34 protein-coding genes and 1 pseudogene are annotated in these 41,733 nt (G+C 65.9%); 12 read left to right on the top strand and 23 right to left on the bottom strand.

Annotated elements, in window-relative coordinates:
• Position 1 precedes the first annotated feature (1 nt).
• The 8 genes and pseudogenes from EPN59_RS13880 to EPN59_RS13915 all read right to left on the bottom strand — a co-directional run.
• Positions 2–445 (bottom strand): annotated as a pseudogene (locus EPN59_RS13880) (DDE-type integrase/transposase/recombinase); the annotation flags it as partial.
• A 59-nt stretch (positions 446–504) separates the two neighbouring features.
• Positions 505–1,308, bottom strand: coding sequence for a 5-deoxy-glucuronate isomerase (gene iolB / locus EPN59_RS13885; protein WP_293046207.1), 804 nt, complete (start codon positions 1,306–1,308; stop codon positions 505–507).
• Positions 1,305–2,219, bottom strand: a complete 915-nt coding sequence (gene iolE, locus EPN59_RS13890; RefSeq protein WP_293033433.1) for a myo-inosose-2 dehydratase — start codon at positions 2,217–2,219, stop codon at positions 1,305–1,307. Before iolE ends, iolB begins: the two co-directional genes overlap by 4 nt.
• 34 nt (positions 2,220–2,253) lie before the next feature.
• Entirely contained in the window at positions 2,254–4,323 is a 2,070-nt protein-coding gene (gene iolD / locus EPN59_RS13895; RefSeq protein WP_293033434.1) for a 3D-(3,5/4)-trihydroxycyclohexane-1,2-dione acylhydrolase (decyclizing), read from the bottom strand.
• On the bottom strand, positions 4,320–6,374 hold the full coding sequence (gene iolC / locus EPN59_RS13900; RefSeq protein ID WP_293046210.1) for a 5-dehydro-2-deoxygluconokinase: 2,055 nt from the start codon (positions 6,372–6,374) through the stop codon (positions 4,320–4,322). The genes iolD and iolC overlap by 4 nt, the downstream gene beginning before the upstream one ends.
• Positions 6,375–6,466: 92 nt before the next feature.
• Complete coding sequence (locus EPN59_RS13905; RefSeq protein ID WP_293033436.1) at positions 6,467–7,300, bottom strand: ATP-binding cassette domain-containing protein; 834 nt, start codon at positions 7,298–7,300, stop codon at positions 6,467–6,469.
• 13 nt (positions 7,301–7,313) lie between these two features.
• The gene (locus EPN59_RS13910; protein ID WP_293033437.1) at positions 7,314–8,492 is read right to left on the bottom strand and encodes an ABC transporter permease; all 1,179 of its coding nucleotides are present in this window, start codon (positions 8,490–8,492) and stop codon (positions 7,314–7,316) included.
• A gap of 85 nt (positions 8,493–8,577) precedes the next feature.
• Positions 8,578–9,639 (bottom strand): sugar ABC transporter substrate-binding protein, encoded by a 1,062-nt coding sequence (locus EPN59_RS13915; RefSeq protein ID WP_293033438.1) that lies wholly within the window; start codon positions 9,637–9,639, stop codon positions 8,578–8,580.
• Between the two features lie 252 nt (positions 9,640–9,891).
• Here EPN59_RS13915 and EPN59_RS13920 point away from each other — a divergent pair, with 252 nt between their 5' ends.
• The 4 genes from EPN59_RS13920 (at position 9,892) to EPN59_RS13935 (ending at position 13,358) form a co-directional block, all read left to right on the top strand.
• Complete coding sequence (locus EPN59_RS13920; protein ID WP_293033439.1) at positions 9,892–10,782, top strand: MurR/RpiR family transcriptional regulator; 891 nt, start codon at positions 9,892–9,894, stop codon at positions 10,780–10,782.
• Positions 10,775–11,788: an inositol 2-dehydrogenase gene (gene iolG / locus EPN59_RS13925; RefSeq protein ID WP_293033440.1), complete on the top strand. Its 1,014-nt coding sequence runs from the start codon at positions 10,775–10,777 to the stop codon at positions 11,786–11,788. The genes EPN59_RS13920 and iolG overlap by 8 nt, the downstream gene beginning before the upstream one ends.
• Before the next feature lie 64 nt (positions 11,789–11,852).
• A complete protein-coding gene (locus tag EPN59_RS13930) occupies positions 11,853–12,968 on the top strand; it encodes a Gfo/Idh/MocA family oxidoreductase (RefSeq protein WP_293033441.1) in 1,116 nt (371 codons plus the stop codon).
• A 162-nt stretch (positions 12,969–13,130) separates the two neighbouring features.
• The gene (locus EPN59_RS13935; RefSeq protein WP_027815106.1) at positions 13,131–13,358 is read left to right on the top strand and encodes a sulfurtransferase TusA family protein; all 228 of its coding nucleotides are present in this window, start codon (positions 13,131–13,133) and stop codon (positions 13,356–13,358) included.
• Between the two features lie 167 nt (positions 13,359–13,525).
• Here the strand turns inward: EPN59_RS13935 and galU are convergent, their stop codons facing one another.
• Together galU and EPN59_RS13945 are read right to left on the bottom strand one after the other, a co-directional pair.
• Complete coding sequence (gene galU / locus EPN59_RS13940; RefSeq protein WP_293033442.1) at positions 13,526–14,407, bottom strand: UTP--glucose-1-phosphate uridylyltransferase GalU; 882 nt, start codon at positions 14,405–14,407, stop codon at positions 13,526–13,528.
• A gap of 108 nt (positions 14,408–14,515) precedes the next feature.
• Entirely contained in the window at positions 14,516–17,383 is a 2,868-nt protein-coding gene (locus tag EPN59_RS13945) for a valine--tRNA ligase (protein WP_293033443.1), read from the bottom strand.
• 253 nt (positions 17,384–17,636) lie between these two features.
• Between EPN59_RS13945 and EPN59_RS13950 the strand changes: the two genes are divergently transcribed.
• Both EPN59_RS13950 and EPN59_RS13955 read left to right on the top strand, forming a co-directional pair.
• Positions 17,637–20,039 carry a UvrD-helicase domain-containing protein gene (locus EPN59_RS13950; RefSeq protein WP_293046213.1) on the top strand — a complete coding sequence of 801 codons (2,403 nt, stop codon included), beginning with the start codon at positions 17,637–17,639 and terminating at the stop codon, positions 20,037–20,039.
• A 45-nt stretch (positions 20,040–20,084) separates the two neighbouring features.
• On the top strand, positions 20,085–20,885 hold the full coding sequence (locus EPN59_RS13955; protein ID WP_293040058.1) for a 5'-methylthioadenosine/adenosylhomocysteine nucleosidase: 801 nt from the start codon (positions 20,085–20,087) through the stop codon (positions 20,883–20,885).
• 64 nt (positions 20,886–20,949) lie between these two features.
• Here the strand turns inward: EPN59_RS13955 and EPN59_RS13960 are convergent, their stop codons facing one another.
• The 5 genes from EPN59_RS13960 to EPN59_RS13980 form a co-directional block, all read right to left on the bottom strand.
• Positions 20,950–22,845 (bottom strand): propionate--CoA ligase, encoded by a 1,896-nt coding sequence (locus tag EPN59_RS13960; protein ID WP_293040056.1) that lies wholly within the window; start codon positions 22,843–22,845, stop codon positions 20,950–20,952.
• A 366-nt stretch (positions 22,846–23,211) separates the two neighbouring features.
• Entirely contained in the window at positions 23,212–24,075 is an 864-nt protein-coding gene (locus EPN59_RS13965) for an HlyD family secretion protein (RefSeq protein WP_293040055.1), read from the bottom strand.
• An 11-nt stretch (positions 24,076–24,086) separates the two neighbouring features.
• Entirely contained in the window at positions 24,087–24,287 is a 201-nt protein-coding gene (locus EPN59_RS13970; protein WP_293040053.1) for a DUF1656 domain-containing protein, read from the bottom strand.
• Positions 24,277–26,475 (bottom strand): FUSC family protein, encoded by a 2,199-nt coding sequence (locus EPN59_RS13975; RefSeq protein WP_293040051.1) that lies wholly within the window; start codon positions 26,473–26,475, stop codon positions 24,277–24,279. Before EPN59_RS13975 ends, EPN59_RS13970 begins: the two co-directional genes overlap by 11 nt.
• Before the next feature lie 10 nt (positions 26,476–26,485).
• Positions 26,486–28,063 (bottom strand): efflux transporter outer membrane subunit, encoded by a 1,578-nt coding sequence (locus tag EPN59_RS13980; protein WP_293040049.1) that lies wholly within the window; start codon positions 28,061–28,063, stop codon positions 26,486–26,488.
• Between the two features lie 156 nt (positions 28,064–28,219).
• On the opposite strand from EPN59_RS13980, the gene EPN59_RS13985 reads away from it, so the two are divergent.
• Both EPN59_RS13985 and EPN59_RS13990 read left to right on the top strand, forming a co-directional pair.
• Complete coding sequence (locus EPN59_RS13985; RefSeq protein WP_293040047.1) at positions 28,220–29,161, top strand: LysR family transcriptional regulator; 942 nt, start codon at positions 28,220–28,222, stop codon at positions 29,159–29,161.
• A 181-nt stretch (positions 29,162–29,342) separates the two neighbouring features.
• Complete coding sequence (locus tag EPN59_RS13990; RefSeq protein WP_293040045.1) at positions 29,343–29,504, top strand: hypothetical protein; 162 nt, start codon at positions 29,343–29,345, stop codon at positions 29,502–29,504.
• A gap of 140 nt (positions 29,505–29,644) precedes the next feature.
• Here the strand turns inward: EPN59_RS13990 and EPN59_RS13995 are convergent, their stop codons facing one another.
• From EPN59_RS13995 to wrbA, 4 genes are all read right to left on the bottom strand, one after another.
• Entirely contained in the window at positions 29,645–30,451 is an 807-nt protein-coding gene (locus EPN59_RS13995) for a metallophosphoesterase (protein ID WP_293040043.1), read from the bottom strand.
• A 24-nt stretch (positions 30,452–30,475) separates the two neighbouring features.
• The gene (locus EPN59_RS14000; protein WP_293040041.1) at positions 30,476–31,912 is read right to left on the bottom strand and encodes an FAD-binding oxidoreductase; all 1,437 of its coding nucleotides are present in this window, start codon (positions 31,910–31,912) and stop codon (positions 30,476–30,478) included.
• A 158-nt stretch (positions 31,913–32,070) separates the two neighbouring features.
• Positions 32,071–32,562 (bottom strand): DUF2069 domain-containing protein, encoded by a 492-nt coding sequence (locus EPN59_RS14005; RefSeq protein ID WP_293040039.1) that lies wholly within the window; start codon positions 32,560–32,562, stop codon positions 32,071–32,073.
• Positions 32,559–33,155: an NAD(P)H:quinone oxidoreductase gene (wrbA, locus tag EPN59_RS14010; RefSeq protein WP_363928564.1), complete on the bottom strand. Its 597-nt coding sequence runs from the start codon at positions 33,153–33,155 to the stop codon at positions 32,559–32,561. The genes EPN59_RS14005 and wrbA overlap by 4 nt, the downstream gene beginning before the upstream one ends.
• 110 nt (positions 33,156–33,265) lie before the next feature.
• Here wrbA and EPN59_RS14015 point away from each other — a divergent pair, with 110 nt between their 5' ends.
• Positions 33,266–34,603 carry a YihY family inner membrane protein gene (locus tag EPN59_RS14015; protein ID WP_293046217.1) on the top strand — a complete coding sequence of 446 codons (1,338 nt, stop codon included), beginning with the start codon at positions 33,266–33,268 and terminating at the stop codon, positions 34,601–34,603.
• A gap of 75 nt (positions 34,604–34,678) precedes the next feature.
• On the opposite strand, the gene EPN59_RS14020 is transcribed toward EPN59_RS14015, so the two are convergent.
• The 3 genes from EPN59_RS14020 to EPN59_RS14030 form a co-directional block, all read right to left on the bottom strand.
• Positions 34,679–34,999, bottom strand: coding sequence for a DUF962 domain-containing protein (locus EPN59_RS14020; RefSeq protein WP_293040907.1), 321 nt, complete (start codon positions 34,997–34,999; stop codon positions 34,679–34,681).
• A 181-nt stretch (positions 35,000–35,180) separates the two neighbouring features.
• On the bottom strand, positions 35,181–35,999 hold the full coding sequence (locus EPN59_RS14025; protein ID WP_293040905.1) for an alpha/beta hydrolase: 819 nt from the start codon (positions 35,997–35,999) through the stop codon (positions 35,181–35,183).
• Positions 35,996–37,348, bottom strand: coding sequence for an O-acetylhomoserine aminocarboxypropyltransferase (locus EPN59_RS14030; protein ID WP_293040903.1), 1,353 nt, complete (start codon positions 37,346–37,348; stop codon positions 35,996–35,998). Before EPN59_RS14030 ends, EPN59_RS14025 begins: the two co-directional genes overlap by 4 nt.
• A gap of 304 nt (positions 37,349–37,652) precedes the next feature.
• On the opposite strand from EPN59_RS14030, the gene EPN59_RS14035 reads away from it, so the two are divergent.
• The 3 genes from EPN59_RS14035 to aroC all read left to right on the top strand — a co-directional run bounded on the left by EPN59_RS14035 (position 37,653) and on the right by aroC (position 41,496).
• Positions 37,653–38,108: a CBS domain-containing protein gene (locus EPN59_RS14035; RefSeq protein WP_293040901.1), complete on the top strand. Its 456-nt coding sequence runs from the start codon at positions 37,653–37,655 to the stop codon at positions 38,106–38,108.
• Between the two features lie 143 nt (positions 38,109–38,251).
• Positions 38,252–40,255 carry an MFS transporter gene (locus EPN59_RS14040; protein WP_293040899.1) on the top strand — a complete coding sequence of 668 codons (2,004 nt, stop codon included), beginning with the start codon at positions 38,252–38,254 and terminating at the stop codon, positions 40,253–40,255.
• Between the two features lie 140 nt (positions 40,256–40,395).
• Positions 40,396–41,496 carry a chorismate synthase gene (aroC, locus tag EPN59_RS14045; protein ID WP_293040897.1) on the top strand — a complete coding sequence of 367 codons (1,101 nt, stop codon included), beginning with the start codon at positions 40,396–40,398 and terminating at the stop codon, positions 41,494–41,496.
• A gap of 117 nt (positions 41,497–41,613) precedes the next feature.
• On the opposite strand, the gene EPN59_RS14050 is transcribed toward aroC, so the two are convergent.
• Positions 41,614–41,733: 4Fe-4S dicluster domain-containing protein (locus EPN59_RS14050; RefSeq protein ID WP_293046220.1), on the bottom strand; the 120-nt coding region annotated here is incomplete at its 5' end.

The following is a 41,733-nucleotide window of genomic DNA, read 5'->3' on the forward strand; positions in this document are numbered from 1 at the left end:
GTCACGTCGCGAGGCTTGCCCGGAGTTTCGCACGATGGCGCGGCAAGGCGAAATGTTGCCGGATCGGGCCGTAGCTTGAGAGGAAGGCCTGTGTGCGGACCGGATTATGAAATCCACCCATGGCACGTTCACGGCGGCGCGTCGGTTGATGACTGTTCTCTGCGCGGTTGTTGACCCGTGCGACGGCTTTCACGAACACGTGCTTCACGCCGGCCAGCTCCGGGATGTCTGCCTGCGCCGCCGGGTAGCTGCGCAACTGGCCCGTGACGATTTTTCGCGGCACAGGCGCCGAACGCAGCACCCGCCTGAAGAAGCGCGTGGCCGCTGTCTTGTCGCGGCACTTTTGCAGCAGGATATCGAGTTCGATGCCGTGCTCGTCAACCGCTCGCCACAGCACATAGGGCTCGCCGCGCAGGGACACGAACATCTCGTCCAGATGCCACGTCGAACCGTTGGGCAACGCTCCCCTTATCCGCTTCAGGAAGCCTTGCCGTTTCAAACCGCTCACCTCGCATCACGCTCGATGATCCACGCGTGCGCGGGATCGTTATGAAAGTGCCATTCACGGCACTTGCCCGCCATGACGTTGAGATAGTACGAGTCGTATCCATAAGGCACCACCACCGGATGATAGCCGCGCGGCACCATCACGATGTCGTGGTCTTCGACGGCCATCGTTTCGTCGAGGTCGCGCGCATCGGTGTAGACGCGCTGGAACGCGAAACCCTGCGGCGGGCTCAGGCGGTGATAGTACGTCTCTTCGAGCGCGCTCTCCTGCGGCAGGCGGTCGGCGTCGTGCTTGTGCGGCGGATAGCTCGACGAATGACCCGACGGCGTGCGTACCTCCACGACGAGCAACGATTCCGCAGGCTCGGTTTGCGGCAGGATATCGCAGATATAGCGCGTATTCAGGCTCTTGCCGCGCGTCGAACGCTTCATCTGCGCGGGCTCGATCAGCCGCACGGGCAGCGTGCCTTTCGCGGGCGCGCTCGCCACGCCCACTTCTGCGCTGCGTGTGGCGCGCACGGTGGTTTTCACGCCCGGCGGCACATAAAGCGCATACGGCGCGGCATCTTCGAACACGCTGTCGCGCGAGCCGAGCCCCGACCAATGCTCGCCGCCCGCTTCGATATCGACCGTGCCCGTGAGCACGACGATGCAGCTCTCGCGTTCCTTCTCGTACACGTACACCACATCGCCCTCGGAAAGCCGGTAAGCGGCGAAGCCGACGTACTGCCAGCCTGCCGTCGAGGGCGTCACGCGCGCGATCGTCTGGCCTTCGCGCGCAGCCTTCACTAGCAAAGTCATGCTGCCTCCTTCGTTGCATCGAACGGCGCATCGGCGAGCGCGCGCAGCGTGCGCCAGCCCTTCTGTGCATATGCATAGGCTGGCGCGATGACGGGGTCCTGTTCGGCCTCGACAACGAGCCAGCCGCGATAGCCGTGGCGCTTGAGGCGTTCGACGATCGCCGCGAAGTTCACCGCGCCGTCGCCGGGCACGGTGAACGCGCCCGCGAGCACCGCGTCGAGAAAGCTCCAGTTGCGGTTGCGCGCGAGCTTCACGACCGCCGGACGCACGTCCTTGCAATGGACGTGGCACACGCGTGCGATGTGTTTGTCGAGTTCGCGCACGGGGTCGCCGCCCGCGAACGTGATGTGACCGCTGTCGAACAGCAGACCCACGACGTCGCTCGTGCGCGCCATGAGCTTGTCGATGTCGGCGGGCGTTTCGACGTAGGCGCCCATGTGATGGTGATAGGCGAGGCGCACGCCGCGCGAGCGCGTGTGGCGCGCGAACGCTTCGACGCGGGCGGCGTAGTCGTCCCACTGCGCGTCGGTGAAAAAGCGCGGACGCTGATAGAGCGGACGCGCTGCGCCCTGGATCGAATCGGCGACTTCGCCGTACACCATCACCGTCGCGCCGTTTTGTGCCAGCAGTTCGAGATGCGGACCGACGGCGGCGATTTCCGCTTCGACGCTGCGGCGCGCGAGCCTCCCCGAGTACCAGCCGGATACGAGCGCAAGATCATATTGCGCGAACAACGTTTTGAGCGCCTGCGGCTCGCGCGGAAACTTGTTGCCGAGTTCGAAGCCCTCATAGCCGATCTCGCGCCCTTCGGCGAGCGCCACCGAAAGCGGCGTTTCGCCTCCGAGCGACGGCAGGTCGTCGTTCATCCACGAAAGCGGATTGATGCCGATGCGTACGTCGAATGCGCTCATGTGCGTACCTCCGTGTGCCTGGAGCCGTGGATCGTCATTTCGCTGCGTTGTCGTTGTCCGCGCTGCTGCATGTGCTGCTGCCTGTGCTGCTGCCCGCGCCGTTTTCTGCTCCGCTGTTTGTGTCGCTGGCGGCTCCGGCTGCCTCGTCCGCGCCGCCGCTCTTCTCGCGGCGGCTGCGCGCGGCGAGCCACTCGTCGTACTGCTTGCGTGCTTCGCGGACGTTGGTGCGCGACGACACCTCGGGCACCGCGACTTCCCACCACCAGCCGCCGTCCTCGGTCGTGCGGGTGGGATCGGTGTCGATGCTGATGAGGTAGGTGCGCGACGCGGCGCGCGCGCGCTGCATCGCCGCTTCGAGTTCGGCGACGTTGGCCACGTGTTCGGCCTGCGCGCCGAGCGAGCGCGCGTGCGAGGCGAAGTCGATGCGCGGCGCGCCGAGCGGTCCCTGTGCGCAGTCGTCGAAAAGATTGTTGAACGGTGCGCCGCCGCAGGCCTGCTGCAGGCGGTTGATGCAGCCGTAGCCGCGATTGTCGAGCACGACGATGATGAGTTTCGCGCCGAGCATCACGGAAGTCGCGATCTCGCTGTTCATCATCAGATAGCTGCCGTCGCCGAGCATCACGATGACTTCGCGCTCGGGCCGCGCAAGTTTTGCGCCGAGGCCGCCCGCGATTTCGTAGCCCATGCACGAGTAGCCGTATTCGACGTGATAGGCGCCCGGCTGGCCCGCGCGCCAGAGCTTGTGCAACTCGGCGGGGAGCGTGCCCGCCGCGCAGACGACGACGTCGTCGGTGGGCGAGCGGCTCGACGAGCGTTGCACCGCGCCGATCACATCGGCGTCGTAGGGCAGGCAACTGCGATCCTGCGGGGCATGCGTGAGGTGGTCGACGCTCGCGCGCCACTCGCCTGCGAGTTGCAGCGCGTGCGCGGTCCAGTTGGCCTCGGCGCGCCAGTTCACGAGTTCGTCGGCGAGCGCAATGAGCGCGAGACGCGCGTCCGCCTGCACGGCGAGGCCGTCGTGCTTGATCGCGTCGAAACCGTTGGTGTTGATGCCGATCACGTGCGCGTGCTGGAACAGCGAATTCGAGCCCGTCGTGAAGTCCTGCAACCGCGTGCCGACGGCGAGGATGTAGTCGGCGTCGTGGGCGAGCGCGTTGGCGGCGGGCGAGCCCGTCACGCCGATTGCGCCCACGTTGAGCGGATCGTCCCACGCGAGCGCGCCTTTGCCGGCCTGGGTTTCCGCGACGGGAATGCCGCGCGCGGCAGCGAGCGACTGCAGCGCCTCCGACGCGTGCGAATACAGCACGCCGCCGCCCGCGACGATCAGCGGACGCTTCGCGCGATGCAACTGGGCAAGCGCGGCGTCGATTTCGGCCTGCACGGGCGCGGGTGCATGGAAGCTCACGAGGCGCGGCGTGAAAAAGCTCGCCGGATAGTCCCACGCGGCGGATTGCACGTCCTGCGGCAGCGCGAGCGTGACGGGGCCGCACAGTGCCGCGTCGGTCAGCACGCGCAGCGCGCGCGGCAGCGCCGTAAGCAGTTGCGCGGGATGGACGATGCGGTCGAAGTAGCGCGAGACGGGCTTGAGCGCATCGTTGGCCGAGAGGCCGCCGTCATGTGTGTCTTCGATCTGCTGCAGGACGGGGTCGGGTGCGCGCGAAACGAAAATGTCGCCGGGCAGCAGCAGGATCGGCAGACGGTTCACATGCGCGAGCGCCGCGGCCGTGACGAGGTTGGTCGCGCCGGGCCCGATCGACGTCGTCACCGCCATCATGCGGCGGCGCAATTGCGCCTTTGCGTAGGCAATCGCGGTGTGCGCCATCGCCTGTTCGTTATGCGCGCGCAGCGTGGGCAATTCGTGACGCCACTGATAGAGCGCTTCGCCGAGCCCGGCCACGTTGCCATGGCCGAAGATCGCGAATACGCCGCCAAAGAGCGGCTCGGTGCGGCCGGAGCCGTCTTCGCAGGCGACGCGCTGCGCGGCGAGGTAGCGCACCAGCGCCTGCGCGGCCGTGAGACGTACGGTCTGTCCGGACGCCGCGTGCGCGACGTGTGTCGATGCAGGCTGGCTTTCGTTCACGGCGGAAGCGATGCGCTGGTTCATGCTGCTCTCTCCTCGTGCGTATGCGATTGGTTGCCGCCCACTTGTGGATTTTTAATTGCGTTGTCGGGTACATTCGCGTGCGCATTGCCACGTGAATCGCGCCAGGCCGCGATCAGCGTTTCGAACGTGCGGCGCACGCGCGCGATCAGTTCGTCGTCGCCGATCTCGCCCGCGAGCCACGCGAGGCCCGGCTCGTGGTGGATCGTGCGGCCCACCGTGAAGCCGCGGCAGGTCGCCGATTGCGCGGCGCTGCGCAGGCCCGCGAGCATTTGCTCGACGCTTGCCGACAGCCCGAGCAGCACGACGCCCCGGCAGTACGGGTCGCGTTCGGCGATCAGCGCGTCGATGGCGCGCCATTGCGCGGCGTCCATCGGTTCGAGCTTCCACCACTCGGGATAGATGCCGATGTTGTAGAGGCGCTTGAGCGCGCGCCACACCGTGTCGGGCGCGTTCGGCGCGCCGTCGAGCTTCGGCGGAATCACTTCGAGCAGCAGTTCGTGGCCGCTTGCCTGCACGGCGTCGTAAAGCACGCGCAATTGCGATTCCTGCTCGATGCGCTGTTCGACCGGTTCGTCGGGATGGAACTGCACGAGACACTTCACCGTGTGTTCGACGGGCCAGCTCGCAAGCGTCGTGCCGATCGAGCGGCCATGATCGAACACGAGCGGGACCGATCCCGGCAGTTCGACGGGGCGGCCGATCCACCAGCCGCGCCCGGTGGCGGCGTTCAGCGCATCCTGGCCGTAGCGGTCGTCGATCAGCACGCCGATGCGCCCTTGCAGACCGAGCGCCTGTTCGGTTTGGGCGACCGCCTCGACGAAGAGATTCTTGAGTTGCGTGATGCGCGATTCGTCGGCGCCCGCTTGCTGCGCGAGGTCGAAGAACTGATTGCGATGATCGAAGGCGAAACCGAGCACTTCGTCGCGCGGCGTGCGCGTGGGCGTCACGCGATGCAGGCGCGCGAGCGTTGCGTCGCGGTCCGGGCGGCGCGTGCTCGCGGGGTCGGCTGCGGCTTCGCGAAGGAAGTAGTCGAGTTCGGCGGGCGTCGGCATGGCGGGCGCGCAGCCGTGGCGCGACACCACGAGCGCGCCGCATGCGTTGGCCGTGCGCGCGCAGTCTTTGAGCGGCGCGTCGCGCAGCCATCCCGAGAGGAAGCCTGCGGCGAATGCATCGCCCGCGCCGAGCACGTTGAGCACCTCGACCGCGACGCCGCGTTGCATCGGCAGATCGTCGAGCGACGCGGGCAGCGCGCCTTCGATGATCTGGCAGCCGAGCGGGCCGCGCTTGACGAGCAGCGTGGCACGGGTCGCTTCGCGCACGCGTGCGAGTGCGTCGATGAGCGCTGCCTCGCCGCCCGCGATGCGGAATTCCTCTTCGGTGCCGATCACGAGATCGAAGTGCGGCAGGATGCGTTGCAAATGGGCGGAAACGCCTTCGCTCGCGATGAAGCGCGTCTCGCCGTCGGCCTTGCCGGTGAGGCCCCAGAGCACGGGGCGATAGTCGATGTCGAGCACCGTGCGCACGTTGTTGCGCCGTGCGTAGTCGAGCGCCGTGAGGCTCGTGCGGTTCGTGTGTTCGGAGGAGAAGTGCGTGCCGGTGATGAGCAGCGCCTTCGATGAGGCGATGAAGGCCTCGTCGAAATCCTGCACGTCGACGGCCATGTCGGCGCAGTTCTCGCGGTAGAAAATGAGCGGAAACGTATCGCGGTCCTTCAGGCCGAGCAGCACGAGCGCGGTCAGGCGTTCGCGGTCCACGCGCACATGGCTCGTGTCGCAGCCTTCTTTTGCGAGCGTTTCGACGAGAAAACGGCCCATGTGATCGTCGCCGACGCGCGTGAGCATGGCCGTCCGCAGACCGAGCCGCGCGCAGCCAAACGCGATGTTCGCCGACGATCCGCCCAGATACTTCGCGAACGTCGAGACGTCTTCGAGCCGCGCGCCGACCTGCTGCGCGTAGAGATCGACGCCGAGGCGGCCGAGGCAGACGACGTCGCGGCTTTTGCCGGATGCGAAGCGCGAAGCCGCAGCGGCGGGAGAGTCGGTCGTGGCCATGTGCATTCCTCGTGAGTTCGCTGCCGTTGCGTTGTCGTTGCTGTGCCGTTGCTATGCCGTTGCTATGCCGTTGCGGTTTCGTTGTTTTGCGCTCAGACCGTCGCGCCGTCGAGTTCCGCGATGAGCTTTTGCATCTCCGCGCCTCCGGCCATCATGTCGAGCACTTCGTTCTTGCTGATGGTTTCTTTCGTGAAGGTGCCGAGTGAGCGCCCGCGATTGAGAAGGGTGAACGAATCGCCGATGGGGTAGGCGTGATGGACGTTGTGCGTGATGAAGATCACCGAGATGCCCTTGGCGCGCGCGTTGTGGATCAGCTTGAGCACATTGAAGCTCTGCTTGACGCCGAGTGCGGCGGTCGGTTCGTCGAGAATCAGCACGCGCGCGCCGAAGTGGATCGCGCGCGCAATCGCGAGACACTGGCGCTCGCCGCCCGACATCGTGCCGATGGCCTGATGCGGGTCGCGCACGTTGATGCCCATTTCCGCGAGCCGGTCTTGCGCAATCGTTGCGCTGGCATCGAGATCCATGACGTTCAGAAAGCCGAATAATTTCTTCTGCGGCTCGCGGCCCATGAAGAAATTGCGCGCCACGGACAAGAGCGGCACAAGCGCGAGGTCTTGATACACCGTCGCGATGCCGAGGTCGAGCGCTTCCTTGGGCGAAGCGAAATGCACGGGCTTGCCGTCCACGAAATACTGGCCGGAAGAGGGTGCGTGCACGCCCGCGAGCGTCTTGATGAGCGTGGACTTGCCCGCGCCGTTGTCGCCGAGCAGGCAGTGCACTTCGCCGCGCTTCAGGCGCATCGTGACGCCGTTCAGCGCGATGACCTTGCCGAAATACTTGCTGACGTTTTCGAGCGCGAGGATCGTGTCGGCGCCGTTGCCAGCGCTGTTGCCTGCGCCGTTGCTGGTGATCGTGTCGGACATGGCGGGCTCCCGGTTACGACTGCGCGACGCGGCGGCGCACGTAGTGATTGAACAGCACGGCCATCAGCAGCATCATGCCGAGGAACACGCGGAACCAGTCCGAATCGATGTTCGTGTAGGTGATGCCGATCTGCACGACGCCGAAAATCAGCGCGCCGAACGCAGCGCCGATCACCGAGCCGTAGCCGCCTGTGAGCAGCGTGCCGCCGATCACTGCGGCGATGATCGCCTCGAATTCCTTTTGAATGCCGCGGTCGGCGGCGGCCGAGCCGATGTCGCACACCTGCAGCACGGCGAAGAGGCACGAGCAGAACGCGGTGAGCATGAAGAGCGAGATCTTGACGCGCTTGACGGGCACGCCGACGTTCTTGGCGGCGTTCGCGTCGCCGCCGACGGCGAGAATCCAGTTGCCGTAGCGCGTTCTGGCGAGCACGAACGCGCCGATTGCAGTGAGCGCGAACCACCAGAGCAGCACTTTCGGCACGCCGGGCACGAGCGGCTGGCCGTTGTCGAGCATCTTGCCGATGCCCGCATGCGCGAGGACGACGAAAAGGCCCTTGAACGCGGTGCCGTGAAAAAGGAGGTTGGTGAGCCAGTCGGCTTTCGCGACGTCGCCGACGCCCGAGACGATCGTGCGGTCGGCGAACATGATCGACAGGGCGAGCGTGAGGCCGCGCAGGATGAACAGGAACGCGAGCGTGACGATGAACGACGGCAGCCGCGTGCGCATCACGAGATACCCGTTGAGCGCGCCGAGTGCGACGCAGCCCGCGAACGCGAAGAGAATCGAGAGGGAGATGGGCCAGTGGAAGTACATGGTCGGGATGGCGACCATCATGCCGGCGAAGCCGATCATCGAGCCGATGGAGAGGTCGAACTCGCCTGCGATCATCAGCAGGCAGGCGCCGACGGCGAGGATGCCGAGATAGGCTGCGACCTGCGACCAGTTCATCACGCCGTCGAGATCGAACATGCCGGACCCGCCTGCGCCGATGGCGAAGATGGCGAAGATGAGCACGGTGCCTGAAATCGCGGCGAATTCGGGGCGGCCGAGCAGATGCCCGAACCACGGTTCGCGGCGCATGCGTTCATCGGCTGGGGTGGGTCCTGCCGATGCCTGCGGCGTGGAGCCGGGGTCTTGCGCGCTGCTGTCGTGTGCGTGTGAGGGGAAGTGCTTACCGGCTACGCCCATGATCTTTCCTCTGCTCGGTTGGCCTGAGTAAGCGCTTGCGCAATGACTCAGGCCGGGTACAAAACCGTCGGCCAAACACCGCAAATCAGCGGTACTGCCCCGCGTACTTCACGACCTTGTCGAGGTTCTCCTTCGTGATGAAGCCCGGGCCCGAGCGGATATCGCGCTTGCCATACGACGGCTGCAGGCCATAAGTCTCCAGACGCTGCTTGAACTTCGGATTCGCTTCGAGCAGCTGGCGGATCTTCGCCGGGTCGGTCGTGTGTTCCTTCTTCGCGATGGCGAGCACCGCAACCGGGATATAGCCCTGCAGGTACGGCTGCTGATCGATGGCGAACTGGATCGTGCCCGCGCGGATCGCCTTCGCGATGTCGTCGGAGAAGTCGAACGTCGCGAAATAGATCTTGCCCGCAAGGCCCATCTGCTGGACCGCCTTCAGCGTGGCGGCCGCCGGGACCGGCCCGAGCGTCAGAATCGCGCCGGTGTTCGGATGGTTACGCAGATACGCGCTGACCTTCGACTGGATCTCGGTCGGGTCGGTGCCGGTATCGATGGTGGAACTCTTGTAGTCGACGCCGATGGCGTCCGCGAAGCCGCGGCAGCGTTCGAACGACACGGCGTTCGTCGCGAAGTGATTCACGCAGAGGAATGACTTGATGCCCGCAGCCTTGGCCTTTTCGCCCGCGGCTTGCCCGGCGACGTATTCGGGCTGCCCGACGTGCATGATCGCGCCGAGCTTCGCGCTTTGCTCTTCGGTGCCGGAATTGAGCGTGACGAGCGGAATCTTCTTTTCGGTGACCTTGCCGATCGAACTCTTGAGCACGTCGAAGTCGGCAATCGTCGTGGCCACGCCGTCGTAGTTGCGCGCGGCGGCCTGCTCGATCAGACGCGCCATGTCGGCGATGTCGCCGTTCGGCGGGTTGCGGTAGTCGGTCTCGACGTTGAAGTCCTCGTCGGCCTGCTTGATGGCGTTCTTGATGGTGTTCCACCACGAATCCGAATCCGGCGCGTGGCTGATCAGCACGAAGTGCGCGTCGGCGGCCTGCGCAGATGGCGCGGCCAGCATCGCCAGCGAGCCCAGCCCGGCAGCGAGCGCGAGCGCCGCCGCGAGCCGCCTGAGCCTTGCCTTGCCCTTGCGTTCAGTCATTGTCTCCACCTTTCTCGGTCTGTCGTTTTTAGGGATGAACCGGACGGCTTCGCGAGTCGAAGCCACCCCGCTCATCGAGAAGAGTAGGTCATCGCCGAAGTGGATGCAATGAATATTTCACTGTAAATAAAAATGGAAAATATGTTCCATTCATACGCGGGCCTTCCTATAATCGGCAGCGTCGGCATGCTGCGGATGCCGCGCCCGGTAAGGGTTTTGCGGCGCTGCGGCAACCAGAAAGGAAAACGGATCATGGCGGATGAAACAACCGATGCCGTAGCGGGCGTCGACGAATTGATGCAGCGCATCGCACACGAATACGATGCGCTGCCGCGTCAGTTGAAGAGCGTCGCGAACTACATCGAACAGCACCGCGCGAGCGTGATGATGGACCGCACGAGCGACATCGCCGCGAGCTGCGGCGTGCATCCTTCAGCCGTCGTGCGCTTTGCGCAGCGCCTCGGTTTTTCGGGTTTCTCGGATCTGCAGGCCGTGTTTCGTCAGGCGTATGCGGGCCAGGGCTCGTCGGCGACGAGTTACCAGGCCCGCATTCGTCAGCTGATCGACGCGAAAGCCGGCAAGGCGAGCCCGGATCTCGGCGGCGCGGTGGCGCGCGAATTCATCGGCGCGTGCCGCAGCGGGCTCGACGAACTCGAAGCGGGACTCGACGATGCGCAGTTCGACGCCGCGGTCAAGATGCTCGAACAGGCCGACAACATTTACGTGATCGGCGTGCGGCGCTCGTTTCCGGTGGCGAGCTACATCGTCTACGCGCTGCAGCACACGCGCAAGCGCGTGCATCTCGTCTCGGGGCTCGGCGGCATGTATCACGAGCAGATCCGCAGCGTGAAGAAGGGCGATGTCGTGATGGCGATCAGCTTCGCGCCCTACGGCAAGGAAACGCAATATTGCCTGCGCGTCGCGCAGCAGCACCACGCGAAGACGCTCGTCATTACCGACAGCCAGCTCTCGCCGCTCGCGCGCCACGCGGATGCCTGTCTCTATGTGAAGGAGGGGAGCGCGTTCGCGTTCCGCTCGCTCACCAGCACTTTCTGCCTGTGCCAGGCGCTCTTTATCGCGCTTGCGTACCGGCTCGAACTGAACGTCGAAGAATCGACCGACACAGGAGGCTACGATGACTGAGAACGCAGGCAAGACGCTGGACGTGGCGGTATTCGGCGCGGGACGTATCGGCCGCATTCACGCGGCGAATCTCGCGCGCCAGCAAGGCGTGCGGCTCAAATACGTGATCGACGTGAACCGCGAAGCCGCCGCCGCGCTCGCCGCGCAACACGGCGCGCAGGTGGCCGATATCGACGGTGCGCTCGGCGATGCGTCGATTGGCGCGTCGGTGATCTGCTCCAGCACCGATACGCATTCCGAACTGATTCTCAGATCGGCGGCGGCCGGTAAGCACATCTTCTGCGAAAAGCCCGTCGATCTCACGATCGAGCGTGCGCGTGCGTGCGCCGAGGCCGTGGAGCGCGCGGGCGTGGTCGCCATGATCGGCTTTCAGCGCCGCTACGATCCCACCTTCGCGGCGCTGAAGGCGCGCATCGAAGCGGGCGAGATCGGCACGCCGGAAATGCTCGTGGTCACGAGCCGCGATCCGGGTGCGCCGCCGATCGGCTACATCCGGCACTCGGGCGGCATTTTCAAGGACATGCTGATTCACGACTTCGATATCTTCCGCTGGATTCTCGATGACGAAGCCGACACCGTGCATGCAACCGGCAGTTGCCTGTCCGATCCCGCCATCGCCGAGGCCGGCGACATCGACTCGACGGCGGTGACGATCCGCACGAAGCGCGGGCGGCTTTGCCAGATCAATACGGCGCGCCGCGCGGCTTATGGTTACGACCAGCGCTTCGAAATTCTCGGCAGCGACGGCATGCTCCAGGCGGGCAACGTGAGGCCGACCGAAGTCGTGGCGTGGTCGAAGCAGGCGGTGTCGCAGGACGTGCCGGAGGCGTTTTTCCTCGAACGCTATCGCGCGGCCTACGCGAGCGAGATGGCGCATTTCCACGACGCGGTCATGCATGGCACGCCGGTACGCACGACGGTCGCGGATGGACTCAAGGCGCTCGAACTCGCCGAGGCCGCGGCGCTGTCGTGGCGCGAAGGGCGCGTGGTGAAACTCGGCGGCTGAGCGCGCTTTCGGTGCGCACGCTGGTCAGCCATCTGCTGGTGGACCGTACGGAGGGAGGCGAACGATGCAGGCGACAGAACGGGCCCAGCCGTTGCGCGTGGGCGTGGCAGGACTCGGGCGGCTCGGGCGGCGGCATGCGCTCAATCTTGCGTATCGCGTGCCGGGCGCGACGCTCGCGGCGGCGTGCAGTCCGCTCGATGACGATCTCGCATGGGCGCGCGAGGCGCTGCCCGAGGCGCGCCTTTTTGCCGATTACGCCGCTCATACCGGTTATGCCGAGATGCTTGCGGACGCAACGCTCGATGCCGTGTGGATCGTCACGCCTTCGGCGCTGCATGCACAGCAGATCGTCGATGCGCTGCGCGCGGGCAAACACGTGTTCTGCGAAAAGCCGCTTTCGCTCGACGTCGCCGAGTGCGAGCGCGTCGTGGAGGAAGCACGCCGCCACGACAGCCGGCAGGTGACCATCGGCTTCATGCGCCGCTTCGATCCGAGCTATCGCGACGCGTTCGACAAGGTGCGCTCGGGTGCGATCGGGCGGCCGTTTCTCGTGCGCTCACAAACTTGCGACCTCAACGATCCAGGCGGCTTCTTCGTGCGCTTCGCGCCGCAATCGGGCGGCATCTTTCTCGACTGCTCGGTGCACGACATCGACGTGGCGCGCTGGCTGCTCGGCAAGCCGCGCGCGACGCGCGTCTACGCGAGCGGCACGATTGCGCTGCACGAGGGGCTGCGCGCGGCGGGCGACGTGGACAATGGCGTTGCGATCTGCGAATTCGAAGGCGGCGCGCTGGCGATGTTCTACGCGTCGCGCACGATGGCGCACGGCAACGACACGTCGAGCGAGGTGATCGGCACGGCGGGTGCGCTTGCGATCGGACACATTCCGCGCGCCAGTCGCGTCGAGATTTACGACGCGCTCGGTGTGCGCAGCGAATGCACGCCGACGTTCTTCGACCGCTTCGAGGAGGCGTTTCTGATCGAAGCGCAGGCGTTCGTGGCGGCGGTGCGTGCGCGTGAAGGCGTTGGCGTTGGCGTCGGCGTCGGCGTCGGCGTCGGCGGGCAAAATGATGCGCAACCGGCAGGGCAGGGCGCGACGCTCGAAGATGCGCTGGAGGCGACGCGAATCGGCCTCGCGCTGCGCGAGTCGTTGCACGCCGGGCGAGCCGTTTTGCTGTGAATGCCGGGGTGAACGCTGCGGTGAATGCCGCAGGGCATGCGCGCGCAAGTGCCCCCATCTGCGACGTGGCGGCCCAGGAAACGGCGCACGCGTGCGGTAAAATCGAGACCATCGCCTGCGCCGCCTCCGGCGCGACACTCGAAGGATCCTACCCCGATGCAGATTCAGGTTCACAAGGAAGTGGATGCACGCGGGCTGAACTGCCCGCTGCCGATCCTGCGCGCCAAGAAGGCGCTCGCCGACATGGAAAGCGGCCAGATTCTCAAGGTGCTCGCGACCGATCCCGGCTCGCAGCGCGATTTCGCGGCGTTTGCGAAGCAGACGGGCAACGAGATCGTCGAAAGCACGCAGCAGGACAAGACGTTCGTCTTTCTGATGCGTCGGCGCTGATTGCCGGTACGCTTTTCTGTTCCGCACGCCGCATGCGTCAGGTGCGCGAATGACGGCGCGAACAAAAACGTGAATTAAAGCCTGAATTAAAGCGTAAATAAAAAAATGGCCCGCGTTGTTGTCGCGGGCCATTCAATTTGCAGCGCGTGCTTTGACACGCGCGGCGCTTAGCCTTCCATGACCGGCTTGCGCGTGTGCAGATAATCGGCGAATTCGGTCCCCACTTCCGGGTGGCGCAGCGCGAACTCGACGGTTGCCTTCAGATAGCCGAGCTTGCTGCCGCAGTCGAAACGCGTGCCGTGGTATTTGTACGCGAGCACCTGTTCATCGGCGAGCAGCGACTGGATCGCGTCCGTAAGCTGCAATTCGCCGCCCGCACCGGGCTTGAGCGAGCGCAGGTGGTCGAAAATCCGCGGCTTGAGCACGTAGCGGCCGACCACGCCGAGGTTCGACGGCGCGACTTCGGGCGCCGGTTTTTCGACGATGCCCGAGAGCTTGACGATCGCGTCTTCCCATTCCTTGCCGTCGACGATGCCGTACGAGCGTGTTTCCGAAGGCGGAATCTCTTCCACGCCGATCACCGAGCTATGGTAGTGGTCGAACACGTCCACCATCTGCTTCATGACGGGCGGCGTGCCGTAGAGCAGGTCGTCGGCGAGAATCACGGCGAACGGGTTGTCGCCCACGAGCTTTTCGGCGCACAGCACCGCGTGGCCCAGGCCGAGTGCTTCGGGCTGACGCACGTAGAAGCAGTCGACGTTGTTCGGCTTGATGCCGCGGACCAGTTCCAGCAGTTTCGCCTTGCCGCGCGCCTCCAGTTCCGCCTCGATCTCATAGGACTTGTCGAAATGGTCCTCGATCGCGCGCTTGCTGCGCCCGGTCACGAAGATCATCTCGGTGATGCCCGCCGCGACGGCTTCCTCGACGGCGTACTGGATCAAAGGCTTGTCGACGATCGGCAGCATTTCCTTCGGGCTAGCCTTCGTAGCCGGAAGAAAGCGCGTGCCGAGGCCCGCCACAGGGAATACCGCTTTTGTAACTTTTAGCATGTCTCTAGTCCTGGTCCTGATGCTGGTCCTGGTGCTCTGGTCCTGGCGGCGGCGCGGCGCTCCGTTCAGCGCCGCGTGTCGCATCCTGTTTGCCTGCCGGCCAGGCGCTCAGGCCGGCAGCCGATCGAGCTGCGCGGTCAGCTTGTCCAACGTGGCCCGATATTCTGCCAGTCTTTTCTGCTCCTGCTCAACGACCGATGCGGGTGCTTTCGCAACGAAACTCTCATTTCCGAGCTTCGCATCGCACTTCGCCACTTCATTCGTCAGGCGGGCAATCTCTTTCGAGAGCCGCTCGCGTTCGGCTGCGACATCGATCTCGACCTTCAGCACGAGCTTGTCAGTTCCAACGATCGCAACCGGCGCGCCTGCCGACGCTGCATCGAGCGCCGCTTCGTCGGCGATGATCTGGACCTCGGACAGGCGCGCGAGCGCCTGCGCGTACGGCGCGAAAGTCGCGAGCCGCTCCGCGTTGCCGGTGACCAGCAGCGGCACCTTCGTCGCGGGCGACAGGTTCATCTCGCCACGCAGATTCCGGCATGCGTCGATCACGGCCTTCAGGTCGGCGGCCCACTGTTCGGCGGTTTCATCGATCTTCTTCGGTTCGGCGACAGGGTACGGCTGCACCATGATCGACGCCGCGCCAGCGGCTGCGTCGCGCGGATACGCATCGGTGAGCGGCGCAACCTTTTGCCACAGCGCTTCCGTGATGAACGGAATCACCGGATGCGCGAGACGTAGCACCGTTTCCAGCACACGCAACAGCGTGCGGCGCGTCGCGCGCTGCTGCTCGGGCGTGCCGCTCTGGATCTGCACCTTCGCGAGTTCCAGATACCAGTCACAGTATTCGTCCCAGACAAACTTGTATAGGGCGTTGGCCACATTGTCGAAGCGATAGTCGGCGAAACCCTTCGCCACTTCCGCTTCCACGCGCTGCAGGAGCGAGACGATCCAGCGGTCGGCCTGCGAGAAGTGCGTGTAGCCGCCCGGGGCGCAATCGCCCGGCTCGCACGGGCCCGGTTTCGCGAAGCCGCAGTCGTGGCCTTCGCAGTTCATCAGCACGAAACGCGTGGCGTTCCACAGCTTGTTGCAGAAGTTGCGGTAGCCTTCGCAGCGCGCGAGATCGAAGTTGACGTTGCGGCCGAGCGTGGCCATCGACGCCATCGTGAAGCGCAGCGCGTCCGTGCCGAACGCGGCGATGCCGTCCGGAAACTCCTTGCGCGTCTTCTTTTCGATGCTGGCGGCCTGCTTCGGATTCATGAGGCCCGTGGTGCGCTTGGCGACGAGCGCTTCGAGTTCGATGCCGTCGACGATATCGATCGGGTCGAGCGTATTGCCCTTGCTCTTCGACATCTTCTGGCCCTCGGCGTCGCGCACGAGGCCGTGCACGTACACCGTGTCGAACGGCACCTTGCCGGTGAAGTGCGTGGTCATCATGACCATGCGCGCGACCCAGAAGAAGATGATGTCGAAGCCGGTCACGAGCACGGAGGAGGGCAGGAACGCCTTCAATTCAGGGGTTTCCGCGGGCCAGCCGAGCGACGAGAACGGCACGAGCGCCGACGAGAACCACGTGTCGAGCACGTCTTCGTCGCGCTTGAGCGCGCCCTCGTAGCCCTTTGCCCTGGCCTGCGCGCGGGCTTCTTCCTCGCTCTTCGCAACGAAGATTTCGCCGTTTTCGCCGTACCACGCCGGGATCTGGTGGCCCCACCAGAGCTGGCGCGAAATGCACCAGTCCTGGATGTTCTCGAGCCACTGATAGTAGGTCGTGGTCCAGTTTTCAGGCACGAATTTGATCTGGCCGTTGCGCACGACGTCGAGTGCGGTTTCGGCGATCGACTTGCCCGGGTTGAAGGTGCCTTCCGGCGCGGGCTTGCTCATCGCCACGAACCATTGGTCGGTCAGCATCGGCTCGATCGCGACGCCCGTGCGGTCGCCGCGCGGCACCATCAGCTTGTGCGGCTGCACCGAGTCGAGCAGGCCGAGCGCCTCGAAGTCGGCGACGACCTGCTTGCGCGCCTCGAAGCGGTCGAGGCCGCGGTATTTTTCCGGCGCGTTGGCGTTGATCTTCGCGTCGAGCGTGAGGATCTCGATCATCGGCAGGCTGTGGCGCAGGCCGACCTGGTAGTCGTTGAAGTCGTGCGCGGGCGTGACTTTCACGACGCCCGTGCCGAATTCGCGATCGACGTAGTCGTCGGCGATGATGGGGATTTCGCGGTCGGCGAGCGGCAGCTTCACGGTCTTGCCGATCAGGTGCGCGTAACGCTCGTCCTCGGGATGAACCATCACGGCCGTATCGCCGAGCATGGTTTCGGGGCGCGTCGTCGCAACGGTCAGATGACCCGAGCCGTCCGCGAGCGGATAGCGCAGGTGCCACAGATGCCCGTTTTCCTCTTCGCTCGCGACTTCGAGGTCGGAGACGGCCGTGAGCAGCACCGGATCCCAGTTCACGAGGCGCTTGCCGCGATAGATCAGGCCCTGTTCATAGAGGCGCACGAATACGTCGCGCACGGCGGCCGACATCTTGTCGTCCATCGTGAAGTATTCGCGCGACCAGTCGATCGATGCGCCAAGACGCCGCACCTGGCCCGTGATCGTGGAGCCCGACTGCTGCTTCCATTCCCACACGCGTTCGACGAACTTCTCGCGGCCGAGATCGTGGCGCGAGACTTTCTGGGCGTCGAGCTGGCGTTCGACGACGATCTGCGTGGCGATGCCCGCGTGGTCGGTGCCGGGGACCCACAGCGTGTTCTCGCCGAGCATGCGGTGATAGCGCGTGAGGCCATCCATGATCGTCTGGTTGAACGCGTGCCCCATGTGCAGCGTGCCGGTGACGTTGGGCGGCGGCAACTGGATCGAGAAGTTGTTGCGGCCGGGCGTGAAGGTCGCGGCGGCGTAGCCGCGGCGCTCCCATTCGGGGCCCCATTGGGCCTCGATCGTCTGGGGCTCGAAGCTTTTCGCTAGCGTGCTGTCGCTCATGGGTGGGATCTGCCGAAAAAAGGATGCGGAAACCCTCGATTATAAGGGGTAGTTCGGTCCCCGCCGTGGCGCGGCCGGGCGGCGCACGGACCCGGGACGCGCCGCGCACCCCGATTCGCGCGCGGCGCGTCGGGCGGGCGCCTCTGCCCCGCGGCCCCGCCGCCCGCCGCTCTCGCCACACGCGGGATTTATAATGGCGCTCTGCCATCTTTCGGCGCGCTCACCGCGCGCGTCATCACAGCCTGCGCACCACATGCCCGATCTGCTCGCGAATCTGAACCCCGAACAACTCGCCGCCGTCACCTTGCCGAACGAACCGGCGCTCATCCTGGCCGGGGCCGGCAGCGGCAAGACGCGCGTGCTGATCACGCGCATCGCGTGGCTGATCCAGCAGGGGCTCGCGTCGCCCGCGACGATCCTCGGCGTCACGTTCACGAACAAGGCCGCGCGCGAAATGATGGGGCGCCTCCAGGCGCTCTTGCCCATCGACACGCGCGGCATGTGGATCGGCACCTTCCACGGCCTGTGCAACCGCATGCTGCGCGCGCATTTCCGCGATGCGGGCCTGCCGCAGACGTTCCAGATCCTCGACACGGCCGACCAGCTTTCGGCCATCAAGCGCCTGATGAAGGGCTTGAACGTCGACGACGAGAAATACCCGCCGAAGAACCTCCAGTACTTCATCAACAACGCGAAGGAGCAGGGCCTGCGGCCGAAGGACGTCGATGTCACCGACAGCTTCAACCGCAAGTTCGTCGAACTCTACGAAGCCTACGACCAGCAGTGCCAGCGCGAAGGCGTGGTCGATTTCGCGGAACTCCTGCTGCGCTGCTACGAACTGCTCGCGCACAATCCGCCGTTGCGCGCGCACTATCAGGCGCGTTTTCGCGACATCCTCGTGGACGAGTTCCAGGACACGAACAAGCTCCAGTACGCGTGGCTGAAACTGCTTGCGGGCGCAAACAACGCCATCTTCGCCGTGGGCGACGACGACCAGTCGATCTACGCGTTCCGTGGTGCGAACGTGGGCAATATGCGCGACTTCGAGAACGAATTCCGCGTGAAGCACATGATCAAGCTGGAGCAGAACTACCGCTCGCACGGCCATATCCTCGATGCCGCGAATCATCTGATTGCGCACAACGCGCGCCGCCTCGGCAAGAACCTGCGCACCGACGCGGGCCACGGCGAGCCGGTGCGCGTCTACGAGGCGGCGACCGATTCGCAGGAAGCGGGCTGGATCGTCGAGGAGATCCGCGCGCTCGTGAATCAGGGGCTCGCGCGCCACGAGGTGGCGGTGCTCTATCGCAGCAACGCGCAGTCGCGCATGATCGAGCACACGCTCGTGAACGCGGGCATCCCGTACAAGGTGTACGGCGGCCTGCGCTTTTTCGAGCGCCAGGAAGTGAAGCACGCGCTCGCGTATCTGCGCCTCATCGACAACCCGAACGACGACACCGCGTTTGCGCGCGTCGTGAACTTTCCGACGCGCGGCATCGGCGCGCGTTCCATCGAACAGCTCGCGGATGCGGCGCGCCTCTATAACTGCTCGATGGCGGCGGCGATTCCCTACGTCACCGGCAAGGCCGGTTCGAGCCTCGCGTCGTTCGCGAACCTGATCGCGAAGATGCGCGCGGAAACGGCGCAATTGAGCCTGCCCGAAACCGTCGAATACACGGTGCGCATGAGCGGTCTCGCCGACTTCTATCAGAGCGAGCGCGAAGGCCAGGACCGGCTGGAGAACCTGCAGGAACTCGTCAACGCGGCAACGGCGTTCGTGAGCGAACAGGGCTATGGGCTCGATACGCCCGCGCGCTCGATCCCGCTGCGCCCGGGTGCGTCGTCGGCGCCGGAGATCGTGTCGCTCGACGGCGAAATCGAAGTGATCGATGCGCCCGCAATCACCGATCCCGCGCAGAATCCCGATGTCATGACGCCGCTCGCGGGCTTTCTCTCGCACGCGTCGCTCGAAGCGGGCGACAACCAGGCGCAGGCAGGCCAGGACGCGGTGCAGTTGATGACCGTGCACGCAGCGAAGGGCCTGGAATTTACGGCCGTGTTCATCACCGGCCTCGAAGAAGGGCTGTTCCCGCACGAGAACAGCGCGATGGAAGCCGATGGCCTCGAAGAAGAGCGCCGCCTGATGTACGTCGCGATCACGCGCGCAAAGGAGCGGCTGTATCTGTCGTTCGCGCAAAGCCGTCTTTTGCACGGACAGACGCGCTATAACGTGCGCTCGCGCTTCTTCGACGAACTGCCGCAAGAGACGCTCAAGTGGCTCACGCCGAAGGTCGAGGCAGGCGCGCGCTGGGGCGGACGCTCCGATAACGCGGGCTGGGGCCGCGACTGGTTCGGGCGTTCGGGTGGGAGCGGTGGTGGAAACGGCGGTGGAAACAGTGGCGGAAGCGGCGGCGGGAGCCGCGAGCGCGATGGCTATGTGCAGGACAAGACGCCGCTGCCGTCGTTCGCCAACGAGCAACGCGCGGCGGAGACGGGCTTTCGCGTCGGCCAGCAGGTCTTCCACACGAAGTTCGGCGAAGGTACGATCACGGCGCTCGAAGGCAGCGGCACCGACGCGAAGGCACAGGTCCGCTTCAAGCGCCACGGCGAGAAGTGGCTCGCGCTTGCAGTGGCGAAGCTGCAGCCGGTGGAGTGACCCCGTGCTCCGGCCCGATTGAACCTCAACGAAAAACAGAAAGCGATGAATTCAACGAAGAACGCGACGACGAAGGCCCCCGTGCGTCCGCTGGGCGTGCTCGCCGCACTGCCCGAAGAACTGGGCGACCTCATCGCGGCGATGCAGGCCGAATCGGGCCTCGTCACGCGCACGCACGGCAAGCGCGACTATCACGTCGGCACCGTGCACGGCGTGCCCTGCGTCGTGACGCTCGCGCGCGTCGGCAAGGTCGCGGCTGCGGCCACGGCGAGCGCACTGATCCATGAGTTCGACGTCGAAGCCATCGTGTTTACGGGTGTCGCGGGCGGGGTCGGCGCGTCGGTGCATATCGGCGACATCGTGGTCGGCGACACGCTGCTTCAGCACGACATGAACGCCGAGCCGCTCTTTCCGCGCTTCGAGATTCCGTTGCTCGGGCGCGCGCGCTTCGATGCCGACCGCGCGCTCGCGCAGGCGCTCGCCGATGCGTGCGAGCGCTTCGTGGCGCAAGAGGGCGCGGCGCTCGCCGCGCACTTCCGGACGGCGACGCCGCGCGTGCATCGCGGGCTCGTGATCAGCGGCGATCAGTTCGTCGCGAGCGCGCAGGCGGTCGGTGCGTTGCGCGCGGCGCAGCCCGATGCCCTCGCGGTCGAAATGGAAGGCGCGGCCATCGCGCAGGTCTGCCACGAATACGGCGTGCCGTGCGCCGTGGTGCGCACGATTTCGGATACCGCCGACGAACACGCGAGCACCTCGTTCGCGAGTTTTCTCACCGATATCGCGGGTACCTATTCCACGGGCATCCTCAAGCGCTTCCTCGCCTCATACGCGTCACTGTCGCGCTGAAGCGCCAAAGCGCCGGGGAACCGGCGCTTTGGCGATTTAGCTGCTTCTACCGGGTATTTAACGGCTACGCGCGCGCCACGGCCTCGCGGATCTGTTGCAACGCCGACGCGTCTTCGATCGTCGGCAGATCGCCCGGATCGTGACCTTCGGCGAGCGCGGCGATGGCACGGCGCAGCAGTTTGCCCGAACGCGTCTTCGGCAGCGCGCCGACGAAATGCACGCGCGCGGGCCGCCCGATAGCGCCGAGATGACGATCGACGGTCGACGCAATCGCCACTTCGAGCGTCTTCGCCGCAGCCGGATCGGCGCTCGCGCCCGCATCGCGCAGCACGACGAACGCGAGCGCGGCCTGGCCCTTCAACGCATCGTTCACGCCCACGACGGCAACTTCCGCGACCGCCGCATGCGAGGAAATCGCTTCCTCGATCTCGCGCGTGCCGAGCCGGTGGCCGGCGACGTTGATGACGTCGTCGGTGCGGCCGAGGATCGTCACGTAACCTTCGTCGTCCTGCACGCCCCAGTCGAACGTCGAATAGACCTGCTCGCCAGGCACGCTTTCCCAGTACGTCTTCACGAAGCGCGCGTCGTCGCCCCAGACCGTCTGCATGCAGCCCGGCGGCAGCGGATAGCCGAGCGTGATCACACCCTTTTCGCCGGTCGCGCACGGCTCGCCCGTGTGCTCGTTGCGCAGCGTGAGGTTGTAGCCGTACACGGGCACGCCCGGCGAGCCGAGCTTTTGCGGCAGCACTTCGACGCCGCGCTGGATCGCGAGCATCGGCCAGCCGGTTTCGGTCTGCCAGTAGTTGTCGACCACGGGCTTGTCGAGCGCTTCGGAGATCCACTCGGCGGTCGGCTCGTCGAGCGGCTCGCCCGCGAGGAACAGCGTGCGCAGGCTCGACAGATCGGCGGCGCGCAACAGGGCCGGGTCCTGCTTCTTGAGCACGCGGATCGCGGTCGGCGCGGTGAACATGAGGTTCACGCGATGCTGCTCGACGAGGCGCCACCAGATGCCGCCATCGGGGCGGATCGGCGTGCCTTCGTACATCACGGTCGTCATGCCCGCGAGGAGCGGCGCATAGATGATGTAGCTGTGTCCGACCACCCAGCCGATATCCGATGCGGTGAACATCGTGTCGCCCGCGCGGCCTTCGAAGATGTATTCCATCGACGACGCCAGCGCCACGGCATAGCCGCCGACGTCGCGCTGCACGCCCTTGGGCTTGTCGGTCGTGCCGGAGGTGTAGAGGATGTACGACGGCTCGTTCGATTCGAGCCATTCGCACGGAACCTGGACGTCGTGGTACTGCTCGCGCAGCGGCTCGTAATCGACGATATAGCTCGCCTTCAGGCGCCCGGGCGCGAGGTGCCGGTCGATCAGCAGGACCTTCGAAGGTGCGTGCTGCGCGCGTGACATCGCTTCGTCGACGAGCGGCGTGTAGTCGATCACCTTGCCGCCGCGCGCGCCCGCGTCGGCACTCACGATCAGCACGGGCTTCGCATCGTCGATGCGCGCCGCGAGCGAGGGCGCAGCGAACCCGCCGAACACGACCGAATGGATCGCGCCGAGCCGCGCGCACGCAAGCACGGCGAACACCGCCTCGGGGATCATCGGCAGATAGATCAGCACGCGCTCGCCGCGCTTCACGCCGAGCGAGCGCATCACGGCAGCCATGCGGTTCACTTCGGCGTGGAGTTCGGCGTAGGTGTAGCGGCGCTCGATGCCGGTTTCGGTCGAAACATAGACGAGTGCGTTTTGCTGCGCGCGCTCGGCGAGATGGCGATCGACCGCGTTGAAGCACAGATTCGTGCGGCCACCGCAGAACCAGCGCGCGAAGGGCGGGTTCGAGCGGTCGAGCACGGCGTCGAATGGCGTTTCCCAATGGATGCGCAAGGCTTCGCGCCGCCAGAAGTTCTCGGGATCGGCAATCGATTCGCGGTGAAAGTCGCGGTAGCTGCGCATGAAAAAACTCCTTCGGGGGCGGTCGTCCTGCTGGGTTTTGTGGGTTTTTTCGCAGAATAGAGCAGTGCGGCTCGGGCGGGCAACGCGGGTTCTCCATGATGCGCTGCACGGTTTTGGCGGTGTTGCGTCCGAGGTTCGACGCGTGTTTCGGTGCGCCCGCGTACGCGCGGCGCAGCGGCGGGCGGCGCGTGACCCTTATGCTGCGGTGCGTGCGGGCATGGCGGTGCAGTGCCGCCGATGCTGCCGTGTGCCGCTGTTTCGATGCCAGCCTTGAAACAGGCGCGATCCCGGACTATGCGCCGTTTTGATCTGTATCAATCGAGGGTGGCTGATGCGATGCGAATAGACATGAATCAAATCCTCTGATCAAGTCCCGGGCTTCACCACCACCGTACACGTCGTGCCCGCCGCGAGGACCATGCCGTCGGGCACCTTGTCGATGTGCACGCGCACCGGCACGCGCTGCGCGAGACGCACCCAGTTGAACGTCGGGTTCACGTCGGCGAGCAATTCGCGGCTCTGCGGATTGTCGCGGTCGTAGATGCCGCGCGAGATGCTTTCGACGTGGCCCTCCAGCGTGCCGCCGCTCATGAGCTTGATCTCGGCCTTGTTGCCCACCTTCACGTGCGGCAGCTTGGTTTCCTCGAAGTAGCCGTAGACCCAGAACGAGTGGCTGTCCACCACCGCAAGCTTCGCCTGGCCGGCAATCGCATAGTCGCCCTTGAACACCTGAAGGTTCGTCACGTAGCCGTCGACCGGCGAAATCACGCGCGTACGCTGCAGATTGAGCTTCGCGGCGTCGAGCGCGGCGAGCGCTTCCTGGTACTGCGCCTGCGCGGCGTTCGCGGTGTGCGACGCGTTTTCGCGGTTTTCCTTCGAGACGACGAGGTTGTCCATATCGGCGCGGCGCTTCGCATCGTCCTCGCGCATCGTCAGTTCCGCCTTGTGCGCGGCGACCGCCGCCTGCGCCTGCTCGACAGCGATTGCGTAGTGCGACGGATCGATCTGCATCAGCAGATCGCCTTTGTGGACGAACTGGTTGTCGGCTACGGGCAGTTCGACCACGGCGCCGGAGACGTCGGGTGCGATGTTGACTACTTCGGCGCGCACGCGGCCATCGCGGGTCCACGGCTCGTCCATGTAGTGGACCCACAGCACGCGCCCCACCAGCAGGGCGACGATGAAGATGATCGCGGTCGCGATAAAGCCCATGATGTTTCGGATAGTCATGATTGAACGGTTCAACGATAGACGGCGAGGCCGAGCGCGCAGCACACGACGACCAGCAGGCTCACGCGAAAGAGGGAGGGGTGCCAGACGATCCGGTAGAGGCCGGCGCGCGCCAGCATGGAATCGAGCACCCAGGTAATCGCCGAGCCGAGGATGAACAAGAGGACGATCGCCGGAATGTAGGCGTCGAGAAAAGCCACGTCACGCGGCATGGTTGACTCCTTGCGGTGAGCCTTCGTGCTCCGCCGGTGCCGCATGGTGCGGGAGCGGCGATTGCGGATCGATGAGCGCCGTGCGGATGAAATGCAGATGGCTCAGGATGCGCTGCAACTGATGGCGTTCTTCGCGCGGCGGCTCGAAGCTGTCGAGCACGGCCTGTCCCGCCGCGATGGCCGCGTCGGTGGCGGTCAGCGCCTGTGCATGGCGGCGCTGTCCAGGGCGCGCGAAGAGCGCGCTCAACGTGCCGAGCATCGCGCGGATCGCCGCGCGCCACGCCGTGCCCGCCGCATAGCGCGGGTGCGCGGGCAGCGTGGCGAGTTCGTGGCGCAGGTCGATCACGGCGTTGCCCACTTCGAGCACCGAAAAGAGCCAGCGCAGCGTGTCGCGTTTGAGCGTGTCGTCGCCGCCGACGAGTGCGTGGATCTGGAACATCAGATCGCGTGCGCCGCTCTCGAAGCGGTTGCGCAGGCCGAAGAGGCGCGTGCGGCACGCATGCGCGACCTGTCCGCGCAGATCGGCGAGAAGACGGTTGCGCAGCCACGGCGTGGAGGGCGGCAAAAACACGGCGAATGCGGCCGCCGCGACCGCCATCGACGCGACAAGCGCGATGGCGTCGTTGATGTAGTTGCCCGGGTTGTACTGGATCACGTTGTCCGGTCCCGCGAGGAAACACAGAATGATGCAGTAACCCGTGCCGTAGCCCGCGTATTTCGGGCGCGTCGTGAGGAACACGCCGAACGCGAGCGCGGGCGCGAGCACGGCGGCAAGCAGCGCAAAATCGTCGATATGCGGAAACACGCCGAACGTGAGGACCATGCCGACGAGCGCCGCGAGCGCTGCGCCCGCGGACATCTGGCTCGCGGTGCGCGACGGGAACGGCGACGACGACGCGAGCGCGCAGATCGTCGCCGCCATGAGCACCAGGTTCGGGCCGCTCGGCCAGGCCGTGGCGATCCAGAATGCGCCGAGCAGCGACATCGCAACTGCCGCGCGCAGGCCCGCGACGCCCGCCGCGATCCAGTTCGTCTTCGGCACGTAGCGCGCAATCCAGTTCTCGCGCACGTGCGTATCGACGGCAAGCGACGCGTAGGTTGCCGTGTACTCGGTCATCTCGTGAATGAAGCGATAGAGCAGTTCGGTCGCCGTATCGAAGTCGAGCAGGTTTGCCGTGCCGTGCGCTTCGAGTTCGGCGCGCGTGGCGCGCACGCGCTTCGGCAGCGTTGTGCGCCAGGCTTCGAGCTGCTGTGCGACATGAGCGGCATCGGCGGCGGCGAGCACCGGTTCGCCGAACTTTGCAAAGAGCGGCGCGATTTCGCGGAAGTACGGTTCGAGCGCTTCGACGCTTGCCGAAGCGTGTTCGCCGCGCAGCCGGTTCATCAACTGATGCAGCGCGTGAAAGCGCGTGGAAGCCGTCATGAATTCGCTGTTCAGGCGCGCTAGCCGGCCGCCTTTCATGCGCGAATCCGGCGACTCGAAGATGGCGCTGCTGCGGGCTGCCTCGAAGCCGACGACGTCGGCCACGAAACGCGCGTTGGCCGCTTCGATCTGCGCGCGTTCGGTGCTTCCCGAGAGCGCCGCCGACACATGGTCGACGAACGCCGAGAAGCGCTGGCGCACGGTCGAGCGCAACTGATTGCCGGTGTATTGCGGAAACACGACCGCGCTGACGATGCCCGAGCACACGATGCCGAGCGAGATCTCGGCGACGCGCGTGAGCGCGGACATGAACGCGCCGTCGGGATGCTGCGAGGCCGGAATGCCGATCAGCGCGGCCGTGTAGCCTGCGAGTACGAAGCCGTACGAGCGGAAGTGGCGGTTGCGCGCGGCGCCTGCGGTGCAGATGCCGACCCAGAGCGCCGTCGAGAGGATGAACAGCTCGGGCTGCTGGGCGAACAGGCCGATCAACGCGAGCATCACCACGAGCCCGATCAGTGTTCCACTGATCCGGTAAAAGCTCTTCGCGAACACCATGCCGCTTTGCGGCTGCATCACGATGAACACGGTGGTCATGGCCGTGCGCGGCTGCGGCAGATCGAGCTTCATGGCGATGCCGAGCGCGAGCAGCGCTGCGGCGATTGCCTTGAAGAGATAGATCCAGACGAGGCCATCGGTGCGCGCCCAGTCGGTGAGGGCCGCGATCAGCCGCTCGGAGCCGGATGAGGCGGAGGGGGACGCTTGCATGGGCGCTGCCTTACTCGTCGCGCCGATCCGCGCGATCCGTGCGATCTGTGCGACCCACGGGCGCAAGCAGCGCGGCGGGCGCGAGCGGCACCGCGCGCGTTGCCTTGCCGTGCGCAGGCAGTTGCTCGGCGTCGGCCGGTCCGCTCGCCGGATCGATTGCGCCACCGCCGAGCGCGGCCACGAGCGTTGCGTGCGCAACAAGGCGTTCCGCCGCGATGCGCGCGACGCTTTCTTGCGCGCGCAACAATTGCGTCTGCGCGATCAGCACGTTCAGATAGTCGGTGAGACCGCGGCGATAGCTTTCCGTCGCGAGATCGAAATTGCGCTGCGCCGCTTCGACCGAGCGATGCGCGTCGTCTTCCTGGGTCGCGAGCGAGCGCATGCGCACGACCTCGTCGGCGATTTCCTTGAGCGCGGTGACGATGGTCTGGTTGTACTGTTCGACGGCGATGTCGTAAGCAGCCGATTGCGCGCCGAGCTGCGCGCGCAGGCGTCCGCCGTCGAAGATCGGCAGCGAGAGCGCGGGGCCGCCCGCCCAACTGCCGCTCATCGACTTCAGGAACTGGAACAGCGGGCCTGCCGCCGCGTAGCCGCCCATCGAGACGAGCAGGTTCACGTTCGGATAGAACTGCGCCCTGGCGACGTCGATGCCGCGCGCCTGCGAGGCCACGGTCCAGCGCGCCGCGACGATGTCCGGGCGATGGCCGATCAGCTCGGCGGGCAGCGTCGAGGGCAGGCCCGCAGGCGTTGCGAGCGAAAGGGCCGGCCGCGTGATCGACTCGCCCGCGCCGGGTCCTTTGCCCGCGAGTGCGGCGAGCTGGTTCTTGCCGAGCGCGATGGCTTCTTCGACCGCATCCACCTGGCGTTCGTACTCGGGCAGCGGCGTTTGCGCCTGGCTCACTTCGAGCTGCGTGCCGATGCCGCCCGCCAGGCGTTTTTGCGCGAGCACGAGAATTTTCTGCTGTTCGCCGAGCGTTTGCTGCGCGATGTCGAGCAGCGCGTAGTTCAACGAAAGTTCGATGTATGCGCGCGTGACGTTGACTTCGAGTTCGAGCTGGGCGGCGCGCGCATCGGCGGCGCTCGCGTGCGCGAGGTCGAGCGCGCGCTCCGCGCTGTTCCTGTCCTGGCCCCACAGGTCGAGGTGATACGAGAGGCCGAGCGTCGCCGTGTTGTTCCAGGTATTCGCGCCGGCGAGCGGGCCTGGGCCGTAGTAGACGTTGTCGGCCCATTGCTGACGCTGGACCGACATGTTGCCGTTGATCTGCGGCAGCAGGCCCGCGGCGGCGACGCCCGCCATCGAGCGCGCTTCGCGCACGCGCGCCTGCGCTGCGCCGAGTGACGGATTGCCCGCAATCGCTGCATCGATCCAGGCGTCGAGCTGCGGATCGCGATAGCTGCGCCACCAGTCGCTGGCGGGCCACTGCGCATCGGCATTGGCTGCCCGGATCGCCGATCCGGCATCGAGCTGCACCGCATCGACCCGCTTTGCTTGCGGTGCGATATCCCCGGTACTGGCGCAACCCGCGATTATTGAAGAGAACGTAAGAACCGTGAGTGCGACAAGTCCTTTCGATACCGGGGGCTGCACAATCTACTCCTCATCCTGGCTATAGAACAGTGCCCGTCATTATATTTTTTGATCTATTGCCGAATAAGCAGTAGGGATGCAAGGTATTCTTACGCAATCTAGTACAATCGATTTTGCAATTTATGTAACAATCCTTCCGTTAGAAAAAGGGTGGAAATGGATACGCTGCAGAACATGCGCGTTTTTGTCCGGGTGGTCGAGGCGGGGAGCTTCACCGGTGCCGCGCAGTACCTGAATACGACAACGGCCTATGCATCGCGCGCGGTGTCGGATCTGGAGGCGCATCTACGCACGCGTCTGCTGAACCGCACGACGCGCCGCATCGCGCTGACCGAGGCCGGAGAGCGCTATCTGCAGCGCTGCGAGCAGATCCTCGCGTGCGTCGACCAGGCGGAAGCGGAAGCGGGCGACGCGCACGCGCGGCCCTCGGGCAAACTGAAGATCCACGCGATGACGAGCTTCGGCCAGCACTATGTCGTGCCGGCGGTGGGCGAGTATCAGCAGCTTTATCCCGATGTGAGCGTCGAACTCACGCTCGCGCAGCGCATGCCGGATCTGCTCGACGAGGGCTACGACGTTGCGCTCGTGCTGGCGGCGGACGATCTGCCGGATTCGGGCTTCGTGTCCCAACGCATCGCGAGCGCGTTCAGCATTGCTTGCGCGTCGCCCGCGTATCTCGAGCGCCACGGCGTGCCGCAACGGCCCGTCGATCTCGCCCATCACATCTGCCTTCCAGTCGTGACGCCGGTGTTTCCCCTGTCGCAATGGCATTTCAGCGGCCCCGACGGCGAACAGATCATCAACCTCCCCACGCCCGTGTTCCAGGTCAATGTCGCCGAGGCGATGGCGGTGGCGGTGCGCGAAGGCATGGGCGTCGGCCTGCTGCCGATCTATTCGGCCATCAGCGGGCTGCGCAGCGGCGAACTCGTGTGGATCCTGCCCGAGTACAAATCGCAGGAGATGAACGTGTATGCGATGTACCCGTCGCGACAGTATCTCGACGCGAAGATCCGCACGTGGGTGGAACTGCTGCGCGAGAAACTGCCCGCGACGCTCGCGAACGATCAGGCCGAATTACGCAAGTTCGCGCGTACCTGAATGCGTGGCTGAGCGCCGGCCTGGGCACGTTGATGCGGCCTGTCCGGGCCGCGCGTTGTGACAGGCTGTTACAGGTGCAGCCGATCGCAACACTTCCTTACTCCCGGGCACACGGTGCTTTGCTAAGGTGGCGGAAAGGTTTTTTCGCCACCCTTTCAATCGCCATCGCCCGAGGATTTCCATGAATACGCATCTGCTAATCGGTATCGCCGTGATGATGGGCCTGATCGGCATCGGCGCATCGCGCGACTTGCTGCGCATGCGCCGCGCGCAGCTTGCGCCGGTGACGCTGCGCGCGCGGCGCGAAAGCGATCCGCAGGATCGGCCGCAAGGCTTGCGCTAATCGTTCCATCGAGCCTGCATGCGCCGCGCGTTGGTTGCGCGCGCATTTAATTCCCATATAACCCGTATTTAAGCGTCATCCAGCACTTGCGGGCGCGCGCCGCGCCTCGCGAGCGACGGCCACCACGTCAGCCCGGCTCGTCAGATTTCTACGATCTTGTCCCACACGAATGCGGGGTTTTCCGGCAGCCCGGTGCGGCGGCTGCGATAGCCGCGCGGATTGCACACGACGCGCGTGCCATGCGTCGTGTAATCGAAGCAGGTGTGCGTGTGCCCATGCACCCATAGCGCGACGGGCGTGCGCACGAGCGCGTCGAGGTCGCTGACAAAACCCGCAGACACGGGATCGTCCACGTAGCGCGGCGCGAGGCTCTGCCGATGCGGCGCGTGATGCGTGACGACAATCGTCTTGCCCGCGAACGGCTTTGCCAGTTCCGCTTCGAGCCAGGCGCGCGCGTGCGCGTGCAGCGCGCGCGAATCTTGCGGCGTGAAATCGCGCGCCGCCGCGCCGGCGCTCGCCGGCCACGAAACCTGGATCAATCCGCGAAAGTCGAGCATCACGCGTTCGGCGGCAGCGATGGCGTTCGCGCGCGCGTCGTCGTCGGCGCCGAAGAGCGCGAAATCCGCCCACAGCGTCGTGCCGAGCACGCGCCAGCGGCCCGCCGGATCCGTGAGCACCGCATTGTTCAGGAAGTGCACGTTGTCGAGCGTCGATGCCGCGTCGCGCATCGCCGTCTCCAGCGCGCCGAATTCGCCGTCGTAATACTCGTGGTTGCCCGGCACATAGACCACCGGCACCTGCGGATCGAATGTTTCCGCCGCCCAGCGCAATCCGAGCGCGTGGTTGTGAATGTCGCCCGCGAGCACGATGAGATCGGCCTGCGCGTGCGGGATTGTGTCGGGCTCGTCGTGTTCCAGATGCAGGTCGGACAGCACGCGGATCTTCACGATTTCGTCTCCTCTTGCGCGCGCCTAGCGCACCACCTTGCCCGGATTCATGAGGTTCAGCGGATCGAGCGCCGTTTTCAGCGCACGCATGAGCTTCAGTTCGACTGGGCTCTTGTAATGCGCGGCCTCGTCGAGCTTCAGTTGCCCGAGGCCGTGTTCGGCGCTGATCGTGCCGCGATGGCGCGCCACGTTGTCGTAGACGATGCGGTTCAAGGTTTTTTCGTTGTCGGCGAGGAAGCGCTTCGGATCGCCGCCTTCGGGCGCCTGCACGTTGTAGTGCAGGTTGCCGTCGCCGAGATGGCCGAATGTCACCATGCGCGCGCCCGGCACGGCCCGCGCGATGTCGGCGTCGGTTTCCTCGATGAACTGGCCGATGCGCGAGATCGGCACGCCGATGTCGTGCTTCACGTTCAAGCCTTCCTGCGCCTGGGCGAGCGGAATGTGCTCGCGCAGATTCCAGAACGCCTGCGACTGCGCGAGGCTTTCGGCGACCACCGCGTCTTCCACGACACCCTGTTCCAGCGCGGCCTCCATGAGCCGTTCGAAGAGCGTGCGCGCATGGGCTTCGCTCTCGTTATCGGAGAGTTCGAGCAGCACCACCTGCGCGTGGCGCTGCTCGAACGGATAGCGCAGTTGCGGGAAATGGCGTCCGACGAGCTGCATGCAGAAGTCCGACATCAGTTCGAAGCCGGTCAGAAGCGGCCCCGCGTAGCGTTGCGCGAGCGCGAGGAAATCGAGCGCGGCGTGGGCGGAGCCGAGCGCCGCAAGCGCCGTGACGCGCGCAGCGGGCAGCGGATGCAGCTTCATCACGGCGGCCGTGATCACGCCGAGCGTGCCTTCGGCGCCGATATACAGATCGCGCAGATCGTAGCCCGTGTTGTCTTTGCGCAGGCCGCGCAGGCCGTCCCAGATTTCGCCGTCAGGCGTGACGACTTCGAGCCCGAGGCACAGCTCGCGCGTGTTGCCGTAGCGCAGCACGCCGGTGCCGCCCGCGTTCGTCGACAGGTTGCCGCCGATCGTGCAACTGCCCTCGGAGGCGAGCGAGAGCGGGAACAGACGCCCGGCTTCGTCCGCGTGCGCCTGGACTTCGGCGAGGATCACGCCGGCTTCGACCGTGATCGTGTTGTTGTGTGGATCGATGTCGCGCACGCGGTTCAGACGCCGCAGGCTCAGCACGGCTTGCTGGCCGGACGCATCGGGCGTCGCGCCGCCCGCGAGGCCCGTATTGCCGCCTTGCGGCACGAGCGCGATGCGGTGCGCGTGCGCGAGCCTGACGAGGGCGGCGACTTCGCTGGTATCGGCCGGGCACAGCACGGCGCGCGCGGCGCCCCGATAGCGGCGGCGCCAGTCGGCGAGGTAGGGTGCGGCGTCGTGGGTGTTGGTCAGGACGTGCTGGGCGCCGATGGCGGCGGCGCACGCGTCGAGGAAGGCGGAGGAAGTATCGAGGTTGGCCTGGCTCATGATGTTCGGGCTGTCCGCGCGCGCATGTTCGATCGCGGCGCTGGTTGATTCTGCAGAGGCTTCAGTGTGACACGCCAGCCGCGCGCCGTCGCGGTGGGGCGCATGAACACCCGTATCGCCCTGGCGGCTACCGCTGCAACCGGCCCGATTGCGTGAACTCACGCCGCCTCGCGCTTGCTACGCCGGGCCGCCCGCTTGAACGGCGCGACGTAGACGAGCGCGCAGACAAAGAAGCCGAGCGTGAGTGCGACCTCGATCCAGGCCAGGAGGTTGGCGGGCGCGGGGTCGGTCATGCCGCGCACGATGCCCTCGGCGAAGTAGGGCAGCACGAGCATCGACGCCCACTGCAGCGTATACACGCGGCGGCGCAGCACGCCGGGCAGTGCGATTGCGAGCGGAAGCACCTTCAGCACGAGCGCGCTGCCGCCCGGCCGCAGCGGAGCGAGCCGCCATTCCCAGGCGAGGCAAAGCATGATGAGCGCAACGAGCGTGACGCTGGCGCCGAGTGCGGCGATGCGGCTTGCGGTGCTTTGACCGGGTACGTTTGCATTGCCGTTTGCGCTGCTTCGACCGGGTGCGTTTGCATTGCCGTTTGCACTGCTTTGGCCAGGTGCGTTCGCGCTGTCGTTCACGTTCTTGCGCCCGCTCATGGCCGCTCGCTCAGTGCCGTCGCCGCGCGCGCAAGCCGCGCGCCGAGCGCGACCGCGAGCGCTTTTTCGTCCGCCGAAAGGCCGTGGGCGCCCAGGCGCGCATGATGCGATGCGCCGTACGGCGTGCCGCCGCTTTGCGTCGTGTTGAGCAGGCTTTCGGTATAGGGGATGCCGAGGAGGAGCATGCCGTGATGCAGCAGCGGCAGCATCATCGAAATCAGCGTGGTTTCCTGGCCGCCGTGGAGACTCGCCGTCGACGTGAACACGCACGCCGGTTTGCCCGAAAGCGCCCCGGAGAGCCACTGCGGCGTGGTGCCGTCGAGGAAATATTTGAGCGGTGCGGCCATGTTGCCGAAGCGTGTCGGCGAGCCGAGCGCGAGCGCCGCGCATTCTTCGAGGTCGCGCAGCTCGGCATACGGCGGGCCGTCGTCGGGAATGTCCGGCCGGGTGGCCTCGCACACTGTGGAGACGGGCGGCACGGTTCGCAGGCGGGCCTCGGCGCCGGGGACGCTGTCGATGCCCTGGGCAATCGCGCGCGCGAGTTCCAGGGTCGCGCCATGCCGGCTGTAGTAAAGCACAAGGATCGGTTTCATAGGCCTCGTCGGTGAACCGGATATTATAAGGGCTGGGTTTGCCGCGCACGCGGCGCATCGTTTTCGTGGGGTTTTCTGGGGTTTCCTGGGTTTTCCTGAAAGGCAGGCAGATGAACGTGTTATCGAGAGCTCGCATCGATCTGGATAGCGCGAAGCGGCTCGCGCGATTCGCCGCGCGGCGCAGCCGTGAAGACCGCATTGCGCAGGTTGCGGGCAGCCTCACGTTCACGACGATGCTCGCGCTCGTGCCGCTCGCGACCGTCGCATTCGCGCTGCTCACGGCGTTTCCGATCTTTGGCTCGTTCCACAATTCGCTGCAGGGCTTTCTCGCCGATCATCTGATGCCCGCGCAGATCAACAGCCAGATCTTCAAGTACCTCAACCAGTTCGAGTCGAAGGCCAAGGGCCTCACGACGATGGGCATGATCGTGCTGTTCGTCACGTCGGTGATGACGATGATGACGGTCGAATCCGCCTTCAACCTGATCTGGCGCGTGCGCAAGGCGCGCCCGTTCGCACAGCGCGTGCTCGTCTACTGGGCGGTCATCACGCTCGGTCCGATCCTGATCGGCGCGAGCCTTTCGATTTCGTCGTATCTGTTCACGCGCTCGCTCGCCATTGCGTCCGAGCAGCATGTCTCCGGGTTGTTCTACTGGACGCTGGCAGGCATCGCGCTGCCGCTCGAGGCGCTTGCGTTCACGATCCTCTATGTCTATCTGCCGAACTGCTATGTGCAGTGGCGCGACGCCGTGGTGGGCGGCATCGCGGCGGCCATCGCGTTCGAATGCGCGAAGCGCGGCTTCGGCCTTTACGTGCGGCGTATTCCGACTTACACGGCGGTCTACGGCGCGTTCGCCTTCGCGCCGATGTTCCTGCTGTGGGTGTATCTGAGCTGGTTCATTACGCTCGCGGGCGCCATGATCACGTCGGCGCTGCCGGAGATCCGCACGGGGCGCTACGGCAGGCCGCGCTTTCCGGGCAGCGATTTGCTCGACGCGCTCGAACTGCTCGCGCTGCTGGCCGGCGCGCGCGAAGCGGGGCAGCCCGGCCGCACGGCGGAGCAACTCGCGCTGATGCTCAGGCGCGATCTCGCGACCGTGACGCGGCTTATCGACGATATGGAACAGGACGAACTCATCGGGCGCCTGGAAAACGACGGCGCAAAGCCGCATTTCCTGCTGATCGCGAATCCGGCGCGCATTCCGGTGGCCGACCTGTTCGGCCGCTTTGTGATCGATCGCCGGGAACTCGCCTATCGGCTCAATCTGAAGTCGAGCGGCATCGACGCCAATACGCTGCTCAATGCGCTCGATAACGACAAGCTCGCTGTCTCGCTCGCCACGCTTCTGGCGGCGCGGCGCACCCCCGCGGACGAAATGGACGAAATGAACGATATGGCCGGGGCAAGCGGGCAGTCGCGCCCGCCGTTGCCGCATCAGGCTGCTTGAAGGTACGGCCAGGGTGCGGTGAGGGCGCACCAGGGGCGGCGGGATGTGCCCGGAGCCCTTGGTGCGCGTGACGTGCTACAGCGAGATCTTCCCGCGGCAGATATCCGAGAACATGACCCAGTCGCCCATCAGGCTGTAGATGGGGTGACGGAAGGTGGCCGGGTGGTTTTTCTCGAATGCGTAGTGGCCCACCCATGCGAACCCATAACCGCAGACAACGGCCAGCGGCAGCCAGAGCCAGTTGCCGGTGGCAATCGCCATGGCGACGCAGCCGATCACGCCCAGCGAGCCGATGAAATGCAGGCGGAGCGACATGATGTGCTGGTGCTCGCTCAGGTAGTACGGATAGAACTCCGCGAAATTCGCGAAGTGCTCGGTGTGAGTGGCGTGTTGCATCGCTTCCTCCTTTGCGCGGCGGCGTGCTTCGCGTGCGCCTGGTACGTCCTTCGCACACCGCACAGGGGACCGTGGATACGCCCATTCTCCGGCGATCGGCGAGGCGGCGCAACCTGGCCGGACGGCCAGTGCCCGCCGGCTTTCCAGGCGTCTTTGCCGGCGTTCTTACCGCTGTTTCGACTTATCGCTGCGCGGCGAACGCGTAGAGCGCGTCGAGCGTCGCGTCGGGCTGCTCCGTCATCAGCGCATGGCCCGCGTCGAGCGTCACCGTATCGACCGGCACGCCCGCCTGCGCGAGCGCGTCGGCAATCGCGCGCGCCGCGCGCGGCGGCGTCATCGCATCGCGCCGTCCCACGACAAGCCGCACCGGGCAGCGCACCTTCGCCGCGCTCGCGAGGCCGTCCACGTAATCGTTGCAGGCCGCGAAATCGGTATGGAAAAGCCACGGCTCGCTGCGCGCCGAGACGCGCTCCATGAGCCGCTGATTCACGCCGCGCAGCCAGAAACCCGGGCCCGGATTCGACGGTTTGGCTGCGAGCGTCGAATGCGACCACTGGTTCACGAGCGCGATGGCTTCGGGCTCGCGTTCGCGGGCGGCGTCGAGCAGCATCGGCGAAACCGTCATCGGGAAGGCGCTTGCGAGCAAGGCCACGCGGCGCGCGCGCGCCGGATGGCGTGCCGCGAATTCGAGCGCGATAAGCGAGCCCATGCTGTGTCCGGCGACGAACGCCTCCTTGACGCCGAGCGCATCAAGCAGTGCGGCGAGCCAGTCGGCGAGCGCGCCGATGCTCGTGAGCGCGGGGCCCGCGCTGCGCACGTGGCCGGGCAGATCGACGGCCAGCACGCTGAAACCGTGATGCGCGAAGTAGCGCGATTGCAGACCCCAGACGCTGTGATCGTGCTCCGCGCCGTGAACGAACACGGCGGCGGGCAGCGCCGGATCGAACGGGCGGCCGCCCGTGTAGGCATAGGCCGGTTTGCCTTGCACGTCGACGATCATGACGCCTCCTTGCCGGCCCGCTTCGCGCTCGCGCCGGGCGCGGTCTTCTGTGATGCGTTCTGCGACACCTTCTGCGACGCCTTGAGCGCGCGCTTGAGGTCGTCGATGAGGTCGTCCGGGTCCTCGAGGCCGATCGACAGGCGGATCGTGCCTTCCGTGATGCCTGCGGCGGCGAGGGCGGCTGCGTCCATGCGGAAGTGCGTCGTCGAGGCGGGATGGATCACGAGCGAGCGCACGTCGCCGACGTTCGCGAGATGCGAGAAGAGCGTAAGCGCCTCGATGAAGTGCTTGCCCGCGTCGCGGCCGCCGCGCAGGTTGAAGCTGAACACGGCACCCGCGCCGCGCGGCAGCAGCCGTTGCGCGAGCGCGTGATCGGGATGGCCCGGCAGCTCGGGATAGGCGACCGATTCGACGGCCTCGTTCGCGGCGAGAAACTCGACGACGCGCCGCGTGTTGGCGACGTGCCGCTCCATGCGCAGCGGCAGCGTCTCGATGCCCTGAAGCAGTTGCCAGGCCGCCTGCGGATGCAGGCATGCGCCGAAATCACGCAGGCCCTCGCGGCGCGCGCGCAACAGGAAGGGCGCGACGGTGCTTTCCTCGGTGAAGACCATGCCGTGAAAGCCTGCGTACGGTTCGGTGAACTCGGGAAAGAGGCCGGACGCGTCGAAATCGAACGTGCCGCCGTCCACGAGCACGCCGCCGATCGTCGTGCCGTGGCCGCCGAGGAATTTCGTCGCCGAGTGGTAGACGAAATCCGTGCCGTGATCGAACGGGCGCAGCAGATACGGCGTCGTGAACGTGGAATCGACGAGCAGCGGCACGCGGTGATCGTGGGCAATCTGCGCGACCGCCGCGATGTCGAGCACTTCGAGGCCCGGATTGCCGAGCGTTTCGCCAAACAGCAGGCGCGTGTTCGGCCGCAGCGCGGCGCGCCAGGCGTCGAGATCGCCTGGTTTGACGAATGTCGTCTCGATACCGAAGCGCCGAAGCGTATATTCCAGCAGGTTGTGCGAGCCGCCGTAGAGCGCCGCCGATGCGACGATGTGCGCACCCGCACCCATCAGCGTCGCGATTGCCAGGTGCAGCGCGGCCTGGCCGCTCGCGGTGCCGATCGCGCCCGCGCCGCCCTCGAGCGCGGCGACGCGCTCCTCGAATACGGCGACGGTCGGGTTCGAGATACGCGAGTAGACGTGCCCGGCGCGCTCCATGTTGAAGAGCGCGGCGGCGTGATCGGCATCGCGGAAGCTGAAGGACGTGGTTTGGTAGATCGGCGTCGCGCGGGCGCCGGTGGCGGGATCGGGGGCCGCGCCGGCATGCAGCGCGAGCGTATCGAAACGGGTGTCGGGCATCGTGGCGGCGCAGCCGGCGCTCGACCGGCATTCGAGATTAGGTGACGGAATCGTAACATCGCCGGGGCCGTGCGGAAGCCCAGGCACAACGAGCGGGTGGCGAACGAGGTTCCGAACGTATTTTTTCCGTAGCGGATGCCGCGCAGCGCGAGGTTGGAACGACGGCGGCAAAACGGCGCGGCACGGCCCGTACGTTCGCTTTCCCGTGGCTTTCCTTTTGGCGGCCTTTCCGCTAGGATCGAAAACAGGTAGGTATCTTTCCAGCATCTCTCCCCCATTTCGCGGGATTTCCAGGAGCCAGATCATGCGCGTGAGCGACATTCTCGAGGTCAAGGGCAATGTGCTCTACACCGTCACGCCCGACACCCTGTTGAAGGACGCAGTCAGCACCATGGCCGAGCACGACATCGGCTCGCTGGTCGTGATGGAGTACGGCGATCTCGTCGGCATGCTCACGTTCCGCGAGGTCATCCTCACGCTGAGCACAACTGGCGGCAGCCTCGGCACCTCGACGATCCGCAAGGTCATGGACGATCACCCCATCACCTGCACGCCCGAAACCGATATCAACGAAGTGCGCCGCATGATGCTCGAACATCACGTGCGCTATCTGCCGGTGATGGAGAAGGGCGGGCTGATGGGCGTGATTTCGTTCTACGACGTCGCGAAGGCCGTGGTGGAAGCGCAGGGCTTCGAGAACCGTCTGCTGAAGGCGTATATCCGCGACTGGCCCGAAGAAGAGCGTCAACCGGCGCGCTGAGCCGCGTCGTTTGCGTTTGACGTTTCTATTGCGTCAGGTATGAAAAAGCGCGCATCAGGCGCGCTTTTTCACGTCTGCCTGATTTGTACGAGCGGTGTACCCGCGCTCTGCCAGCGGTACTTTGCGCAGCTTCAATCCATTCGATGAACGATCGTCCGATCCCCGCCGCGCAAGACACCGCACGCGAACACGCGGCTCACGCGTCGCAGTTCCGCCTGCTGCGCGAGCGGCGCTTTGCGCCTTTCTTCTGGACGCAGTTTCTTGGCGCGATGAACGACAACGTGTTCAAGATCGGCTTTACGTCGCTCGTCACGTATCAGGCGGCGCGCTTTTCCGGCGTCGATCCGAAGACTGTCGCGTTCCTCATTTCGGCGATCTTCATTGCGCCGTTCGTGCTGTTTTCCGCGACCTCGGGCCAGGTCGCCGACAAGTTCGACAAGGCGATGCTCACGCGCTGGGTCAAGACCTTCGAGATCGCCGTGATGCTGGTCGGCGCTGCGGGCTTCTGGCTGCACAACGCGCCGCTGCTCTATGCGTGCACGTTCCTGATGGGCGTCCATTCGACCGTGTTTGGGCCGATCAAATACGCGTATCTGCCGCAGAAACTCGCCACGGATGAGCTCGTCGGCGGCAACGGGCTCGTCGAATCGGGCACCTTTGTCGCGATCCTGCTCGGGACGATCGTCGGCGGCGTGGCGGCGGCCACAGGTGCAACGGGCGCGTCCGATGCGGGCGTCGCGGGCGCAGCGGGCATTGCAGGCATCGGCAGCGGCACCAGCACCGGCGCCGTGTGGCTCGGTGCCGTGTGCCTCGTGCTCGCGCTGGTCGGGCGTACCGTGTCGGCCTTCGTGCCGCCTTGTCCGCCGCCGCAGCCGGGGCTGCGCATCAACTGGAATCCGGTCTCCGAAACCTGGCGCAACCTGCGGCTCGCGCACGGCAACCGCACGGTGTTCCTGAGCCTGCTCGGCATCTCGTGGCTGTGGTTCGTCGGCGCGACGTTCCTCGCGTCATTCTTCAATTTCGCAAAAGACGTCCTGATGGCCGACGCCGACGTCGTGACCGTGCTGCTCGCCATGTTTTCGTTCGGCATCGGCGCAGGTTCGCTGCTGTGCGAGCGGCTTTCGCGGCGTCGCATCGAGATCGGGCTCGTGCCGCTCGGCTCGATCGGCATGAGCGTGTTCGGCATCGATCTCTTCTTCGCGAGCCATGCGTTGCCCGCGGCGCCGCATCTGCTGTCGGTCGGCGAATTTCTCGGCGTCGCGGCGCACTGGCGCGTGCTCGCCGATCTGTTCCTGCTCGCGATGTTCGGCGGCTTCTACAGCGTGCCGCTCTACGCGCTGATCCAGAGCCGCAGCGCGCCGAGCCATCGCGCGCGCATCATCGCCGCGAACAACATTCTCAATTCGCTTTTCATGATTGCGTCCGCAATGATGGCGATGGCGCTCACGCGCGCAGGCGTCAGCATCCCGGGTATTTTTCTCACGACGGCGCTGCTCAACATCGTCGTCGCGGCGTACATCTACACGCTGGTGCCCGAGTTCCTGCTGCGTTTTATCGCGTGGGTGCTGTTGCATACGTTCTATCGCGTGCGGCTCGTGAACGTGGAGCGCATTCCCGTCGAGGGCCCGGCCGTGCTGATCTGCAATCACGTGAGCTACGTCGACGCGATCGTCATCATGGCCGAGAGCCCGCGCCCGATCCGCTTCGTCATGGATTACCAGATCTTCCGGCATCCGTTTTTCGGCTGGGTGTTCCGGCATGCGAAGGCGATTCCGGTCGCGCCCGCGCACGAGGACGCCGCGCGGCTTGCGCGTGCGTACGACGCGTGCGCCGAAGCGCTGGCCGACGGCGAACTGGTGTGCATCTTTCCCGAAGGCAAGCTCACGAAGACGGGCGACCTCAACCCGTTTCGCCACGGCGTGATGGAGATTCTCGGGCGCTCGCCGGTGCCCGTCGTGCCGATGGCGCTGCGCGGGTTGTGGGGCAGCGTGTTTTCGCGGCAGTCGGAATCAGTGCTGCCGCGCCCGTTGCGCAGAGGTCTGACGAGCCGGCTCACGTTGGCCGTGGGCGAGCCGATCGCGCCTGACGAGGCGACGCTCGAACGGTTGCAGGAGAGCGTCGCCGATCTGCGCGGCGCGCGCCGGTAGCGCGCCGGTAGCGTGCCGGTAGTGTGCTGGTAGTGTGCCGGTAGCGCGCGGGATGCCGCGGTCCTCGCCATGCACCCCGGGCGGTGCGTCACGCGGGCTGGCATAATGCTGGATTCCCCGCTTCACATTGGACGACTGCCATGTCTGGCAATACGCTCGGTACGCTTTTCACCGTCACCACCTTTGGCGAATCCCATGGTCCGGCCATCGGCTGCGTTATCGACGGCTGCCCGCCGGGGATGGCGCTGACCGAAGCCGATATCCAGCACGACCTGGACCGCCGCCGCCCGGGCACGTCGCGTCACGTGACGCAGCGCCAGGAAGAGGACAAGGTCGAGATCCTCTCGGGCGTGTTCGAGGGCACGACGACGGGCACGCCCATCGCGCTCCTGATCCGCAATACGGACCAGCGCAGCAAGGACTACGGCAATATCGCCGAGACCTTCCGCCCCGGCCACGCCGATTACACCTACTGGCAGAAGTACGGCATCCGCGACTATCGCGGCGGCGGCCGTTCGTCGGCGCGTTTGACCGCACCGACCGTGGCGGCGGGCGCGGTGGCGAAGAAGTGGCTGCGTGAGCGCTTCGGCGTCGAGGTGCGAGGCTATATGGCTGCGCTCGGAGAAATCGACGTGCCGTTCGTCGACTGGAAGCATGTGCCGGAGAATCCGTTCTTCGTGCCGAACGCCGAAATCGTGCCGCAACTCGAGGCTTACATGGACGCATTGCGCCATGACGGCGACTCGATCGGCGCGCGCATCAACGTGGTCGCTTCGGGCGTTCCGGTCGGGTGGGGCGAGCCGCTCTTCGACCGCCTCGACGCCGACATCGCGCACGCGATGATGGGCATCAACGCGGTGAAGGGCGTGGAGATCGGTGCGGGCTTCGCGAGCGTCGCGCAACGCGGCTCGGTCCACGGCGACGAACTCACGCCCAATGGCTTTCACGGCAATCACGCGGGCGGCGTGCTCGGCGGGATTTCGACCGGGCAGGACGTCACCGTTTCGATCGCGATCAAGCCGACGTCGAGCATTCGCACGCCGCGCCGCTCGATCGACAAGGCTGGTGTGGCCGCAACCGTCGAGACGTTCGGCCGCCACGATCCGTGCGTGGGCATCCGTGCGACGCCGATTGCCGAGGCGATGCTCGCACTCGTGCTGATCGACCATGCGCTGCGCCATCGTGCGCAGTGCGGCGATGTTGTCGTGACGACGCCGAAGATCGCGGCGAGCGACGCGTGAGAGACGCCTGAGCGTCGCGAGGCGGGGTGGAGGCTGGGTCGAGGTAACGTACGCCTCGCCCGCTGGCCAATAAAAATGCCGCTTCTTGAAGCGGCATTTTTTTGGCGGTTTCCCGGCTTACATGTTCGGATAGTTCGGCCCGCCGCCGCCTTCGGGCGTGACCCACACGATGTTCTGCGTCGGGTCCTTGATGTCGCAGGTCTTGCAGTGCACGCAGTTCTGCGCGTTGATCTGCAG

This window comes from Paraburkholderia sp. (genome assembly GCF_004298475.1).
Classification (GTDB): Bacteria; Pseudomonadota; Gammaproteobacteria; order Burkholderiales; family Burkholderiaceae; genus Paraburkholderia; species Paraburkholderia denitrificans.

Bases quoted from the DNA above. Each gene is read 5' to 3' on its own strand.
- iolB (WP_293046207.1), bottom strand. From the start codon at position 1,308: ATGACTTTGCTAGTGAAGGCTGCGCGCGAAGGCCAGACGATCGCGCGC.
- iolE (WP_293033433.1), bottom strand. From the start codon at position 2,219: ATGAGCGCATTCGACGTACGCATCGGCATCAATCCGCTTTCGTGGATG.
- iolD (WP_293033434.1), bottom strand. From the start codon at position 4,323: ATGAACCAGCGCATCGCTTCCGCCGTGAACGAAAGCCAGCCTGCATCG.
- iolC (WP_293046210.1), bottom strand. From the start codon at position 6,374: ATGGCCACGACCGACTCTCCCGCCGCTGCGGCTTCGCGCTTCGCATCC.
- EPN59_RS13905 (WP_293033436.1), bottom strand. From the start codon at position 7,300: ATGTCCGACACGATCACCAGCAACGGCGCAGGCAACAGCGCTGGCAAC.
- EPN59_RS13910 (WP_293033437.1), bottom strand. From the start codon at position 8,492: ATGGGCGTAGCCGGTAAGCACTTCCCCTCACACGCACACGACAGCAGC.
- EPN59_RS13915 (WP_293033438.1), bottom strand. From the start codon at position 9,639: ATGACTGAACGCAAGGGCAAGGCAAGGCTCAGGCGGCTCGCGGCGGCG.
- EPN59_RS13920 (WP_293033439.1), top strand. From the start codon at position 9,892: ATGGCGGATGAAACAACCGATGCCGTAGCGGGCGTCGACGAATTGATG.
- iolG (WP_293033440.1), top strand. From the start codon at position 10,775: ATGACTGAGAACGCAGGCAAGACGCTGGACGTGGCGGTATTCGGCGCG.
- EPN59_RS13930 (WP_293033441.1), top strand. From the start codon at position 11,853: ATGCAGGCGACAGAACGGGCCCAGCCGTTGCGCGTGGGCGTGGCAGGA.
- galU (WP_293033442.1), bottom strand. From the start codon at position 14,407: ATGCTAAAAGTTACAAAAGCGGTATTCCCTGTGGCGGGCCTCGGCACG.
- EPN59_RS13945 (WP_293033443.1), bottom strand. From the start codon at position 17,383: ATGAGCGACAGCACGCTAGCGAAAAGCTTCGAGCCCCAGACGATCGAG.
- EPN59_RS13950 (WP_293046213.1), top strand. From the start codon at position 17,637: ATGCCCGATCTGCTCGCGAATCTGAACCCCGAACAACTCGCCGCCGTC.
- EPN59_RS13955 (WP_293040058.1), top strand. From the start codon at position 20,085: ATGAATTCAACGAAGAACGCGACGACGAAGGCCCCCGTGCGTCCGCTG.
- EPN59_RS13960 (WP_293040056.1), bottom strand. From the start codon at position 22,845: ATGCGCAGCTACCGCGACTTTCACCGCGAATCGATTGCCGATCCCGAG.
- EPN59_RS13965 (WP_293040055.1), bottom strand. From the start codon at position 24,075: ATGACTATCCGAAACATCATGGGCTTTATCGCGACCGCGATCATCTTC.
- EPN59_RS13970 (WP_293040053.1), bottom strand. From the start codon at position 24,287: ATGCCGCGTGACGTGGCTTTTCTCGACGCCTACATTCCGGCGATCGTC.
- EPN59_RS13975 (WP_293040051.1), bottom strand. From the start codon at position 26,475: ATGCAAGCGTCCCCCTCCGCCTCATCCGGCTCCGAGCGGCTGATCGCG.
- EPN59_RS13985 (WP_293040047.1), top strand. From the start codon at position 28,220: ATGGATACGCTGCAGAACATGCGCGTTTTTGTCCGGGTGGTCGAGGCG.
- EPN59_RS13990 (WP_293040045.1), top strand. From the start codon at position 29,343: ATGAATACGCATCTGCTAATCGGTATCGCCGTGATGATGGGCCTGATC.
- EPN59_RS14000 (WP_293040041.1), bottom strand. From the start codon at position 31,912: ATGAGCCAGGCCAACCTCGATACTTCCTCCGCCTTCCTCGACGCGTGC.
- EPN59_RS14005 (WP_293040039.1), bottom strand. From the start codon at position 32,562: ATGAGCGGGCGCAAGAACGTGAACGACAGCGCGAACGCACCTGGCCAA.
- wrbA (WP_363928564.1), bottom strand. From the start codon at position 33,155: ATGAAACCGATCCTTGTGCTTTACTACAGCCGGCATGGCGCGACCCTG.
- EPN59_RS14015 (WP_293046217.1), top strand. From the start codon at position 33,266: ATGAACGTGTTATCGAGAGCTCGCATCGATCTGGATAGCGCGAAGCGG.
- EPN59_RS14020 (WP_293040907.1), bottom strand. From the start codon at position 34,999: ATGCAACACGCCACTCACACCGAGCACTTCGCGAATTTCGCGGAGTTC.
- EPN59_RS14025 (WP_293040905.1), bottom strand. From the start codon at position 35,999: ATGATCGTCGACGTGCAAGGCAAACCGGCCTATGCCTACACGGGCGGC.
- EPN59_RS14030 (WP_293040903.1), bottom strand. From the start codon at position 37,348: ATGCCCGACACCCGTTTCGATACGCTCGCGCTGCATGCCGGCGCGGCC.
- EPN59_RS14035 (WP_293040901.1), top strand. From the start codon at position 37,653: ATGCGCGTGAGCGACATTCTCGAGGTCAAGGGCAATGTGCTCTACACC.
- EPN59_RS14040 (WP_293040899.1), top strand. From the start codon at position 38,252: ATGAACGATCGTCCGATCCCCGCCGCGCAAGACACCGCACGCGAACAC.
- aroC (WP_293040897.1), top strand. From the start codon at position 40,396: ATGTCTGGCAATACGCTCGGTACGCTTTTCACCGTCACCACCTTTGGC.